At 40.2% G+C, this 57,671-nt stretch carries 43 protein-coding genes (2 of these 43 cut by a window edge); 7 read left to right on the top strand and 36 right to left on the bottom strand.

Annotated features, from left to right (window positions below; all coding sequences use genetic code 11):
- The 13 genes from IGK01_RS08685 to IGK01_RS08745 all read right to left on the bottom strand — a co-directional run.
- A protein-coding gene (locus tag IGK01_RS08685; RefSeq protein ID WP_010735065.1) for a family 20 glycosylhydrolase crosses the window boundary here: on the bottom strand, positions 1-162 show its 5' portion. 855 nt of this gene lie to the left of the window's left edge; the window shows 162 of its 1,017 coding nt (coding positions 1-162); the start codon lies at positions 160-162; its stop codon lies off the left edge, out of view.
- 130 nt (positions 163-292) lie between these two features.
- Complete coding sequence (locus IGK01_RS08690) at positions 293-1,690, bottom strand: M24 family metallopeptidase (protein ID WP_023519932.1); 1,398 nt, start codon at positions 1,688-1,690, stop codon at positions 293-295.
- Positions 1,687-2,454, bottom strand: a complete 768-nt coding sequence (locus tag IGK01_RS08695) for a DeoR/GlpR family DNA-binding transcription regulator (protein ID WP_010735063.1) — start codon at positions 2,452-2,454, stop codon at positions 1,687-1,689. Before IGK01_RS08695 ends, IGK01_RS08690 begins: the two co-directional genes overlap by 4 nt.
- Before the next feature lie 249 nt (positions 2,455-2,703).
- Positions 2,704-3,498: a phosphonoacetaldehyde hydrolase gene (gene phnX, locus IGK01_RS08700; RefSeq protein ID WP_438748285.1), complete on the bottom strand. Its 795-nt coding sequence runs from the start codon at positions 3,496-3,498 to the stop codon at positions 2,704-2,706.
- Positions 3,491-4,642, bottom strand: a complete 1,152-nt coding sequence (gene phnW, locus IGK01_RS08705; RefSeq protein ID WP_438748287.1) for a 2-aminoethylphosphonate--pyruvate transaminase — start codon at positions 4,640-4,642, stop codon at positions 3,491-3,493. The genes phnX and phnW overlap by 8 nt, the downstream gene beginning before the upstream one ends.
- 10 nt (positions 4,643-4,652) lie before the next feature.
- The gene (locus IGK01_RS08710; protein ID WP_153830204.1) at positions 4,653-5,651 is read right to left on the bottom strand and encodes an ABC transporter substrate-binding protein; all 999 of its coding nucleotides are present in this window, start codon (positions 5,649-5,651) and stop codon (positions 4,653-4,655) included.
- Positions 5,578-7,263, bottom strand: coding sequence for an ABC transporter permease (locus IGK01_RS08715; protein WP_438748290.1), 1,686 nt, complete (start codon positions 7,261-7,263; stop codon positions 5,578-5,580). Before IGK01_RS08715 ends, IGK01_RS08710 begins: the two co-directional genes overlap by 74 nt.
- Positions 7,260-8,042: an ABC transporter ATP-binding protein gene (locus IGK01_RS08720; RefSeq protein ID WP_023519938.1), complete on the bottom strand. Its 783-nt coding sequence runs from the start codon at positions 8,040-8,042 to the stop codon at positions 7,260-7,262. Before IGK01_RS08720 ends, IGK01_RS08715 begins: the two co-directional genes overlap by 4 nt.
- 310 nt (positions 8,043-8,352) lie before the next feature.
- Positions 8,353-10,116, bottom strand: coding sequence for a 1-deoxy-D-xylulose-5-phosphate synthase (locus IGK01_RS08725; protein ID WP_096081607.1), 1,764 nt, complete (start codon positions 10,114-10,116; stop codon positions 8,353-8,355).
- A gap of 195 nt (positions 10,117-10,311) precedes the next feature.
- Positions 10,312-10,659 carry a hypothetical protein gene (locus tag IGK01_RS08730; RefSeq protein ID WP_010735056.1) on the bottom strand — a complete coding sequence of 116 codons (348 nt, stop codon included), beginning with the start codon at positions 10,657-10,659 and terminating at the stop codon, positions 10,312-10,314.
- 21 nt (positions 10,660-10,680) lie between these two features.
- Positions 10,681-11,337 (bottom strand): hypothetical protein, encoded by a 657-nt coding sequence (locus tag IGK01_RS08735; RefSeq protein WP_023519941.1) that lies wholly within the window; start codon positions 11,335-11,337, stop codon positions 10,681-10,683.
- Between the two features lie 59 nt (positions 11,338-11,396).
- A complete protein-coding gene (locus tag IGK01_RS08740; RefSeq protein WP_010735054.1) occupies positions 11,397-11,936 on the bottom strand; it encodes a hypothetical protein in 540 nt (179 codons plus the stop codon).
- A gap of 20 nt (positions 11,937-11,956) precedes the next feature.
- Positions 11,957-17,977, bottom strand: a complete 6,021-nt coding sequence (locus IGK01_RS08745; protein WP_438840664.1) for an InlB B-repeat-containing protein — start codon at positions 17,975-17,977, stop codon at positions 11,957-11,959.
- Positions 17,978-18,751: 774 nt separating this feature from the next.
- Between IGK01_RS08745 and IGK01_RS08750 the strand changes: the two genes are divergently transcribed.
- A complete protein-coding gene (locus tag IGK01_RS08750) occupies positions 18,752-20,254 on the top strand; it encodes a helix-turn-helix domain-containing protein (protein WP_224434103.1) in 1,503 nt (500 codons plus the stop codon).
- 212 nt (positions 20,255-20,466) lie between these two features.
- Here the strand turns inward: IGK01_RS08750 and IGK01_RS08755 are convergent, their stop codons facing one another.
- Entirely contained in the window at positions 20,467-21,459 is a 993-nt protein-coding gene (locus IGK01_RS08755) for a zinc-dependent alcohol dehydrogenase family protein (protein WP_096081610.1), read from the bottom strand.
- 258 nt (positions 21,460-21,717) lie between these two features.
- Positions 21,718-23,427: a hypothetical protein gene (locus tag IGK01_RS08760; RefSeq protein WP_438840665.1), complete on the bottom strand. Its 1,710-nt coding sequence runs from the start codon at positions 23,425-23,427 to the stop codon at positions 21,718-21,720.
- An 880-nt stretch (positions 23,428-24,307) separates the two neighbouring features.
- Here IGK01_RS08760 and IGK01_RS08765 point away from each other — a divergent pair.
- Positions 24,308-24,484, top strand: coding sequence for a hypothetical protein (locus IGK01_RS08765; protein ID WP_409173474.1), 177 nt, complete (start codon positions 24,308-24,310; stop codon positions 24,482-24,484).
- Positions 24,485-24,502: 18 nt separating this feature from the next.
- Positions 24,503-25,189 carry a hypothetical protein gene (locus IGK01_RS08770; protein WP_375152382.1) on the top strand — a complete coding sequence of 229 codons (687 nt, stop codon included), beginning with the start codon at positions 24,503-24,505 and terminating at the stop codon, positions 25,187-25,189.
- Positions 25,190-25,752: 563 nt separating this feature from the next.
- Here the strand turns inward: IGK01_RS08770 and IGK01_RS08775 are convergent.
- The 14 genes from IGK01_RS08775 to chvE form a co-directional block, all read right to left on the bottom strand.
- Positions 25,753-26,760: a DUF916 and DUF3324 domain-containing protein gene (locus IGK01_RS08775; protein WP_438840666.1), complete on the bottom strand. Its 1,008-nt coding sequence runs from the start codon at positions 26,758-26,760 to the stop codon at positions 25,753-25,755.
- A gap of 127 nt (positions 26,761-26,887) precedes the next feature.
- The gene (locus tag IGK01_RS08780) at positions 26,888-27,463 is read right to left on the bottom strand and encodes a hypothetical protein (RefSeq protein WP_438840667.1); all 576 of its coding nucleotides are present in this window, start codon (positions 27,461-27,463) and stop codon (positions 26,888-26,890) included.
- 23 nt (positions 27,464-27,486) lie between these two features.
- Positions 27,487-28,047: a WxL domain-containing protein gene (locus tag IGK01_RS08785; RefSeq protein ID WP_010735042.1), complete on the bottom strand. Its 561-nt coding sequence runs from the start codon at positions 28,045-28,047 to the stop codon at positions 27,487-27,489.
- Entirely contained in the window at positions 28,044-28,349 is a 306-nt protein-coding gene (locus IGK01_RS08790) for an LPXTG cell wall anchor domain-containing protein (protein ID WP_010735041.1), read from the bottom strand. The genes IGK01_RS08785 and IGK01_RS08790 overlap by 4 nt, the downstream gene beginning before the upstream one ends.
- 12 nt (positions 28,350-28,361) lie before the next feature.
- The gene (locus IGK01_RS08795) at positions 28,362-31,241 is read right to left on the bottom strand and encodes a hypothetical protein (protein ID WP_438840668.1); all 2,880 of its coding nucleotides are present in this window, start codon (positions 31,239-31,241) and stop codon (positions 28,362-28,364) included.
- Between the two features lie 552 nt (positions 31,242-31,793).
- Positions 31,794-34,169 carry a phosphoketolase family protein gene (locus tag IGK01_RS08800; RefSeq protein WP_438840669.1) on the bottom strand — a complete coding sequence of 792 codons (2,376 nt, stop codon included), beginning with the start codon at positions 34,167-34,169 and terminating at the stop codon, positions 31,794-31,796.
- A 263-nt stretch (positions 34,170-34,432) separates the two neighbouring features.
- Positions 34,433-35,857 (bottom strand): L-arabinose isomerase, encoded by a 1,425-nt coding sequence (gene araA, locus IGK01_RS08805; protein WP_438840670.1) that lies wholly within the window; start codon positions 35,855-35,857, stop codon positions 34,433-34,435.
- A 20-nt stretch (positions 35,858-35,877) separates the two neighbouring features.
- On the bottom strand, positions 35,878-36,576 hold the full coding sequence (locus IGK01_RS08810; protein ID WP_438840671.1) for an L-ribulose-5-phosphate 4-epimerase: 699 nt from the start codon (positions 36,574-36,576) through the stop codon (positions 35,878-35,880).
- Positions 36,570-38,195, bottom strand: coding sequence for a xylulokinase (locus IGK01_RS08815; RefSeq protein ID WP_438840838.1), 1,626 nt, complete (start codon positions 38,193-38,195; stop codon positions 36,570-36,572). Before IGK01_RS08815 ends, IGK01_RS08810 begins: the two co-directional genes overlap by 7 nt.
- A 262-nt stretch (positions 38,196-38,457) precedes the next feature.
- Positions 38,458-39,546: a GntR family transcriptional regulator gene (locus tag IGK01_RS08820; protein ID WP_023519954.1), complete on the bottom strand. Its 1,089-nt coding sequence runs from the start codon at positions 39,544-39,546 to the stop codon at positions 38,458-38,460.
- Between the two features lie 176 nt (positions 39,547-39,722).
- Entirely contained in the window at positions 39,723-40,046 is a 324-nt protein-coding gene (locus IGK01_RS08825; protein ID WP_010735034.1) for a hypothetical protein, read from the bottom strand.
- 12 nt (positions 40,047-40,058) lie between these two features.
- On the bottom strand, positions 40,059-41,261 hold the full coding sequence (mmsB, locus tag IGK01_RS08830; RefSeq protein WP_375152388.1) for a multiple monosaccharide ABC transporter permease: 1,203 nt from the start codon (positions 41,259-41,261) through the stop codon (positions 40,059-40,061).
- On the bottom strand, positions 41,261-42,793 hold the full coding sequence (gene mmsA, locus IGK01_RS08835; protein WP_438840672.1) for a multiple monosaccharide ABC transporter ATP-binding protein: 1,533 nt from the start codon (positions 42,791-42,793) through the stop codon (positions 41,261-41,263). The genes mmsB and mmsA overlap by 1 nt, the downstream gene beginning before the upstream one ends.
- Positions 42,794-43,087: 294 nt before the next feature.
- The gene (gene chvE, locus IGK01_RS08840; protein ID WP_438840839.1) at positions 43,088-44,131 is read right to left on the bottom strand and encodes a multiple monosaccharide ABC transporter substrate-binding protein; all 1,044 of its coding nucleotides are present in this window, start codon (positions 44,129-44,131) and stop codon (positions 43,088-43,090) included.
- Between the two features lie 274 nt (positions 44,132-44,405).
- Here chvE and IGK01_RS08845 point away from each other — a divergent pair, with 274 nt between their 5' ends.
- The 4 genes from IGK01_RS08845 (at position 44,406) to IGK01_RS08860 (ending at position 49,176) form a co-directional block, all read left to right on the top strand.
- Entirely contained in the window at positions 44,406-45,371 is a 966-nt protein-coding gene (locus IGK01_RS08845; protein ID WP_023519957.1) for an ABC transporter substrate-binding protein, read from the top strand.
- 8 nt (positions 45,372-45,379) lie between these two features.
- Positions 45,380-46,828: a sensor histidine kinase gene (locus tag IGK01_RS08850; protein WP_023519958.1), complete on the top strand. Its 1,449-nt coding sequence runs from the start codon at positions 45,380-45,382 to the stop codon at positions 46,826-46,828.
- On the top strand, positions 46,821-48,407 hold the full coding sequence (locus IGK01_RS08855; RefSeq protein WP_023519959.1) for a response regulator: 1,587 nt from the start codon (positions 46,821-46,823) through the stop codon (positions 48,405-48,407). Before IGK01_RS08850 ends, IGK01_RS08855 begins: the two co-directional genes overlap by 8 nt.
- A 112-nt stretch (positions 48,408-48,519) precedes the next feature.
- On the top strand, positions 48,520-49,176 hold the full coding sequence (locus IGK01_RS08860; protein ID WP_010735027.1) for a YitT family protein: 657 nt from the start codon (positions 48,520-48,522) through the stop codon (positions 49,174-49,176).
- 337 nt (positions 49,177-49,513) lie between these two features.
- On the opposite strand, the gene IGK01_RS08865 is transcribed toward IGK01_RS08860, so the two are convergent.
- The 7 genes from IGK01_RS08865 to IGK01_RS08895 form a co-directional block, all read right to left on the bottom strand.
- Entirely contained in the window at positions 49,514-52,840 is a 3,327-nt protein-coding gene (locus IGK01_RS08865) for an LPXTG cell wall anchor domain-containing protein (protein ID WP_438840673.1), read from the bottom strand.
- Positions 52,806-54,257 carry an FAD-dependent oxidoreductase gene (locus tag IGK01_RS08870; protein ID WP_438840674.1) on the bottom strand — a complete coding sequence of 484 codons (1,452 nt, stop codon included), beginning with the start codon at positions 54,255-54,257 and terminating at the stop codon, positions 52,806-52,808. The genes IGK01_RS08865 and IGK01_RS08870 overlap by 35 nt, the downstream gene beginning before the upstream one ends.
- A gap of 455 nt (positions 54,258-54,712) precedes the next feature.
- On the bottom strand, positions 54,713-55,417 hold the full coding sequence (locus IGK01_RS08875) for a fructose-6-phosphate aldolase (RefSeq protein ID WP_153830221.1): 705 nt from the start codon (positions 55,415-55,417) through the stop codon (positions 54,713-54,715).
- Between the two features lie 37 nt (positions 55,418-55,454).
- Entirely contained in the window at positions 55,455-55,811 is a 357-nt protein-coding gene (locus IGK01_RS08880) for a PTS glucitol/sorbitol transporter subunit IIA (protein WP_010735021.1), read from the bottom strand.
- 16 nt (positions 55,812-55,827) lie between these two features.
- Positions 55,828-56,835 carry a PTS glucitol/sorbitol transporter subunit IIB gene (srlE, locus tag IGK01_RS08885; protein WP_010735020.1) on the bottom strand — a complete coding sequence of 336 codons (1,008 nt, stop codon included), beginning with the start codon at positions 56,833-56,835 and terminating at the stop codon, positions 55,828-55,830.
- 15 nt (positions 56,836-56,850) lie between these two features.
- The gene (gene srlA / locus IGK01_RS08890; RefSeq protein WP_019723990.1) at positions 56,851-57,405 is read right to left on the bottom strand and encodes a PTS glucitol/sorbitol transporter subunit IIC; all 555 of its coding nucleotides are present in this window, start codon (positions 57,403-57,405) and stop codon (positions 56,851-56,853) included.
- Positions 57,405-57,671, bottom strand: partial view of a transcriptional regulator GutM gene (locus IGK01_RS08895; RefSeq protein WP_010735018.1) — the 3' portion only. 216 nt of this gene lie beyond the right edge of the window; 267 of the gene's 483 nt are visible here — the last part of the coding sequence; the start codon falls outside the window, past its right edge; its stop codon occupies positions 57,405-57,407. The genes srlA and IGK01_RS08895 overlap by 1 nt, the downstream gene beginning before the upstream one ends.

The following is a 57,671-nucleotide window of genomic DNA, read 5'->3' on the forward strand; positions in this document are numbered from 1 at the left end:
GACAGTCAGCGTCATGTCATCCAGTAAAAAGCGTAATCCGTTATTTCCCAGCGCAAAAGAAATCGCCGTGTATCGACATTGACTTGCTTTTTTTATGATCTGGATCAATTGTTCTTTCGAAAAATATTTACGGCCATTATCAATCAATAAAACCTTTTTCATCTTTACCTCCACAAAAAGAAATCGTTTACATATTATACAATAAAGGAGGCCCAACGAAAATACTCTTTTGCACTTAAATAAAAAAATCCCCTCTCAACCAGATTACTCGATCGTTAAGAAGGGAGGTTGCTTATTCAACTGAATCTACACAGAATGCCTTTTCTTTGGCTAAAAAGAACGGACGGAGATAGCCGACAGTGTTTGATAAAGGCAGCAATTCTTCACTTAAATGAATCTTCAAGACATCCGCTAAATATTGCTTACGTCTAACGATCCGCTCCCACATGTCTGGATATTGCTCTTTCAGTTCATTTCTCAATCCTTCATCTGCTAGTGCCACACATTCTTCTGCACTTACTCCAGTATATCCTGATACAGAAGGAATAATATCTAACTGGAAGATCATACCACTCTTGATGATTTCTTGCGAACCAGAATAAATGGGCGAGGCTAACCATTCTTCATCCGCCGTCAAGTGTCCTGGATTCAAATGCCAGTGATAGGTCACTTGTGGCAAGACTGTTTCAATCAATTGATAGAGATCAGCCCCTTTCATTCCGATATGGATAGCTTCTAGCCAGCTGACGATAGCTGCATAATAAGGTTTTGCTACTCGATCCAGATAATCGGCTTGTTCTACTGGCAGTTGAGCTTCTTCTTCGATCACAAATCCTGTACGACTGGATAAGCCACCTTTGAAGCCTGTCGTCAATGACAGCGGATCACCGAATTGGATCGTTTTTGCTGTCGGATAAAGATTCGCAAATTCAAAACGGCGTCCAGTTGCAGCAATCGTGATCACTGTATTCGCTTGTCCTTGTCCGTGCAACAACTCTCCGATCTCGGATTCTTTCACACCAAGCTCAATGGCATCTAATGCACGTAGCATGCAAGACGAAGCAAGATTTGCCCCATATTCGTAGTGTGCGATTTCATTTGCATTGTTCGTGACACGCGCCCCTTCCTCACCAATCAATAGATGAGTGCCATTGACGATAGCAGTTTCCGCAGTGATTGCTTGTTTTAGCGCATCTACGATAAAGAATGGTACATCGAACAATTGGCTATTGTTTTGTGTCATAGACGTAAACAACTTCCAACCGACTAACCCGATTTTCTTTCTATCTGCCACCTTTAATGATGCAAAAATAGCTGACAGGTTTTGTTCATGGTCCATTGGTTGATTCGGTAAAGAAAATGCTGGATAATGGATCAAATCCGCAGTGATCCGCGCATGGGCATTCATTTTTAGATTCTCATTCCCAAGAATCATCGTGAATTTGCCCGATTGATCTAACACCAATAATCCTTCTTCAAATCGCGGAATAAAGCCTGTAAAATATTCAAAATTACCACCATGCTCTTTATCTGCATATATCACCAACAGATCTATCGCTTCGTCTTTCATGCGTTCGATCGTTTTGTTGATCCGTTCGGTGATCGTGTCCTCCGTCAAAAAGACAGGGGGAACATCTGGAAAAATCGCTGGTTTTGGTATAGTTGTTAACTGGATGTTTTCTTTTTTCATTCATTCTTCCTCGCTTCTATGAGTTCTACATGGTTCTGAGTCAGTGCTTTGGCTAATGCTTTTGGAGGCTTTTGATCCGTAATCAAATAATCAATCGCTGATAAGTCGCTGACTTTATAAAAACCAGTTTTATCTAGTTTGGTATGATCCGCTAGCGCGATCACCCTACGTCCTTGTTGGATCATCTGACGTTTCACTAAGCCTTCTTCCTCTGTATGGATGAACAGTCCTTCGCTTGTCAACGCAAATACTCCAAGTAGTGTGTAGTCTGCTTGATAATTTTTCAACTGTTCCACTGTTTCCGTTCCAAATAAAAACAACTGTTCTTTGTGTAATCTACCAGGTAATAAGGAAATAGCTGTTTTCGGATGATGGGCTAGTAATAAAGCGTGAGATAAAGAATTGGTGACCGCATGGATTTTTTTGTCCGGCAGTTCTCTAATCACTGCTTCCACTGTGGTCGAAGAATCAAAGATGATCGAGGAAGGATCTGCCATTATTTCAAGCGCCTGCTCAGCCATTTGTTTTTTCACATCATTTAGGATCGTTGACCGTTGCTCATAATCAAAGATCGTTGCTTCTTTTTGAATCGCTAAAGCACCGCCATGGGTCCGTTTGATTTGGCGCTGTTTTGCTAACTGGATCAAGTCCCGACGAATCGTATCTTTAGACACATCTAAGCGATCTGCTAAATCTTCGATCGAAGCACTTTTTTCTTGATCAATCATTGTTTTAATACGTTGGATGCGTTCTTCCTTCAACATGACCGCTCACTCCTTTCATCTAAGATACGCTATTTTGCATTATTTCGCAATGTTTTGCTGTTTTTTTCGTAAAATAAGTGGGCCACTAATTCTTTACCACCTAAAACCGAATAAATGGCAGGAACAGAAGTAACCTCTTCGAAAAAAATAAGGCGCCAGCCACAAAAATTGGAAGAACAATTTTCGCGGCTAGCGCCTTATTTTTCAAGGCTAAACATTTCGGTCTCGACCTCTTGATGGTTGATTGATTCAATTCATAACAGCTTGCTTCTCTTCAATTGTTTCAATGAGTCTTGGCAAATCAGAAAACCGATCGATCACATAATCTGCGCCAGCTTCTAAAAATTCTTGCCGCACCCGCTCAAAAAGTTTCTCTTTTTCAGTAGACGATAATTGCTGATACGTGTCAAAGGAATAACCAGCTTGTGAACTTCCTTCAATTACGCCCACAGAAAGAACTCCTGCATTCTTCCCTTCGAGTATATCAGAGATCGTATCTCCTAGTTTTAACACTTCTTGTCTATTTTCCTGTTTAAAATAATTCAAGTTCGTTAATAACATCTCTGGAGAGGGACGCCCTTTGCCGTCTACTTCATCTGGTGTGACGATGTGATCTGGCTGATACCCTTGTTCTTTCGCCTTCGCAACAACGATTGTCATCATTTCACTCGTATAACCAGTCGTACTGCCGATTTTGGTTCCTCGCTTACGTAAAGTTGCGACGGTGTCAAGTACACCCGGTTTCACTTCTGCATGATTTGCCAATTGCTGGAATAATACTTCTTCAAATGTTTCATAGATTGCCTCGATATCAGTAGTTTCAGGCTGACGTCCGTGAGTTTCTAACCAACTTTCAGCAATACGAGGCATTTCTAGCATCATTTGGATATGCTCGAATTTTTTCATTCCCATCGGCTCTCTGATTTCTCGTTCAGTCACAGTGATCCCTTGATGTTTGAATGCTTCGCGAAACGCCGACACCGGTGCCATACAACCAAAATCGACTGCTGTTCCTGCCCAATCTAAGATGACCACATTAATCATTTTTTCGCTCCTCCATATATTGCTGGATCAACCCAGCTACTTTTTCGATATCTTCCAGATAGATTTCACCAATATTCCCAATCCGGAAGCAATCAGTATCACTGATTTTCCCAGGATAGATCGCGTAGCCATGTGCTTTTAAATAGTCATAAAATGCTTGGAATTCGAATTGGATGTTCTCAGGATATTTGAATGACGTGATGAAAGGTCCCTGATTCTCACTAACATAGGCTTCAAACCCAATTTCTGCCATTCGTTCACGCAAACGCTCATTGTTCATCTGATATCTGTCATAGCGAGCATCGATACCACCTTCTTCCGCCAACTCTTCTAGCGCTTGCCAAAATGCGAGAACAGTATGGGTTGGTGAAGTGAAACGCCATTTCCCGTCTACATCCATCACACGAAATTGATCATACAGATCCATACTCAACGTGCGTGCTTGTCCGGCACTTTTTTTTAATAGCTCTTTTTGACAAATCACAAAACCAAATCCAGGTACTCCTTGGATACATTTATTTGCACTTGAAACTAGAAAATCGATTCCTAACGCGCCAACAGGGATCGGAATGCCGCCAAAGCTTGACATCGCATCGACGATAAAACATAATTTGTGTTTCTTTGTCACTGCTGAAATCTCTTCTAAAGGATTCAAAATACCAGAAGTCGTTTCACTGTGGATCATTGCAAGTGTAGTAATACCAGGATGCAACGCTAATAGTTCCTCGATTTTTTCAGCTTGTGGTGTTTCATTTTCAGCCACTTGATAAATCACATGATCAATGCCATGGTATTGAGCCATTTGCACCATCCGTTCGCCATAAGCACCATTTGTACAGATCAGTAAACGATCGGTCGCGCCAACAACTGAACTTAACACAGATTCAACTGCAAAGCTGCCACTTCCTTGCATCAAAACAGCTGTATAAGCCTCATTGGAGACACCAGCAAGATCAAGCAATCGTTGTCGAATCGCCTGAGTGATGACTTTAAAATCATCATCCCATGTACAATGATCGACAAGCATTGCTTCTTTCACTGTACGACTCGTGGTCAGAGGACCTGGTGTCAGTAATTTATAATTGATTTTACTGTGATTGATTTCTTTTTCATAATGTTCGATCACCTTTGTTTTTCCACTCATTTTCTTTCTCCTATTCAACTAGACTGGCATGTTTTTTTAGCAGATCTGGGGTTAATGCTTCCGGGAAAACTTTTTGATTTTTGGCGGTTTCAACCCCCGCTAGATCATCTGTTTCATAAAGTTTACTTGGGTAGAATTGTAATAAATCTGCCCGACCTTCTTTAAGGATCACATTCAACATTTCTTCGGCTAAAGGATTCGTCGCTTCTCCTTTATCGATCACCGCGAGTGATTCTGTTAAAGCATATGTTCCTTCACTTGGTTCCACAAAATCGATCGGCAATCCTTCTTTTTTATCTTTGAGTGCTTGATGACGTAACCCAAAACCCAACGCCAATTCACCGACGCGGACTTTTTTCAACGGACCCGAACCAGACGCTTCAATATGGTCGCCTGCATTGTCATAAATATCGGCTAAAATCGCTTGTGCTTTTGTCTCTCCATATTGATCAATCAATCCTTGGAACAATAACCAAGCTGTTGAGGAATGGTTGATATCAGAAATCGCTAGTTGCCCTTCATAGATCGGATCAGCTAAATCAGCTAAACTTGTCGGTACAGGCAAGTCTGCTTCTTCCATTGCTTGAGTATTGTAGAAAATGACCCCTTCTTGTGTCGTCATCGGTACTTGGTAATTTGGCAGATCATCGATTGGTTGGACTTCTAATGCCAATTCTTTGAATATCGGTTCATTTTCTTGGACACCATCCAAATAGAACGTGCTCATTGTCACTAGATCCGCTTCAATATCTGTGCCTTCTGCCCAGAGTTTACCGCTCAATTCCGAAGTACCGAAGGATTGTAGCAAGTATTGGTTTTCAAATCCATTCGAATCAAGAACATCTTTGATGATTTGAACCGGCTCTTCATCTGCATTCGTGTATATTATGACTTTTTCTTCGTTACCGTTGGCATTCTCACTTGCGTTTGACGTACTACACGCCCCTAAAATTCCTAAAGCGCTGGCGAAAGACAGATAAATGAACCCTTTTTTGACTAATTTTTTCATTTGCTTCAAATCTCCTCATGATAGATTGCGCAAGTATTCTTGCGGTTAGATTGATCAACAATAATAAGATGGATAGGATAAAGATCTCAGTGAATCTGCCGAAATGTTGTAATTCTTTGATTTTAGTCGTGATCACCATCGTTCGGGCACTTGTCAAAAACACCACTGCACTGATCGTAACCATCGAATTTGTAAAATAGTAACAAGCCATTTCCACGATCGTCCGCTTTGAATTTGGAAGAATGATCCGAACCACTGTATCAAGCCAACTATCCCCCATCATCTTCGCTGTGTTTTCCCAGTTGGGATTCATTTTTAATAAGGCACTTTTCGCTAACTGATAAGGGGTTGCAAAATAATGCACCATGTTGGCAATCACCAAAATACTGATCGTACTTTGAAGAGTTGTTCCGCTAAACACCAGCAAATAGGCAATCCCTAAAACCATTCCTGGAATCGAATTCGTGACAGAAGCAAGACTATCGATCATTTTCAGGATCACGTTTTGTTTTGCGGATCTAGCGGTAAAAATGGCTGCCAAATAAGCAATAACTGTTCCAAACACCGCTGTCCATAAGGCAACGAATATCCCTGTATTCAACGTTCTTCTTAAATCAGACGTTTGTAGGAACGCTTCGATATGACGTGTAGTAAAAGTCATATCAAAGGGCCACCCTTCTACAAAAGGAAGAAGAAACATCACGAGGAAGACTCCTAAAATAAATAAACCACCAACTGTCAGTCCTACGCCAAAGAATAAATCTCTGACAGGGTTGCTTTTTACTGACGTATTTGTCCCGGGGGTTGCATGATCATTTTTTTGGATCTTACGCAAAAACAGAATGCTAACGATCGAAGGAACTAACATGATCAATGCAATGACGGCTCCTCGATTAAAGTCTGGGATCGAACCCATAAAGTACTCATACAATAAAGTCGTGATAAACGGTTCTCGCCCCCCCACCGCTACAGGTATACCAAAATCCGTAAAACTCATGAAAAAGGCTTGGACGAAAGCAACTCCAAATGTTTTGCCCAAAGGTTGCAGGATTGTGATTTTCAATCCTCTAAAAAATCCGTCTCCCATCAATCTCGACACCGTCAAATAGCGTTTATCCAAATAATTCATGGCGTCATTCATCAATAAGAAAGTCACTGGGATCGTATAGATCAGTAATCCTAAGATCACACCTGATTTTCCATAGATCGAAAACAATTCTTGACCGACTAGACGTGTCCACAATCCTTGACGGCCAAAAGAATAGATCAACACAAACCCGTATGTGATGGTCGGTAATAACATTGGCAACATAAAGCATTTCTCAATCATCCACTTGAACCCCTTAGGTAGATTCGTAAAATGCATCCCGTAAGCAAACCAGAAGCCAAGAAAGGTGGCAAAAAGTGCTGTGAGCCCAGCAATGAGCAAACTATTACTTAACGCATTTAGCCAATCGAAGTTCCTTGCTAGTTCCCTGAACAACTCAAAGGAAAATCCGCCTTCAACAGTCAACGCTTCTTTCAAAACATTCGCTAAGGGATAAAACAATACGAGGACAAAACCAAACAAGATGAACGCTGGCAGTAGTGCTTCTATTTTCATCTTTCTCATGAGAAGCGAACCACTTTTTCATGAACTACGCCGGTTGCTTGAGTAAAGATCCGTTCAATATTACGTCGTTTGATTTTTAGCTGATCGACAATAAATGCCTGTACAAAGGGTTCCATCGTGTTCGTCACGATTTCTTTTGGTGTACTGTATTGTGCGATTCGACCATCTTTCAAAACCATGATTTTATCAGAAAGGGTCAATGCCTCTTCTGGATCATGCGTAACGATGATCGTCGTTAAGTTCAGTTTTTTAGCAATCAATTGGATACGTTCTTTGATCGATTCTTTGATGACACCGTCCAATGCACTTAAGGGCTCATCAAGTAACAATACTTGGGGTTTCATCACCAGAGTCCGACCTAATGCCACCCGTTGTTTTTGCCCGCCAGATAGTTGGTGGATGCGTTTATCCAAATGATCATTCAAATCCAATAGATCGATCAATTCTTGCAATTCTTCTTTGGAAGTGATATTTTTTTGTTTTCGCAACCCGTACACCAAGTTTTCATAGGCACTTAGGTTAGGGAATAAAGCATAGTCCTGAAAGACAATATTAAATGGTCGTTTTTCCATGACCTGTTTTGTGATATCTTCGCCATCATAAAGTAGTTGACCATTTGTTGGTTGCTCCAATCCAAGGATGATATTCAATAAAGTTGTTTTTCCTGAACCCGAAGCACCGAGTATCGAAACGATCTCACCTTTAGCGATCGATACATTGATTTCTTTTAAAACTTCATGATGATTAAACGTCTTACTAATACCATCTAGCTTTAACATGCGTTCACTCCTTTGTTCTTTCTATACTGCTAATTGTAGAAAATCACTTTTTACTTCTGATTAACTTTAAGTAAATTATTTGTAGGAATATATATTTTTTGTGTAAATTTTCTAATCATTTTCAGATAAGTATTTCTATAAAAAAACAGTGGCTTGCTTCAATGCGCTATCCTCAGCATTGAAAGCAGACCACTGTTTCAGTGATTACTTATTAGATCATTTTATTTATCTATTTGATGTAAATTTGGTTCAAGTGTAAGCTCGCTTCGTTCCAAATCGTTCTCCGGAAATAAGCACTTCTTCGACTTGATTATCGTTGCTCGGCAAGTGTTTCTTTAATATTTTTCACGATATTCTCTACTGTCAGCCCATTTTCCGCTAATAGTTCTGATGCTTCATAGCGATCATGAAAAGCTTTATCTAAGCCGTAAGTTTGTACACGAATCGTTGCATCTCCTAAATAGCCAGCGACCATTTGACCGTAGCCACCTTCCAAGAGACCATCTTCAAGTGTTACTACTATATCGTGCGTATCTTTAAGTTCATCCAGTAATTCAGTATCTAAACCAGAGATGAACGCTGGATTGATCACCGTAGCAGTTAGTTGGAGATGTTTCTTCAATTCAACAGCGACTTCTTCTGCCAAACCATAAAAATTACCTACACCAATGATTGCTACTTTTTCGCCTTTTTGGATGACTTTGTTCTTATATAACTGACTGTAATCTGTTCGATCTACTTTACCATAAGAAGTGATTGGGCCGACTGGTACGCGGATTGCCACTAATCGATCCGTTTGATCGATCGACCATTCAAGCATCGCTAAGTATTCTTCTTTAGTTGTCGGTGCTAAGTAGACTAGATTTGGGATATGACTCAAAAATGGAATATCAAAGATCCCTAAATGACTTTCATCATTCATTCCGTTTACAGAAGCAAGTGTCACGAGGATCGTACCTGATAAACGATTCAAGGCTAAGTCATGAGAAATTTGATCGTAACTTCTTTGTAAAAATGGTGAATGGACTGCCCATACAGGTTTTACCCCGCCTTTAGCTAAACCAGCAGTCATCGTCGCCGCATGTTCTTCGGCAATCCCTACATCAACAAATTGTGCGCCAACTTGTTGACGTTGTTCCGGTGTAAATAAAATCATCGGTGTGCCTGCATTTACTGCCACAACTGTTGGATCATCCGCCATTTTGCGCAATAAGAAGTCTGTTGTTAGACCGCTATAGGTTTCTGCTCCTTTCGATCGCAGATACTCACCTGTTTCGAGACTAAACGGTCCACCCGCATGGAACTTTTCGCGATTTTCTTCTGCAAAGGAGAAACCTTTTCCTTTGACGGTATGGATATGCAACACAACTGGCTCTTTTTGATCTTTTACTTCTTCGAATAACTCGATCAAAGCAGCTAAATCATTACCTGCGTCAAGATAGCGATAATCAAGTCCTAATGCTTTAAAGAAATTGTTCGTGGCCTGACCATTCGTTTCCCTTAGCTCTTTGAGATTTTTGTAAAGTCCTCCATGATTTTCTGCGATCGACTGGTCATTATCATTGACGATAATGATCGTATTGGTGCCTAGTTCAGAAATATTATTCAAACCTTCATAGGCTAAACCTCCCGATAAAGACCCATCGCCAATCACTACAACGACATTATTTTTTTCGTTTTTTAAATCTCTCGCCTTAGCTAAACCATTTGCTAAAGACAATGAAGTCGATGTATGTCCGATCGTAAAGAGATCATGTTCACTCTCTAATGGGTTCGTGTAACCTGAGACTTCCTGATAATGTGCTTGGTCCAAAAACGCTTGCGCTCTTCCTGTCAACATTTTATGCACATAGGTTTGGTGTGAGACATCAAAAACAAATTGATCTTTTGGTGAATCGAACACATAATGTAGCGCTACCGTCATTTCAACAACGCCTAGATTGGGGCCATTATGTCCACCATATTGGCTGATTTTTTGCAATAACGCGGCACGTGCTTCCTCTACCACTTGTTGAAGCTCTTCTTGCTTCAATTTCTTTAGATCTTGAGGACCTTTTATTTGTTTTAATAACATGAATTTCCCTCCTTTATTTCTGCTTAATCATACACCTTGAACCGAACTCTAAGTCAAGTGATTTTTTTAACAAATAATTCTGATTTGCGAAAATGTTGAACCTGCTGTTATAAAGCTATTTTTTATAAAAAAAAACCGTAGATCCTTCAATCTACGGTTTTTATTTATTTATTCGATGAATAGTTCACAATGATTTTACCCATTTTTTTTTGGATTTCGTCGCTTGTCACGAATAATTTGATAACTAACAAGAACGATCAAAATCAAAATCACACCTGTCAAAACGTACAATACTTGTATTTGTTCTCCCAATGGTGGTAAAACGTTCTTTTTAGGCGGTGCGCTTGGTGTCACTGATTCTTTCGGATCATCGGTGTTCGGCTTTGTGGGGCTTGTTTCTTGTGTCGCATTTGAATCAAACTCTAGTTCTCCAGTGACTTCAATGGTATTAGAACTAGCTTCTATGTGCGTTTGTGGCAATCCAACGATCAATAGACTTAAAGCCATGAACAAACAAAGAATTGTTTGTTTTTTTTGTTTCATCCAATCACCTCACGATTTGAACTATGGATAAGGATCTCCAGCTTCATCTAGCGCTTCAATATTCAATGTCAACGTACTTGCAATTGAGATTGATCCTTTATCCGTTGGAAAATCAAGAACATCAGTATCAACATCCCCTTCAAAAGTAAACGTCGCTGTGCTTGCTCCTGTTAAATCACCAGGACGTGCATTCGGTGAAGCTAAAGTCATAAAGTCTTGTGATAAGGTTGAATTCACCGAACCATTTTCAATCAAAAGATTGCTGTCTCCTAAACTACCAACCAATGTTAACCGATCGATTGCTGAGATATCACCAGATGAAACTGCGTAATTTCCTAGAGTGATTTTTACTGGACGACCTGAATGATTGGTGATCGTATGCTCTCCACCTAGAATTGTCTTATAGTCTTCTGGTTCAGTGAAGAAGACCGCTTTTAAAGGTAACGTCACATTCAACCATTTATCTGGATTTCCTGGTTCTGGCGCTTCCGGATCTGTGTTATCAAAACCTATAGTTCCATCGATCGCCACATCTGCAGTCTTATCGATCGATCCACCTAATGAATTATCGATCGTTTGATCATCTCCGTTGATGACAATATCAGCTTGAACACTTGCCCCTGCTGCTAAAATCGTGCCGAACATCAAACCTGTTGCTAGAATATTTTTTGCTTTCATTTTGTTTTCTCCTTTATTTATGTCTTTATATCCTAAAGCATGATTGCTTTATTCCCTCTTTATTGATTGACATTGATGGTCACGTCAACCGTCGTTTTACCCATAAGCTTTTTATTTTCTAAATCATAAAACTCTAGTTCCACTACTCCTGGATGCGTGCCTGTCGTTAACTCTTTTGCTAATGTCAATTCGGTTACTTCATATCCAGGCTCCAATAAGCCTGTTTCATATAATGTTTCTTTAGAATCCTTCATAGACAATATGGCTTGTTGCCCATAACGATTGGTCGGCAAGTTTTGGATCCAGATATTGCCCGTTTTCCCATCCGCATTGACACTGACTTCTGGATACACATTGATAGTTACATTACTATCGTCTACCGCTTGATTGGCATATTTTTTCAGTTGATCGCCTGTCATTTTTTCCGCATGTTTGATTTCCGGAAAATCGTCCGACAAAATCTGCGTTGGTTGGATATTGACATACCAATACCAACCAATCGCAACAAACGCAAGTAATAATAAAAGAAGCGCCAGTAATCTTTTTTTCTTTTGTTGTTCATTTTTTTCAGTTATTTTCTGTGTTTCCTGTGTGATCATGTTCACCTTCTTGTGTGTGTTCAATTTATCTTCGCAGCAAGGTGTAAATTTAACTTGCCTGTTACTTTATTATTTTGTGTGGTATCCCCAAAATATTTTCCTGTAAAACCAAGCGACATTCGGGAATCTGACGGCACTGATTCCGCCCATTGAGTACCAGCAAAAGTACTTGCTTGTCCAACTAACGGCTTTTCAGATGGTGCCGCACCGATTCGTTGTAAATATAAAAACATCGATTCGCTCGTCGTCTCTTGTTCTGATGAATCTAAAAAGACAATATTTGAAGTACTTGCTAATTCCACATCGTTTTTGGTATGGAAGGAAACTGTCAGTTCTGTCGTTGTCGAATGATTGACCACCTCGTAATCATCACTAGTCACTTGATCGTCTAGGACATCAAAAGCCATCCGAACCGGTAACGTTACATGGATCGCTGGATCACTTTCCACCACAAAAGGAACGGTATATTCCCATGTGGCTGTTTCACCATTAACCAATGACTCGCTGACAACGATCTTACCAATCGTCGCTCCTTCTTTTGACGTATCAGGATATTGAGTGAAACCTTCAATTTTCAAGGTTGGATATTGACTGATATCTAAATATCGCCCAACTTGACGATCCATATCTTCACGAGACATTCCTAACACTGTTTTTTGTTCCCTTGGATTTAAACGATCGATGTTTATTCGTTCAAACCCCTTCGCAGTGATTTGATAACGACTTCGATTATCCGATATCCTTGACTGCACCACATTATCTTGGAAGTTGTCCAGTCTGCCATTGGCTTCTGCATGGAAAATTTCCACGATATCGCCTTTCGTAACTGATAGTCTTCGATTTGTTCCAAAACCATTCAATGTGTCTAACCTTTGATTGCCATTTACAGAAAAATCGAAATCTGGCGTTTGTGCATTCATTGGACCACTAGAAACAGTTGCTTGGTTATAGTGCCTGATTTGATAATACATATCATCTCCAAAATAGGGATGAACCGAAGTTCCAGCTAATGCACTATTATAGGTCGCAACAATTTGTGTTTGATCACTGTTCAAGCTTAAAGTTGCTGCTCGTAGGTCTGTTCCTTGAAAACTAATGCCTCTTACATTTAGCGAATGACCAAACTGATAAGTGACAGGAACATCGATCGTAGCTAATACTGTGCCATTTTTTGAAACCTCTACACGTGCAGCTTGACCATTCAGTGAATCAGGGAAACTTACAAAACGTGCATCATAATCCTCTGTTTCAGTTTGATCTTTGAAGACTGTGACAAAGTCTTTTGCCTGATAATCCGTTTCTCCATATCCATAGTTCAAAACTTGGTTCTTTGGCTGGATATCTGTATAATTTCCGATACCAGTAAAACCAATGATGCCTTGTTCATTGATGACCCCGATTGAAAAGCGTTCGGCATTATTCCGATTGATCTGGAATGTACCTGATGTGATCTCTCCAGCCAAGTCCGCTTGATATGGATTGAATAAGCGAACAGGTTGTCCTGCAAGATCTAAAGTTACTGTTACTTGGTTGATTGAGACAGCTGTATCTACTTCTGGTTGGATCGAGTGGAAGAACTCGGCTGTTTGCGCTCCATTCGTCTGCCATCTCAAGTACGGATAAGTTCGATTGGCATTGCTCCCCAAAGCAAAACCTGTGAACCACTTCTCACCAAACCCAAGTTCAGTTATCGTTCTATCAATCAATCCTGTAGTACTACGTGCTTCACCCACACCATTCGTTGTTGTTTTTCTTGTCGTGCTTGAATCAAAATAAACATTGATTGCTGTAATTCCTGTGGTAGTATTCGAAATTGGTTCTCCAGCAGTAAATCCTGCGACGAATAAATTCGTAAGTTGTGCGGTAGCAGTTGCACTTATCGCTCCGATCACCCCTTGTGCATTTGATGAACCAACACTATAATTGTCGGTCATCACTAACTGAGCATTGCCTTCGATCTTTCCGACAAAACCACCAGATCCACTAGTAACATTCCCAAGGATATAGCCATTGTGATAACTCTCATTGATCGTTACATTTCCTGCTAAACGACCAACAAATCCGCCAGCATAACTATTTCCACTTCGTAAATCACTCGAATTGATACTTCGCTCAATCTGCACTTGACCATTTTCTGTCACATAGCCAATCAATCCTCCACGATAGCTAGCAGTTAAAGAATTAACTGTCGAGCGAGTTTCACTATGTGTATCGATGATCGTAACTGTACCAGATACTTCACCGACCAGCCCGCCTAGATTCAAGGTATAATTATTACCACCAGTAAAATTCACTTTTGAACTAGCGTGATTTATGGTAAGCACGCCCGTCGTGCGACCGACGAGACCACCTAATAGACCGTTCGAAGTATTCGAGTGAAGATTACTTGATGCTTGGCTACTCGTAATCGTTAGTTGTCCATTGTTTTCTCCAATAAAAGCTCCACTTCCATTTGACTGGTTTGAAACAATGCTACTGTTACTGTCCATCCTGATATTCTCAAGTTCAACAATATTTCCTGTACCGATTTGAGCAATCACCCCGGCTGTATAGTTGGTATATGACTGTTCTCTAGTATTCGTCACTCTCAAGTTTTCAAATGTCAGATTCTCAATTCGTAAAGAATCATTCCCGACTGAGCGAATAAAGGCTAAGTCTATTTCTCCACTAGTCAAAGTCAAATTCTTGATGACCGCATGATTACCGATCAATTTCCCTCCGTATCCTTGTCTGCCAGAAAAAGTACCTGCATTTGCCATATCGATTGCTATCCCATCTTCTGGTTCAATCGAATAGTTTTCATCGTCTGGATCAAAAGGTGCTTGACTATTCAAAAAGCGACTTAGATCTTCTGATGTACGAATGACCGTTTGCACATAATTTGCTGTCACTGTTGCATCTTCTGTCCCCATCGTGAAAGTAGCCGTTCGATTTTTTTGATCAACATTTGTCACTGTACTTCCTGTGCCTGTCACGCTAAATCCAACAAAACGATACCCTGTATTTGCTTCAGCTGCCTGAATCATTGTTGTTTCCCCTTCGATAAAATTCGTTTGGTCAGCGTTTGGATCAGCTGCACTCCCTGCCAAGGGATCACGGGCCAGTGTCAAACTCATTCGCCGTGCGGTAAAGCCCACGACTCCTTGCTGATTGATGACACCAATCGACACTCTTGCAATAGATCCACGATTGAAAGTGAAGGTTCCTGCTGTCGCTTCACCAGCTAAGCCAGAACTATATGGATTGAATAGTTTCAATGGCTCGTTTTGTAGATCTAACGTTACCGACACTTGATTACCCGTTACTTGACGATCGACCATTGGATCGATGCTGTCAAAAAACATAGATGGTTGCGTATTTTGGGTCTGCCAACTCAAGTATGGATAAGTTTTATTCGTGCGTTGAGCCACTGAAAAGTCGGTTCGCCAACGACTCCCGAAACCTAGCGCAATAGTTGTTGACTCAATCAACTCTAGCGTAGTTTTCGCTTCACCTACTCCAGTCGTAGTTGATTTGTTCGTTGTACTGGAATCATAATACACATTGGTCGTAGTGATACCCATCGTATCTGAGGTAATGGGTTGTCCCCCTGTAAACCCTGCAACAAATAGTTGGCTGAGTGTCACTCGATCCGTTAATTGATTGATCCCGATCACACCATTGCTATTGGAGGAGCCGATGCTATAACTATCCACGATACCAAGTGCGCCATTGCCTTCGGTCATACCAATGAACCCAGCAGTTCCTAGACTTGTACTTCCTTGAACATGTCCATTGTGATAGCTTTCCTCGATTTTAGCAGTTCCTGACATCCTTCCGATAAATCCGCCCACATAACTGCTACTTCCTCGCATATCACTGGCATTGATACTTCGTTGGATCGTGACATCTCCTGAGAAGGTCACTCGACCAATCATTCCACCTCGATATGTCCCGCTCAATGAATTGATTGCTGTTTGGCTTTCACTCACAGAATCAGTGATTGTTACCTCACTGCTGGTTTCGCCCACTAGTCCACCGATATTTAATGTATATGAACCACCACCAGTAAAAGTAACTCGAGAAAGACTACTCTCAATGGTCAATGAACCGTCATTTTTACCAACGAGTCCACCCATTAGTCCATTAGCTGTGTTGGAATGTAACGTTCCTGAAACCTCACTGTTTTTGATCAATGCTGAACCTTGGTTGTTCCCGATCAATCCTGCACTTCCATCGGGTTGACTAGCAGTAATTTGACTGTTTTCATCGAGCGTGATATTTTCAAGCTCAACTGACTTACTGCTTACTACTTGACCGATGATTCCAGCCACGTTAGACCGCGTCCTCGTATCATTGACGAGTACTCCTTCTAACTTCAAGTTCTCGATTCGTGAAAGGTTGCCACCGTTTAACGTTTGGATCAATCCAAGAGAGACGCCGGAATCTACTAATGAGAGATTTTTAATGATCGTGCCATTTCCGATCAGATGACCAGAAAATTGACTACGTCCTGAAAAATCACCTTCTCCTGACATGTCGATCGTTTGATTTGATTCTGGTTCGATCGTGTAAGTCTGGTCGTTTGCATCATAAGGAGACTCACTTCGTAAAAATTTTCCGAGATCATCGGCATTACGGATAATCGTTGAGGTGTATTCTGCTGTGACTGTCGCATTTTCAGTTCCCATGGTAAAGGTTGCTGTTCGATTTGCTAAATCAACATTTGTGATCGTACCATTACCTGTCACATTGAAACCAGCAAAACGATAGCCAGGAGAAGGTACGCCTGCTGTGACTGTCGTCGTTGCACCTACTACTAGAGTAGTCGTTGGTGCATCTGAATTACTTGCACTTCCGGCCTGTGGCGAATGTGCCAGAGTCAAGCTTCGATTACTCAACTCATAACATGCGGTAACGGTCGCATTTTGTGATCCCATAGTAAATGTGCCTGTGCGATTAACTATATTCACATTCGTGATCGAACTTCCTGTACCACTCACATCAAACCCTGCAAATTGATATCCCGTCGCTGGAGCCGCTGCAGTCACTGTTGTTGTTTGGCCCATTTGAAGAGTTGTCTCTCCCGCTGTTGGGTTTCCTGCACTTTCTGCTTCCGGAGAACGTCCTAAGGTCAATGTTTGAAGTGTAATTGGTAGTTCAGTAAAGCTCCCTCGAATTGCCTGACGAACTGTCGCTGTGTAGTTCGGATAATATGCATGTGCAGGAAGGGTTCTCATATAGAAGTACGTATTAAAAATCCAATCTAGATCTATCGTAAATGAATTGGTTCGTGCACTAGTAATTGACGCAGCTCTAATTCGTTCCACAACAATGCTAAACTCATGAAAGTCTGCCAATACACCCTCTCTAACATCTGTAGGTGGTGATACAACTGCCGACTTTATATTGTACGGCGAGCTTTCTCGAACTGTAATTAAAAAGTCCCCTTGGTTATGTTCAATAACTGCATTTCCAAATTGATAGTCATTTCGAATAGGCATCGAATAGAAAGAAACCCCCGCTTGTAACAACGAGCCTATACTATCATTTGCGCTATCCCTATACAAATACTGCCTCGGCAAATTAACCGTGCCTTCAATCTTATCCCCTATCCTATTCCCTAATTGATCGCTACCATTCCACGATACCCTTGCACGGCTATCATTGGCAAAGAAATTAGCATATGTCGTTGGGAATTGCGTACGGCCGGGTGCATTCGCATTGCCTTGTAAAAATCTAGTAATAAAATGATGATCTAGACTCGTGAGTAAATTAGGTACATTCCGCAGACCGGGATCTAATTTTATTACTCCCTTATCTTCCTGGGGCTTTTCTTCCGAAGCATAGGTCTTTTGGGCGTCCCCGCTCTCTACAGGTACTTCTCTTGAAAGTTCATCGTTCTCTGTTGGGGAATCATCATCTGTTGATTCACTTATTTGTCCAGCAGTGCTCTCTTTTGTTGTTTCTGCTATAACACTGATACTATTTCCTAATGACGAGAAAAGCAGCAAGATAATTACAATAATATGTAAACTTTGTTTCTTATAAAAATGAGTCATTTCCTCCTCCTACTCTACACGTATTATTTGACGTGACGTAATCTGCTGATTTTTGGCAAAAAGTTATACTCAATGTATGGAATCTACTAATTTATAGTGATTCATTTTCTACTTAGTGTCTTCTATTGCACGATTGATTTCCTAAACAACTGTTCTTTACATTAGAACATGCCTACTTTTTTAGATATCGCTAGTTATATGTTCGACTAATTAAATAGCTGCACCCCTTTCTTAACCCAGATGAAACTACGATATTAAATAACGACGTAACAAAGCTGTTATTTTTTCATCTTTTTATTATAATAACACTAATCCACCCTTTGTTTATTTTTATTTTTTTTCGAACAAAAAAAAATAAAGCACTGCCTTATTTCTATAAGTTCTGTAATTCTAGTAATAGTCATTGGTTGCAATACATATATCTATAGCCAAAACTATTTTTTTATTATTCAGAAAAAAATATCACACTATACACCTAAGAAATTTTTGTATACTTTTTATTGAAAAAACAAAATATCTTCACTTATAAAAAATAACAAAATTATTTAAAAAACAATTATTCGATAAAAAACACGGCAATTCCAACTATTTCCCCTTAATTTAAAACAGATTATTTTTAAATTATAATGATTTTTTATTTCAAACGTTTGTTTTTTTTGTATACTTATAATATGCACATCTTTCCCTGAGCCTATCTAACTATGTGTTTTAACTTTAAAGAGAGACTATATTTCTTACATATTTATAGAAAAATAAAGATTGGAAGCCAGAATAATGGAAAATTTACCCATCACCTTACAACTTGATAATCAGTTTAAACGACAATATCAAATTTTAAATTTAGTACATAAAAATAAAACCAACCAGTTAACGCTCAATGATCTTTCTCTTAACTTAGAGAAGTCAAAACCAACACTAAAAAAAGACATCGAGGAAATCAACCATGCGCTGAATGAGCAGTGCGTTTCACTAAAGATTGATCACAAAGGACTACTATCGTTTCACTACAAAAAGGTAATGACGATCGATTCAATGATCACCTTATTAGCTAAAAGGACCATCACCTACCAGATCATGGATCTATTGCTTCATAATGTAACTTACTCAACCGATGAATTAGCCGATGCCTTGATGGTCTCTAGAAGTACAATTTTTAAAACGATCCGTCATATGAATAATATCTTGAAGGAATTCAGTGTGACGATCACCACTGGACCATTGAGTTTATCAGGTAGAGAAGAAGATATTCGTTTTTGTTTTTTTGCCTTTTACTCAAGTTTTGGCGATAGTACGATCATTGATTCAGATAGTGAAATCGATGCACAGTATTTAGTCGACGAAGGCCATAAAAGAGATCATGCCTTTTTACATTTTAGCCATTTTCGTGCCGCTTTATGGCTGTCGATTGCAAAAGCACGTTGGAAGTGTAAAAAACTTTGCAACTTAAATCGAAGTATCAAAGTGTTGATCAAAAGCAGCAAAGGCTTCTCTTCACTTGAGCCATTATTACAGGATTACTATCTTTCACGCTCCAATGAAACACTCTCATTAAATGAAACGATGTGGTTATACTTGGTCTCACTTCATTGTATTTCCTACACACGTCAAAGCAATTTGGACGATGGTCGCTCCTATGCATTTTATCGAGAAGAAAGCCCGGGTGTCATCGAAGCGATCCAACGTTTTCTAGCGACTGTTTTCCCGGAACACATGATCAAAGACGGGACACTAGAAAAAATGGAAGCTTACTTGGTCAATGCGCGTTTACTTTCTAAAATGAGCCATACTTATGAATTACATTCACCCACGATGGTGACACAAATGAAGGCACGTTATTCTGAGCTCTACCAAGTATGGCTTGAAAAACTAACGATTCTAAAAAATAACCCATTATTTGGTTTTGTTCATATCGACTATCTTGCAGCTGCGTTGACAACGTTTCATGCTTCGCTGTTGATGAAGCAGTCGTATCGCCCTTTACGCATTTTGTTTACGATCCAAGGACCGCCATCTTTAGATGATTATATCCTGAATGAGATCGAGACACTTTTTATGCAACGGTCAACGGTCGAATTTCAAATTGAACATGCTGTCACAAAAGAATCGATCGAAACCTACCAAGCTGATCTCGTAGTTTGTAATTACGATCTTCATTTGATTGATGAACAGGTTTGTCGCATCCATCGAATCTCCAATGTACCGACGATAGCGGATTGGCGTCTTTTAATGGAGACGATCACTTATTTGTCTTTGCCTGCGTATTCAGAAACTAACTAAAGGAAAAACACTCCCTATCCTTTAGCCGTGATCTCAAAAAGACGTCGAAACAGACGTGTTTAACCTCGAGAAATAAGGCGCCACCCACGAAATTTGTTCTCCAAGTTTTCGTGGGTGGCGCCTTATTTTGCGAAGAGGTTTCTTCTATTCTTGCCGTTCATTCGGTTTTAAGTGGTACGAGAGGACGAATATCACACTCTCTTTTGATTGTCTCAGCCCTCTAATGGAACATTGAAATTTAAAAATATTTTCCTTTTTTTCTTTTCTGCTTCTACTAAAGCCTGGCGATACTCAGAAATTGGATATACGGGAGCGGTAGTTAGTAGATTCAATTGTCCCTCTTCAACCAAACGGAATAGTTGTTGAAATTGTTTTTGCCATTCTTCATTGGAAACCGAATCCGCCCAATGCCTTAGATGATAGACTTTAGCTTGGATCGGCAATGTTTGGATAAACGCCCAATCAACTTGTTGACCAGAGAGTAACCCGATCGCAACGAACTTCCCATACGGTTGAATCGCTCGCGCCATGGTTTCACCGCTTTTCCCACCTACTTGATCAATCGCCGCCCTTACGCCTTTCCCCTTTGTATATGCTAAAATTTGCGGCAACGTTGTTTCTTCATCCCAAAGAACGACCAAATCTGCTCCTAGTTCAGTTAACTCTTCTTTATATTTTTCGTGGCGAACGATTGCAATGACTTTAAATGATAAAATTTTACTCAATTGGATAAAAATTCTACTAATGGAAGAATTTCCTGCGTTGAGCAAAATATGATCTCCTTTATTCAGGTTCAATTCTTTTGTACAGATCAACCAGGCGGTTACAGGATTGATGTACATCTGGGCAGCTGTCAAAAGATCGACCGAAGAGGGAACAATAACTAATTCACTCTTGGGTACTGTGTGATAGGTTTGCCAAGTTCCTTCCCCTCGTAGAGGTAAAACGTATTGTCCTATCATTTGTTCATCCTGAGGATCAGTGACTTGGATCACTTTCCCGACACCTTCATACCCAGCAATTTGTGGCAAGTTGATGCGATGTGCATAGGCGCCGTGGATTGGAATCAAATCAGAAGGATTGATTGGAGCCACTAACATTTTGACCAAGACTTCTCCTTGTCTTAAAGAGAGTGGTTGCTCTGCTAGTTGCACAACCTCTTGTGGCAAGCCAAACGCTCGGTAAATCAGACAGTGATTTTTCATTTTTTTCTCCTTTGATGATCGTTGGATTCTTTTCACAAGTGTAACATTTACCTAAAATAAAAAGAAGACTATGCGCGCCTTAGAAACGAATAAACGGCGGAAACAGAAGTACGATCTTCAAAAAAAGACGACCACAAAAATTTTAAGAGGCAATTTTCATGGTTGTCGCCTGATTTCTTGAGCTTAAACACTTCTGTTCCCATCTCTTGTGATATCCGTGAGATAATGAACCGGTACAGATCAATTAGTAATGACGTATCAGTTGAATGCTACGACTGTTACTTTGACAGTTTTTGCCCCAAAACCATACTGATTCGCCATCAGTACCACTTCATATTCGCCAGGAATAGGCAAAACATTGTTCTCTTTGATGACTGCACCTTTCACGACTTTGCCATCACTATAAACAGTTCGTGCATTTGTCGCTTTGATGATGGAGGCGTCATCTATTTCTTCGGCCGTAATAACAGCATCTTCTGCTAAAAAAGTATAGCCTTCTGTAAGATTTTCAGAACGAACGATCACTTCAACTGTTTTTTCAATATCTCCTTTATCGATACCGATCGTTACTTCATAGTAACCGACTTCGTCTTTGACTGTCGATGCTTTGATCACTGGTCGTGCGTCGACTGGTTGACCAGATAAATCTGTCACAGTGGCCCCGACTGCCGCTAAGATTGATTGGTCATTCGTCTGTCCGACAGTCACAGCAGCATCTGCTGCATTTAAAATGTACTCTTGTTGTGGGACTTGCTCCCCAACTACTGTGATTTTCACTGTTTTTTCCACACGTTCATCTTGTTCAAGACCAATCGTCACTTCATATTCTCCCGGAGTATCTTTCACTGTGCTATGCTTGATGATTGGTACAACTTGTTTTCCTAATGTTTGATTGAACACATACGCATTGGTAGCTAACAAAAGGGAGTAATCATCTGTCTGTCCGACCATGACTTCTGCATCTTCTGCAATCACGAAATAATCAAAGTTAGGGATTTCAGTTTCTTCTCCTTCAACAGTCACATTCACTGTTTTTTCAATCGTAGAGTCTTGACTGATTCCTAATGTGACTTTGTAGACACCTGCTTTATTTTCAACGGTTGAGGATTTGATGATTGGTTTCGCTTCGTACGTCAAATACCCATCTTGATCCTTCACTTCAGCGCCACTAGCCCAGAGAATTGTCGCCTCATCGGTTTGCCCAACTTGTAAAGTGATATTCTTTTCCAAGACATTCAAATGATACTTAGGCTGGTCCTCTGGATTTTGTACAGTGATTTTCACCTTTTTCTCAATAGAAGCATCTTGGACAACACCAAATGTCACGTCATACTCTCCCGGAGTATTTTGGACTGTTGACTGTTTGACAACGACTTGTCCCACTTTTCCTGTCGTTGCATCGATTGCATATGCCCCACTTGCCGCTATCAATGATTGTTCATCTGTTTGTCCAATAAAAACTATCGTATCTTCAGCAAGTAATTGATAATTGGGCTGACCTACTGTGTCCTCGTTTGCCTGCATCACGGTGACAGTGATTGTTTTTTCAATAGTCATATCTTGATCGACAGCGATTGTCGCTAGATAAGTACCTGGAAAGTCTTGGACAGTGGATGACTTGATGACGGCTTTTGCGTCCACTGCTTCACCACGCTGATTCGTGATCTCGACATTAGCAGCTGAGATGATTGATGCCTCATCCGTTTGACCGACCATGACTGTCGCATCCTGGGCACTGAATACGTAGCTTTCTTTGTCTGAGACAGTGACTTTGATCGTTCGTTCCACACGAGGATCTTCCTTGATCCCTAAGGTCATTTCATACTCACCTAATTGATTTTCAACGTTTGAGCTTTTTACGATCACATCAAATAACTCGCCCTTTTCATTACGTGCATAGGCACCGGCAACTTTTAGAATGTAATCAGTAGCGGTTTGTCCTACTAGTACAGTCACGTCTTTTGCCAAAATCGTATATTTTGTTTCTTCTTATTTCTCATTTAAAACTGTTACTTTTACTACTTTTTCCACACTGACACCTTCTTTTAAGCCAACGGTCAGCTGATATTCCCCTGGCTTTGCTTCAACGGTTGTTGCTTTGATATAAGGCGTGAAATCACTTAGAGGTTCCCTTCTCCATCAACAACTTTCGCATCTGCAGCCACTAAGAGTGACTTAGGATCAATTTTTTCAGGCAAGACAGTTGCATCATAAGCGACTAACTCATACTTTTGTTCTAAACGATTGATTTGTTCTCGGTTAGAAGTGATCGATCCTAGTCAAGACTGATTGCGTTGACTCGTCTGTATCGAATCATTCCCCTTCCTCTTTTCTACTGATTGAATTGTTGCTGACACATGGGAAACTGTCACCATTGTTGTCGACACAGAGAGAGCGAGCAACATCAACGGACACATTGTTTTCTTTTTTTCATAATGTAAATCATCCTCCTAAGGAAATTTTACCCACCAATTATCTACGGATAGATTCTTCACCCATTCATAGTCCCTTTTTATTAGCGGTTTTTTGCAAATAAATAACAATCTACATCCTTTAACCAAGAATAATAACACCATTCATCAGCGTTATCGTGCTTATTATTTCCTATTATATAAATAAACACCAATAACTTAGAAATATTCGTCATTGATTATTTCTATTAAAAGAACATTCAATTATTAGAAATCTCCCAGTATCATAATTTTTTCAGAAATAAAAAAGAAAAATCGAAATATCCCAGCTAAGATTCGATGGCTGCTCCATCATGGAACAGCCATTTGATGATATACCTGATTTGTGAAACCCTTACCAAATACTCACAATAAGCAATTGAAGGAGTCATGCTTTTATGGATGCAGCTTATCGATTAACAATGAAAATAGATCAAAATGAACCGATTGAAGATCCCATGATCGATCTTGAGCAATCACAGATCGTCAAAAAATATGAACAACAAGAGAATCTATCCGCTTTAGGAAAAATTTTTGCTTTGGTTGGTTTAGCCGAAATCCCCTATGCAAGTTAATTACCAGTTACCCAGTCATTGATCCAGTATGTAGAAAAAACGATTGCGACGTCAGACGGTTTTTCTTATACCGGAAAAGCAGAAGATATCGTTCCTTGCTACAATGCAATGTTACTGGAAGCCTATGTTCGTCTCGGTTTAGGGCAAAAACTTTCTGCACAGCGAGCACTCATGTGGATCAAAAATTATCAGCTCTTTGAACGGAATCAAACAATCTCATGGACAGGACGTGGTATTTGTCAACATGGCGGTTGCTTAAGAAAAACCCCTTGTTACATCGGCATTGGAAAAACTGTTCGTGCGTTGATCACTTATCAAAAAATGGTGGATCAAACTGACCCACAAGTAAAAAAAATGATCACTGATGGTGTGATGTATATGGAAAAGCATCAATGGTTCAAACGCTTATCGAATGGACAGCCCATTTCTGCACACATTACAGAAAATATGTTTCCACAAGGCTACGTTTTATCCTTGACCGATCTTATCTACATCGCTTCTCATACTCCAGATCTTGATCAAGCGGCATTACGCCCACTGATCGAGTTATTGAAAATGAAGCAAACCAAAACAAAAGGTTGGAAAAATGAATATATCTATCGCTATAATGGTTACCAACCTTTCAGTATGCGTCGCCAAGACTGTCCTTGGATCACTGAAATGATCTTACATTTCATCCGTACAAACTTGTTAAAATCATTTTAAAAAAATGGTCGATATATAACAAAGGAACCTAATTTCACTTTTTTAAATGTTATTAAAAAACGAACGTTCCGCATGAACACCTTTTCACAAATATCTTTAAATCAAGCTTTCATATATAAAAATCACTTATTTTTATTTTAAAATAAAAAAAAATATTTTGTTATGATACTATTAATAGTTTTAAAAATAACACAAAAATGGTATTATTTGATTACGAAGATTATAGAGGAGTGAATGATGTTGGTTCAGTTAAGCAAGTTTTTATTTTGGTTTCCTTTAAGTATTGCCGTGCTAGCATTTTTTTATTTCTTTAAATTAACTAAGCGCACTTTCCTGGTGTTCCTAGCTGCATGTCCAGTGATTTATTTTATCACTAAAATCATGGCGTATTACTTTTACGATTCTCTGAGGGTGTTTGTATATTACGAAATCGGCCTTCTAATATCTGTGATTTTTTTCATCAGTGTGCTTTATTATTTCTATAAAAAACGCTAACTGACAGAAAGAGATTGTGATCCCTATGCTAAGACTCGTGTTAACATAAGGATCACAACCCCTTTTGGTTACTCTTCTTTTTTCTTCTTACGTATGAATAGAAAATAAATGATCAATAGAAGGATGATCCCAAGTAAGACACCCACAACTATATAGACCCATGTTGGGATTGACTGCTGATTCACTTTAGAGATTGCTACCTTATTCACTTCTTTCGCATCACTCTCACTGATTGAAAAATCGCGATCGAATACCCACTCGTTGTCTTTTGCATCTGAGATTGTCAAATGTAAGGAATAATCTCCCGCTTCCAGTCGTTCATTGTCCCAATCGATTGCAAATCGATACGTTGACAAGGGCGCCATTTGCATCTCTTTATCATAAGATACTTCTTTTATGACTTCCCCTGTGGCATCTTTCACCTCAGCTGCATATTTCAAATGACCGATCGCATCCATCGTTGGATTCTTCAAAGTTGCTACCACACTTGTTTTCCCAAATGAAATGGCTGGTTCGACGCCTTCTAATTCCACCTTTCTTTGCACTTCATTCGTATTATTCGTTAATTTCAATCCTAAGACATAGCCATAATTGTTAACGATTTGGCCCTCTTGTTCCGCTTGACCTATTTTCATGACATGGATGGCTGCCAAGATTTGTCCATCAAATTCTTTTTCCGGCATTGTGAGGTCAACGCTAACTTCTTGTGACTTCCCACCAGCTAAAGTGATGCTTTCTGGGACTTTCGCAATGTTGTTGATTTGAAATTCCTCCGGTATATCTGATTCATCAGTTGGTTGCGTGTAATCAATAAATCCTTGATCATTCGTATAGGCTTGGTTTACTGCAACCTGATAAGTTGACTCTTCATTCGATGTATTTTCTATCAGGAACTTGATCGTTTGTTTTTGACCAGGTTCTAGTTGTAAATCAAAATAAGTTAATTTTTTATCGGCTTGATTTTCTGGAATAATTGCTTTGATATGAAAGCCCACTTCACTCTCAGTCTCTGCCTCGGTGACTAAGGGGAAGCAAAAAGCAAACATGAAACAAATGATTAAAATTATTTTCCGCATCACTACACCTCATTTATCGATTCATTTGGTTTTTCCCAGAGATTTGATCATGAACAAAAACCTATAGAAAGAATTGAAGCAATCGCTGAATGCGATTGCTCCAATCTTCTCAATTTGAACACAGCCATTAAGAAGCATCTGCCGTATTGTACAATTGATAATTGATCGTACCGTTCAAGACATTATTTACTTGTAAGACATTGCTCGGATCGGTAAAACCAATTGCGATCGATGTTACCGGAGTGGTGATTTGACCGGTATTATTTCCGGCATCTGGTGTAGTCGCTGATCGAGCGACAATCCCAGTTGCGCCTGTACAAACTAATTGTGCGCCATTGATTTGGAATGAATTCACATCAAATGTGGCTGGTGCAGCTGCTCGTGTCAATTGATTATTCGCAACAGTTGCTCTCACAGACCATGCTTGAGCGATACTATCATTTGAAACAACGATATTTCCTGGTGTACCGATCGTTCCAGTACTAAGTGAATACGTGCCATTTTCGATTTCCGTCTCAAACGCATAAGTCGCTGGAACGGCATCGAGTCTTAAATCTCCTGAAGTAGCATCGGTGATCGTTACAGTCGTTGGTGTACTTCCAGTTTGTCCTGGTACCTCTGCTGCGAATGCTGCTACTCCACCTATATTTACTAAAATCAACCCTGCGAATACTGCACTTAATGTTTTTGTTTTGTGGTTCATTTTTATTCCTCCTTGATTTTCAATTAATCTACATCGGCAACCACATTTACGAGGTTGACCGTCTGTATCGCTTTATAGGTACCACTTGGACTATTAGCAGGAACACTCAACTTAATACTTTCTTTCGGGATGATCAATCGAAAGTTTTGTTTCGTTCCTTGACTGACTTTGACGAGTTCTTGCGTTTCACCATGACTGATATTTTCTATATCATTGACTTGATAGACACTGTTTTTTTCTGTCGTCAACTGTCCATCTTTCATAGAAAGTTTTGCTGTATATTCCTGCTGATTTTTAAAAGCAGATAATGAATAATCGAGTTTCCACCCGTTTGTTCCAGAACGATTGTCAACCACTTCGATCACTAGATCTTGCTTTGCTGGTACTTCAATGTCCGTCTCAGGGACTGGGTAGCGATCAAAAGTTGGGGGTATTACTTTCTTTAAATAAATAGCAGGTTCGATGATTTGGACATTCACTGCTGATTTTTTCTCTTCACCAACAGAAGACGCTCGAATCTTTGAAGGAGAAACAAACATCAGGGGCAAGATAAATAGTAGCAACCATTTGATTTTAGGCTTCATCGCTTCTGCCTCCTTGATCGATACATCAGTCCGACAAATCCAATCAGCAATGTACCGAGAAATGCAGACGTTCCATACAACAAACTACCTGTTTGCGGAAGCATCCCTTCCGCTTGCGGTTTGGTCGTTCCACTTTCACCCTTATCTATGGGACTCACTTCGTCTTTTTCATATAATTCAAACTGGATTTCTTGCTGATCGGAAGCAATCACCTCGTCGGCAAACGTAGGAGCGACTCGCACAAAGCCAGTGAACAAAACAACACTAAGCAGGAACAAAAGATTCATAGTTATTCTCTTCATCTCATCGCCTCCTTATTCGATCGTAGCCGTGTTATATAGCTTCCAATTGGCTGTTGCTCGTCCACTATAATCACCTACAGGCAACAGTTTTGAGCTATTTAACAATACACCCGCATTTTCACTCATATTCAGCGTATAAACATAACCAGTCGGGGTCACACTCGCAGAATCAAACACTTTGATTGGTGAATTACCCAGATTTTGAACCGCACTCGTAGGACTTGTTTTCCAGACGAAAGAAAAAGGTGCGTTCGTTCCACTCGTGATCGAAAGTCCAACTGACCAATTTCTTGTTGTTCGTGGATCTCTCGAATCCCATACCTTTAATTCTAAGCTATTGCCCGCATCACGATCCAAGATCCCTTTACTTTGACGAACCTTTCGATTCGTCCATTTGAATGTACTTGGTGCCTGCTCAAGTCTTAATTCTCCAGTGTAGTTTACCGTCAGATTCAATGACGCTGCCGGTTCTTCAGGTTTCGTCATTTTTCCGGAGGAGTAGACTTCAATGACAAATTTATTCTCACCATAATCAAAATATTTTGTTGGGATCATTAACTGTGTATTTGCGTTAAAATTTGTCGCCCCTGTTGTCGTGACATCAGAGAATGGAACATCAGTGAGATAATTCGTTCCTTTTCTCACTTTGAAACTCAATCGATCGCCGATATCTAAATCTTTCCAATAAAATGTTCTTTTGTACCCAGGATCGCGATTCGCAGAGATATCCAACGTCTCACTAAAATTGGTCACCGTATTGACATTTTCCCATGACAAAGCAGTAAATTGATCCGTTTTTCGAACCCAATAATACACGGTATCGCCATAGTAGATGATGTTTGTTGTATCATTTGGTGTCGTTCCCACTGGATTTGCCAAGACTGAACTTCCGTAACTAGTTAGTGCATCCGCTGACAATGTTCTTGTTGGTGCTGAATAACTCAGTGTCGCTGAATCTCCTGGATTGAGATTGATCGCGTTATTGGCTATTGTCGTGACCACTGTGATCACGCCAGTCGTTGTATTATTTGTCACGACTGTTGCTAAATTTGCTGGGGCAATCGTTGACGTCACCCCTGCAGCAGTCGTTTTCGTGATCGTCGGTGTGACTGTCGCATTTGTTGCCAAATTGACTGCTTTCGCATCAAGTACCGTCGTCCACCTCGTAGTATTCAAGGCTGCTTCACCTGTATTTACCTTGATCGTTGATTGGATCTTAGCTGGCTGCTCACTCATCAAATATTTACTTTTACTTGTATCTGTACTTGGAACAGTCACAGATGTATTGGCGTTGTCCAATACATTACTCGTCACTGTCGCGCCTATCGGTATCGGCGGCTGAGTAAAAGCAAAACGAACTTGTCCTGATACGCTACCGTTGGCCGCTGTAAATCCCCAGTAGGCTCGATTGTTGTTGGTCGCTAATTGTAATTCCGAGTTCAAATCCCCCCAAGGTATCGTTGTGTCAGCAGTTTTTGCTCCATTGACAGGATTTCTAAATGAATACGTAAAGTTCCGTGTGTTGCTATTAAAGCTATAATTGAACTCGTACCATGTTCCATCTTGGACATTGGTACTGACAGCTCCATTAAGTGGGATCAAGCTGTTGTGTTTGATCCGTCCGGGATTGGCGAGGGTCAAAGTGAACCACTCATTTGCTCCTAAATCACCATTCACTGCATTGATTGGTTGATACGTTCGGCTTAGGTTACCCGGAAAGGTATACGCCATATGTGGCGTACTTCCAGCAGGAATCTGTGCGTCATAGCGTGCTCTACCAGTTACTGCTTCATTGGCAAATAAATCAAATTCAACCGCAAATGAATTACGAATAGCTGTCGTTTCTGGCGTTCTCTGAGCCAATAACTCATAGTAGCCGCCAGTCGCTCCGTAGACACCCAAGTTTTGACCGTCGACACCTACCGCTCGTGAGTTCGTAATGGCCGTTGTTTTTCTTGCATCGTTATGCATGACAAACGCCACGCCATCTGCTTGTTGTGTGCCAAAATTGACGTAGACACGTTGCGAAAAGGATTTTGTGAAATCCAAGCGATACGCGTCATTTGACCAAATCGACGTCCAGTTATTACTCCCCGAAAGAGAGATTTGTGAAAATGGTTTTCCGCCATTGTCATTTGTATTCGTGACATTTGAAACGACAGCCCCACCATTTGGTGCGGCAAAAGCGCCACTGATAGGGATAGCTCCCGGCGGTACGTATTGAGAACCTGTACCTGTTGCAAAAGCTTGGATTGCTCGTGCCTGGGGTGGTTGATAGTCAGAAGACGTCGAGCTTTGCTCTTCCGCTACTTTCGCTTCACTGGTTGCTTGCTGTGTCTCAGTTGTTTCCTGATTTTCTCCAGTTTCGCTATTTTCTTCAATGGTACCGCTCGTTACTTCGGTTGGTTGACTCCCTGAAGTACCTGATTGATCATTATTTTCTGGTTCAACAAGTGGAAGAATTTCTCCTTCAGGTGGTGTCAGATCCGTCAGTGTTCCATTTGCGGACTTGTACTTGACAAATAATCGAACAGGTTCAGTTGGTTTGGTAAAATGTAGGGTAGAAAATTGTTCTTCTGTCAACACCTGATTCTCAGTAATGGATTGATCATCTATCATACGTGGGATTTTTTCACCCTTAGAATCAATCAAATTTACGGAAAATTGTAACGCTTCAGATGAATTTTTTTCTAGTTTAAAACGCACCCCTTTATTCGTGTCTTCGAGTGATAACGCCACTTCTCCATTATCGACCAACACATTTGTTGACTGCCTTTGATTGACATCAGCAAAAACAGAAGAGCAAACGCCTCCAATAAAGAACACCACAATAATAATGAACGTTATAAAAAACGGTCGCGTATTGGTTTGAATTCCATTCCTTATCCCCACAAACTTTACCTCCTTTGTCCAAACTATCGCAATTTGAATATAGAAGACTTTTAAAAAGTCGTTACTTTTATCATTTTTTCAAATAGCCTTTGAGATCAGGTCCATTTCTACTAGATTTCACTAGAAAATGAAAATTTATCAAAGACTATTATGTAAAAACAACGGAGGAACTAAGCGAGTTACCCAAAATAAAAAAATAAAACTATGTATAATCTAACTATTCTCTTACGATATCTCTCATCAAAAAAATAATAACATGCTTTATTTTTTAAGTGAATTTTTATGCTTATAACATTATGTATTTAGAGAACAACAACTATAATAAAACACTTCAATACCAATAGTTGGAAACGCAATCGCAAAATATTAATATTTATGAACAAACAATGAATACGATGCTCATTGTATGCATGACTCGCTTTTTTAATCAACTAATAGGTTGCTTTAATTTTCCCCACACTAAAATTCTGCAAAGCAACTAAATTTACGATTGCTAAAAAAACACTAGTAAAGGCAGATAGATCCGCGTTTTACTAGTGTCATTCTTAGTTATTATTCCTTCACCCGAGCTAACTCCGTCCATTTCCAGTTTTCCACTACTGGCAGATCATGACCTTCTTTCCGAATATACTCTCGATGTGCTTTCAATTGTTGCGTCATTTCCTCAGAAAAAGCTGTTGCTTCTTCACCGTACACAGTTACCGCTGCATGTTGCGCTAAGTGGAAACGATCCAACTCACTAAAGACACGCATATCAAACGGTGTAGTGATATCGCCATTTTCTCGATAACAATGAACCATCAATTGGTGATTGTGCCGTAAGAAGAAAATATCCCGGATCATGCCTTCATAGCCATGGAAAGCAAACAGAATTGGTTTGTCTTTCGTAAAGAACGTGTCAAACGCTTCATCACTTAGTCCTCTCCGATCAACGGATGGGTGTCTTAACTTCAAGATATCCACCACGTTGATAAAGCGGATTTTTAGTTGTGGAAATGCTTGATTCAATAGCGAGACTGCCGCAAGTGCTTCAAGGTTTGGTTCTGTGCCTGCTGCTGCGACCACTAGATCTGGCTCTTCATTCGCAGAAACCGTACTAGCCCACTCGATGATTTTCAACCCCTCATTGGCTAGTTCTTCTGCTTCTGTTGCAGAATAAAATTGCGGACGTGGATGTTTACTGGAAATAATCAAGTTGATGACTTGCTCTTCTTGCAACGCACGATCCATCACAGCCATCAAACTATTCGCATCTGCAGGCAAGTATTCGCGAATAAACTCTGCTTTCTTCTCTGCTAGATGGGTCAACACACCAGGATCTTGGTGGGTATACCCATTGTGATCTTGTTGAAAAACAGTCGATGTGGCAATCAAGTTCAATGAAGGATAGTTTTTCCGCCAAGGCTGATCACTAGCTTTACGCATCCACTTGAAGTGTTGCGTCAACATCGAGTCAACCACACGTAAAAAAGATTCGTAACTAGCAGAGAACCCGTGTCGCCCTGTCAAAACATACCCTTCTAAAAATCCTTCTGCTTGATGTTCCGACAGTTGTCCATCAATGACCCTTCCTACAGAAGACTGCCACTCATCTGAAGCATCTTTAGGTTCCAACCATTGTCGATCTGTCACTTCAAAGACTTTATTCAAGCGATTGGATTTTGTTTCATCCGGGCCAAAGATCCGAAAATTGGTTGGGTTCTTCGTGATTACATCTCTGGCTTGTTCTCCAAAGACCATCATATCTTGCGCAACAACAGCTCCTGGTGTTGCAGTATCCACGGCATAGTTTTTCCAATCAGGCATAACTAACGGTTTGGGATCGATTCCGCCATTTGTGATTGGATTTGTCGACATCCGACGATTGCCTTTCGGTGAAAGATCTTTGATTTCTTGTTTGATTCTTCCTTGTTCATCAAACAGCTCTTCCGGACGATAAGATTGTAACCAATCAATCAAATGATCGACGTGTTCCATATGCTCAGAATCGACTGGAATCGGTACTTGATGCGCACGAAACGTTCCTTCCACTTGTTCATTTTCCCACGTCTTTGGTCCTGTCCAGCCTTTTGGCGTCCGAAAAATAATGACGGGCCACCTTGGCATCGTGGCTGATTCCGCAGGTGCTTGTCTTGCTTCGTTTTGGATTTCTTTGATTTCTTCGATCACTGTATCTAGCGTTAAAGCCAGGATGTGATGAACAACCTCTGGATCTGTTCCCTCAACAAAATATGGTTTCCAACCCATTCCTTCGAAATACTTTCGAAGATCATCATCACTCTTGCGGGCAAGGATGGTTGGATTAGAAATTTTTCCGCCATTCAAATTCAAAATTGGTAACACCGCACCGTCATTGACCGGATTGATAAAGACATTTGAAAACCAACCGCCAGCTAATGGACCTGTTTCTGCTTCGCCATCGCCTACAACTGTCGCCGCGATCACATCCGGATGATCAAGGATCGCACCTGTCGCATGGGCAAGTGAATAGCCAAGTTCTCCACCTTCATGGATCGATCCTGGTGTTTCCGGCGCAGCATGGGATGCAATCCCGCCAGGATAAGAAAACACCCGACATAAATGTGCCAATCCGGCTTCATCTTCTGTAAATTCAGGATAGATCTCACTGTAACTGCCATCAATATAAGAATTGGATACCATCACTTGTCCACCATGACCAGGGCCCTCTATGTAAAACATATCCAAATCGTATTTATTGATGACACGATTTAAATGTGCATACACAAAATTTTGTCCAGCAATCGTTCCCCAATGCCCAATAGGATGTGTCTTTACATCGTCTTTAGTTAATGGACGGCGTAATAATGGATTATCTTTTAAATACATTTGAGCAACAGAAATATAATTTGCAGCCCGCCACCAAGCATCTAATTGTTCGAATTCTATTTGTTTGTCTACGTTTGTCATATCGAACACCCCTTTAATCATTGCTAGTCCTACGAAAGAACAAAAAATGAGTCTGGCCTTTACCAGAGTGTCCAGACTCATCTTCGTCGCTTCTTTCGACTGCTCGTATGTGCTATCCCTTAATCAGCTGATAACATTACGGTATTTATTTAACTTTAACTTGAATCTCTAAGAAATGACATCATAACGCTCTACTTCTTTGAAAAAGAGTGTTTGACGTAAGTTTTTCTAAAGTCCCAAAGTCCTTCAATTGATCATTTCACTTATTTGATGACGACATCTTCTAAATCAACCAAGCGCGCCCATGTTTGGATCTGATCAGTAGTAAGGTGCAATGACACAACGGTATGGTGTCCGCCACCTGTGCGGATCCAAGCACCTACTCCCTCATGGAAATTCGGTTTGACTTTCCAAAGTACGCGTGCCACTGGTAAATGTGGGGCTTCTTCTGTTGGTTCGAAGGCTTCCACTTCATTGATCAGCAATTTGTAATGCGTGCCAAAATCTGCCATGGAAACCACGACACCATCGCCTGCTTTACCGTCAAACACCAAACGAGCCGGATCTTCTCGATCACCCATCGATAATGGCGAAACAACGATTTTTGGTCGATTGACTGCCAATGTCGGATCTACTTCCATCATGTGAGATTGTAAAATTGCTTCTTTTCCTGGCGTCAATTCATACGTGTAATCTTCCATAAAACCTGTGTCTTTGTTTTGTGCCATGATTTTTAACATCCGATCCAAAGCAGCTGTTTTCCAATCCCCCTCACCGGCAAATCCGTAGCCTTCTGCCATTAACCGTTGGACTGCCAAGCCAGGTAATTGTTGCATACCGTAAAGATCTTCAAAGTTTGTTGTGAAAGCATTATAATTGCCCGCTTCCAAGAAACGTCTGATCCCGATTTCTTGTTTTGCTTGTACTTTGACATGTGCTTCCCAAGTGTCATGGTCATAATCTGCATAATCAAAATCATAAAGTTGTTTATATTCTTCAAATAATGACGCTACCTCTTCATCAGTGACTTCATCGATCACTTTGACTAAATCGCCGATCCCATAATAGTCGACCACCCAGCCAAACTGGATCTGTGCTTCTACTTTGTCTCCTTCGGTCACAGCCACATTACGCATATTGTCTCCAAACCGAGCAACCTTGATCGAGAAGCTTTCATTATAAGCCACAGCCACGTGCATCCAGTCTGAGATCTGACGTTGCACATCTTCGGATTGCCAATGACCTACCACGATTTCATTTTTCTTATTGAGTCGTGCATTGATAAAACCATATTCCCGATCCCCGTGGGCTGCTTGGTTCAAGTTCATAAAGTCCATGTCGATCGTTTCCCAAGGAATACTCTCATTAAATTGCGTAGCTAAATGCAACAAAGGCTTTTGTAATAACTGCGTGCCACGAATCCACATTTTTGCTGGGGAGAAAGTATGCATCCAAGTGATAACACCTGCTACTTGCTCCTGGTAATTCGCTTCTTTCATGATCGAGGTGATCGTATCAGCAGTTACTGCTAGTTCTTTTAGTACGATCGGATAAGGCAACGTTTGTTGATCATTTAGTACCGTAACGATCGTCTCTGCATTCTTTTTGACCTGCGCTAACGCTTCTTCCCCGTATAGATGTTGTGAACCTACGACGAACCAAAATTCTTTTTTACTGATTGCTAACATGATTGTAACTCCTCTATTTTTTATTTTTTTTGGCCATAATACGCATCTTTACCATGCTTGCGTAAATAATGTTTATCTAATATTCGTTGGGGCAATGGTTCAGAAAAACTATTCAATTGGCGAGTAAATAAGTTCATTTTCGCCACTTCATCCAGTACAACGGCATTCATCACCGCTTGGGAAGCATCTTTCCCCCAAGTAAATGGTCCATGGCCATGTAACAACACTCCTGGAATTGCTATGATATCAATATTTCTATTTTGGAATGTCTCAATGATCACATTGCCGGTTTCATGTTCATAACCAGCATCGATTTCTTCTTGTGATAAAAATCTTGCACAAGGAACGCTCCCATAAAAAGTATCTGCATGAGTCGTACCCATGGCGGGTAGATCCATACCCGCTTGTGCCCAGATCGTTGCCCATGTCGAATGCGTATGACAAATCCCACCAATTTCCGGGAAATGTTTGTAGAGAACCGCATGTGTCGGTGTATCGGAAGATGGATTTAGTTCACCTTCGATGACTTGATTATTCAAATCAACAACGACCATATCTGCTGCTTTCATTTCCTCATAACTCACGCCGCTAGGCTTGATGACAAAATAACCCGTTTCCCGATCAAATGCACTCACATTCCCCCATGTGTATTTGATCAGTCCTTGTTTTGGTAAAGCTAAATTCGCTTGATAAACAGATTCTTTCAGATTTTCTAACATTCTTTCACTCCTTCTTCCATTGATACGATCGCGGATGCTTCGATAGGCAATCCTTTTTCATACAGCTCAATAAATTTTTCGTAACCTTTTAAATCTGCCTCTTTAGGCTCGATCGTCAGACCTTCAATAGTTGAAAATACCTCTTTTGCTAAAAATTCTTCCAAAGTCATGCCGTCTGCCGATCGGAGATAAGCAGCTAATAAGGCAATCCCCCAAGCGCCTCCTTCTCCGGCTGTTTCCATGACTGTGACAGGTGCTTCCATTGCTGAAGCTAAAATCGTTTGAGCAACTTTCGGCGTTTTAAAGATCCCGCCATGTGCGACTAAACGATCGATCGTGACTTGTTCGGATTTAAGAATCTCCATCCCTAGACGCATCGCCCCAAAAGCACTTGAAAGGTGCATCCGCATAAAATTCGCTAAATCAAACTTACTATCCGACTGTCGCACGAATAATGGTCTTCCTTGTTCCATTTTTGTGATGTTTTCTCCTGAGTGGTACCCGTAGCTGAGTAATCCTCCACAGTCACTCTCTCCTTGTAGCGCTTTCAAAAATAAGGTTTCATAAATCTGCTGTGTATCGATCGTCACGCCAAGACTCTCACTGAACTCTTTGAAAATCTTGACCCATGCGTTGATTTCTGATGAGCAATTGTTTGTATGCACCATTGCAACAGGGCTTCCGTCAGGTGTTGTTACTTGGTCGATTTCTGGATGGATATTTACTAACTCTTTATCCAATACGATCATTGCAAAAGCCGATGTCCCAGCTGAAACATTCCCTGTGCGTAGCCCCACACTGTTCGTTGCGACCATGCCGGTGCCGGCATCCCCTTCTGGTGGGCAAACAGGAATCCCTGCAGATAAGTTACCGGATAGATCTAAGAGCTTGGCTCCCTTTTCAGTCAGCGTCCCTGCAACCTCACCAGCTAAACGAATTTCTGGAAGAAGCGTTTCTAAAGGTTGCATAAAACCTTCTGCTTGTGCCAATTGATCAAAAATAGCAATCTTTTGTGCATCATATCCCTTCGTTTGACGATCAATCGGAAACATTCCTGAAGCATCTCCAACTCCTAATACTTTTTGTCCGGTCAACTGCCAATGGATATACCCAGCTAATGTTGTAAAGTAACTAAGATCTTTTAGATGTGTTTCTTTATTTAAAATTGCTTGATATAGATGGGCAATGCTCCAACGCTGTGGAATCGTATAATGAAAGGCTTTGCTCAATTTTTCTTCTGCCTCTGCGGTAATGGCATTGCGCCACGTGCGAAAAGGAACAAGCAATTCATCGTGCTGATCAAATGCTAAATAACCGTGCATCATTGCGCTAAAGCCGATCGCTCCTATCGTAGTCAGTGTCGTATCATACTCTTCAGAAACCACATCGACTAATTGCTGATAACTCGATTGTAACCCCTTCCAAATCTCGTCAAGTGAATAGGTCCAAATACCGTTTTCTAACTGGTTTTCCCAATCGTAACTTCCAGCTGCAATCGGCTCATAGTGTTGATCGATCAGCACTGCTTTGATTCTCGTCGAACCTAGCTCAATACCTAGTGCTGTTTGTCCTGTGCGAATCGCTTCTATTCGTTTCAGCCTAGTTTCTTTCGCTTCGATGTCAAACGCCCCCTTAGTTTCTCTTTATGATAGTTACAGTATAAAACTTTTTGTACGTACATGTCAATACAAACATAGTTATTTGTTCGTACATAAATCCTTTTTCTTTTTCCTGATAAATTCACATTTATCATATAAAAAAGGCAAAGAGAGTAAATTCCTCCTCTTTACCTTTTTAAGAGCAAATAATCTTGCTAGACATTGACTAATGTTCATTAAATAAATTTTTATCGTATTTGGTACACTTATCGTTTTCCCTCAGCTACTCGCCATTCTTTGTTGCACTTACTGAATCTCTGATCACCAAACTAGGTTCATAGACGATATTTTCTCCTTGATTGCCCGTTTGGATCGTGTGAATGATCCATTCTGCTGCATCTTTCCCCATCCGCTCTTTTGGATGAGTTAAAGTGGTCAGTTTCACTGCGCCCATCTGACTCAACGAGGAATCATCATTTCCGATGATCGACAATTGCTGCGGTACTTGATAACCCTTTGCGATCACCTCATCAAGCAACTGGCTAGCAACTTGATCGTTGTAACAGATGATGCCGGTGCTTGCCGATTCCTTTAGCTGTAAGAGGACTTTTTCACCTAGTTTCCCACGTGAATCAGTCGTGTAGGTAATGATATCTTCCGGCGAAAATTGGATACCGTAGGCTTCGCACGCTTGAATAAATCCTTTCATCCGATATTTCCCTTGTAAATCATCGATTTTCGTGATGAACAGTAATCGCTGATGTCCTTGCTGGATCAAATACTCCGTCCCTTTAAAGCCAACTTTTACATCGTCGACACAAATCGAGGCGACCGCTAATTCTTCATAGACAGCATTGATCATGACCATCGGGATCCCTTGTTCTCTCAATCTGACATAGAGCGCAAGGTTCGGATTGTATTCATTACTTTTTGTCGGCTCTACGATTAAGCCATCTACACCAAACTGCAACATTTTTTCCAAGCAGTTTTTTTCTTGTTGATGATCATTATTCGTACTGGCTAGTAAGAGGGAATAGCCTTGTTCACTCAACGCTTTTTCAATTCCTCGGATGATCGAGGGGAATATATAATCCGATAAATACGTCGTGATGACTCCAATCGTTTTTTGGTTTTTTCTACTTTGTGATGTTTTCTTATACGTGTCATCGACATATGTTCCAGAGCCTTTCTCTTTACGCAGATATCCTTCATTGACTAACAGTCCAATCGCTTGTCTTACCGTATGACGGCTGACTTGATAGTCTTTTTGTAATTGGAGTTCAGGTGGTATCGGTTCATTTAGTTTGAAAATTTGGTCAATGATCTTATCCTTTATCTCATCTGCGATCATTTGATATTTTGTTTTATCCATGGTTACTTTGCCAATCCTTTCACTCCGACGTAAGTTGTCCGAACAATTATTTGATATCATTGTAGCACAACTTGTTTTGGAAAGGCTTGTTAACACGAAAAAATATTTACGAGTTTCTTTTTATTAGCGCTTTGTAAGGAACAACTGCTTTTTTTCAGCTTTTAGTTCAAGTGATTTCAAAAGAATTGTAAGATATCTGCTAAGACAGATTCTCCATCAAATGATTCGTAATCCTCTTTACGAATCAATTTGTAAGGAACAGCTTTCACCGTCAGAAAATCTTTTAATCGTTCCACTTCATATTCTGATTGTGGACCGATCATCAGTCCGTCAATCTGCTGGTTTTGGATCGCCTGCTCTGCCACGATTGCTGGTGCAGAGTATACATGTAGAGGTACACCTTTTTCATTTGCTGCATTTTGGATATTTTTTACTAGCAGACCTGAAGTGATCCCAGCGGTGCAAATCAATAATATCCGTTTTTCCTCTGTCGTTTCCATCCGTTCACCACCTTAAGAAATTTTGCGTTTTTTATTATAAATATCCAATACGACAGCAAGCAACAAAATCAAGCCTTTGATCGCTTGTTGCCAGTCTACTCCAACACCCATGATCGACATCCCATTGTTCAGCACGCCCATGACTAAGCCACCGACGATTGCTCCAGTGATCGTTCCAATCCCTCCAGAAGTGGAAGCTCCTCCGAAGTAGACAGAAGCCATCGCATCCAATTCAAGCGAAGTCCCTGCCTGTGGGGTAGCAGCATTTAAACGTGCGGCTAAGATCAGTCCTGCTAAAGCAGCCATGACGCCCATATTCACAAATACCCAAAAAGTGATTTTCTTCGTCTTGATCCCAGATAATTGAGCAGCTTTCAAATTACCACCTGTGGCATAAATTTGTCGTCCCGCAACTGTCCGATTGGTCAAAAATCCATATATCCCAACAATCACACCTAAAATGATCAATATTACTGGAAATCCTTGGTAGGAAGCAAAGATATAACTTAATCCTAAGACAAGAACGATCGTCAATGCCGCTTTGATCAAGAATGCGTTCATTGATGGTACTTCAAATAAATTTTCTTTTCTTCGCGCTCTCGCACGCCATTGAGCAAATACTAAACTAACAGCTAACACGATACCTAAAATCAACGTCAATAAGTGCATTCCAGGAACACCAAAGATATCTGGTAAATACCCCGTCGAGATTTTTTGGAAACCTCCAGGGAAAGGCGCTAAAGATTGCCCTCCTAAGACAACCTGTGTCAAACCACGAAACATCAATAGACCGGCAAGTGTCACGATGAACGCCGGAATCCCTACATAAGCGACCCAAAAGCCTTGCCATGCGCCGATCACTCCACCGACTAATAAACATAAAGGAACGGCGAGCCATGGACTGATGTTGTTGTTGACCATCAACATACCGGCCATCGCTCCAACAAATGCCATGACTGAACCTACCGATAGATCCACGTAGCCTAAAAGCACGACCAACAACATTCCCGCAGCCAAAATCAAAATATGGCTGTTTTGCAACACGATATTCGTTATATTTAGCGGCCTTAAAAAGATCCCGCCGGTCATTAGTTGAAAAGCAATCAATAAAGCAACCAAAATAATGACCATACTATATTTACTAAAGATATCTAATATCTTTTCTTTTACATTCCAAGCTTTTTTTTCCTGACTTTTTTTTGTGACATTTTCCATCAGCCCACTGCCTCCTCTTCCTTTGTCATCAGGTTCATCAATAACTCCTGATTTGCCTCTTCTCTAAGCACTTCTCCCGTCATTTTCCCTTCATTCATGGTATAGATCCGATCACACATACCGATGATCTCAGGTAGTTCAGAAGAAATGATACAGACACATTTTCCTAAGGCAGCCATTTCTTCGATAATCGTGTAGATTTCATACTTTGCCCCGACATCGATACCACGAGTCGGTTCGTCCAGAAATAAAATTTCCGGTTCTGTCATCAACCACTTAGCTAAAACGACTTTTTGTTGATTCCCACCACTTAAACTACCAACGTTTTGGAACACATTAGTGGCTTTGGTCCTCATTTTTTTCCGGAAGTTTTCTGCTTCGATCACTTCTTTTTCTTGATCTAAAATACCACTTCGACTAATTTTTTTGAGACTAGCAATCGTCGTATTTTCTCTGATGTCCATCAAAAGATTCAAGCCAACAGACTTACGATCTTCGGACACATACGCCAACCCATGATCAATTGCTTGAGAAACATCTTTGATCACTAATTCTTTTCCATCTTTAAAAATCTTACCGCTGAGATTGCTTCCATATGATCGACCAAAAATACTCATGGCAAATTCAGTTCGTCCTGCCCCCATCAATCCGGCGATACCAACAATTTCTCCTCGTCGAATCGAAAAATCGATATGATCATTGATGATTCGGTCGGTGGTCAATGGATGATGGACCGTCCAATCCTTGACTTCAAAATAAACCTCGCCGATATCAGGATGACGATCAGGATAACGATTCGTTAAATCACGACCAACCATCCCCTTAATGATCCGTTCTTCACTGATTGCTGTATTTTCTAACGTTTCAATTGTTTGGCCATCTCGTAAGATCGTGATTCTGTCCGCCACCGCAACGATTTCATTCAATTTATGCGAAATGATGATCGAAGTGATCCCTTGATTGCGAAACTCCTTGATCAAGGCTAAAAGATTGGCACTTTCTTCTTCATTCAGTGCTGCTGTCGGTTCATCTAATATGAGTAATCGAACATTTTTAGAAAAAGCCTTCGCAATTTCCACCAACTGTTGATGCCCGACACCGATTTGTGAAACTAAGGTATTTGGATCGATTTTCAAGCCCACTGTTTTTAGTAGATTTTCTGTTTTTCGTTCCGTCAAGTTCCAGTCGATCACGCCATGTTTTGTTTGTTCGTTCCCTAAAAAAATGTTTTCTTTGATGGATAGATAAGGACTCAAGGCTAATTCTTGGTGGATGATCACGATCCCTTTCGCTTCACTATCTCTAAGATTTTTGAATTGGCATACCTCACCGTCATACATGATTTCGCCTGAATAACTGCCATAAGGATACAAACCGCTCAACACATTCATCAACGTGGATTTTCCTGCACCATTCTCGCCACAAAGGGCGTGGATCTCTCCACGTTTGATGCGGAGATTGACATTGTTCAACGCACGAAAACCAGAGAATTCTTTGATGATTTCTTTCATTTCTAAAATATAATCTGCCATTTTTTCACTTCCTAATCGAGGGTGTGATAGTAGCGCTCAACTTCGAAAAATAAGCGCGAAAACTGAAAATTGTTCTTCAAATTTTGAGATCTCACGCTTGTTTTTGAAGGAGCTACTACTGAAACACTGTTTATTGAGGTTGTGCCAGAAGCGTTTTGAACTTAGCAATAAGAGAGAAAATTGAAAAATAGTTGGTTATATTTCCCGTTTTTTTGCTTAATATTGAAGGTCAGCTTCTAAACACCGTTTATTCGGTTCTAAGGAGTACAAGAGGACAAATGTTCCAAAGCCCTCTTATTGGCCTAAATCACTTTCGCTGTAATACTCAGTATCGATCAGCTCTTGTTTATAATTTTCTTTATCTACAGAAACTGGGTTAGCTAGATAAGTCGGAATGACTTTCACACCGTTATCGTAGGTTTCCTCATCATTGACCGGCACTTCTTTATCATTGTTGATTGCTTCGATCATCTCTACCGTATTATCAGCTAGCACCCGTGTATCTTTAAAGATCGTTTGTGTTTGCTCTCCTGCAATGATGGATTTCACTCCAGCAATCGTTGCATCCTGTCCTGTGATAACTGGAAGTGGTTTGTCGGCTGAGCCATACCCTACTCCTTTTAAGGAAGAAATGATCCCTAAACTAATTGGATCGTAAGGAGAAAGAACTGCATCTAGTTGGTCATCTGTATAGTTAGCACTTAATAAGTTATCCATACGTGCTTGTGCAGTTGAGCCATCCCAACGAAGCGTCGCGATTTGATTGAATTTCGTTTGACCTGATGAGACGTTCAATTGTTTGCTGTCGATATAAGGTTGAAGAATCGACATCACACCATTGTAATTGATCAATGCGTTGTTATCGTCAGGCGAACCGCCAAATAATTCGATCGTAAATGGGCCAGCACCATCTTTTAAGTCTAATTTATCTTCGATATAAGAAGCTTGTAAAACACCTACACCAAAATTATCAAATGTTGCATAATAATCGACATATTCAGAGTTCATCAATAAACGGTCATACGCAATGACTTTGATATCCGCCTGATGTGCTTTTTCTAAGACATCTGTCAATGCTGAACCGTCAATCGAAGCAATGACCAACGTATCCACTCCCTTTGTGATCATATTTTCGATTTGCGCCACTTGGTTTTCTACTTTGTCTTCTCCATATTGCAAATCCGTTTTGTAGCCTTTTTCTTCTAGTTGCTTGACCATATTGTCGCCATCTGCGATCCAACGCTCTGCAGATTTTGTTGGCATCGAAATACCTACGAACCCTTTTTCTTCTCCGGCTGCACTGCCATTGCTACAACCAGCAAATACTGTCACTGACATTAATAAAAAAACAATTGCTACCAACCAATTTTTCCCAACTCGTTTCATGTGTGTCCCTCCAAATACTTATTTGATGAATTTATCATAGTTGAAATATAAAACGCTTTCATTGATTATTTTTCTGTGTTTCTATAAATTCCCTCGCAAATTTATGTAAACTTTTGATTTTTCTTCATTTTCTTTTGACGATTCTTGATTTTCTTACGAAATTGACAAACATGCTAATATGAAATTTGAAAACGCTATATGATATAGATAAAAGGGGAGATTCATTATGAAGAACAAAAGTTTTTTTATTCTGGCAGCTTTTTGCCTGTTGTTGACTGGGTGTGCTTTCAACTCTACTGAGCCTACAAAAAATGAGTTGACTATTGGTTTTTCTCAAGCTGGGACTGAAAGTAATTGGCGCAAAGTTCAAAATCAGTCCATCAAAGAAGCACTGGAAAAACAAAATTTCCAAGTCCTTCACCGAAATAGTTACTCTGATCCAAAACAACAGATACAAGATGTGATGACATTTATTGCCTATCAAGTCGATATGATCGTGTTATCTCCTATCGAAGAAACTGGCTGGGATTCTGTTTTGGAAGAAGCCAAAGAAGCGAATATCCCAGTCATCATCGTTGATCGTAACATCACAACGGAAAAACAAGATCTCTATTTGACCCATATTGGTTCAAGTTTCAAAGCACAAGGTAGTCGAGCTGGCCTCTACGTCACCAATCATTACCAGCAAAAAACACAAGAATCGATCCAAGTATTTGAGATACGTGGTTCAGAAAACACATCTCCCACTCGCTTACGATCAGACGGCTTTTTAGAAACTATCGGTCGCGACCCAAGAATCCATGTCAGGCAAGTGATCACCGGAGACTATATTCGCTTAAAAGCCAAAGAACAATTTTCAAAAGCCATTGATGAGGGAAAACTTCAGGGAATCGATGTCATTTATTCTCACAATGATGAAATGACACTAGGTGCCTTAGATGCGATCAAGGAAAAAAAGCTCGAAAAGAATTTTGTGATTGTCAGCATTGATGCACAAAAAGAGATGATTGATCAATTAAAAAAAGGAAAGGTCAACTGTGTGGTAGAATGCAATCCTTTTATGGGTGAACTAGTAGCCAATACAGTCAAACGCTACTTCGAAAAGAAAGCGATCCCACAAGACATCTACGTTTCTGATACGGTGTTCTCAGATCAAAATGATTTTTCAACGATCCCACCGCGGGGATATTAGGAGGAAAAATGAAAAAGAACGAAAGCATTAAAGTACTACTTCGACATACAAGTTGGCTCATGTTATCTTTAGCAATCACGCCTTTGATCATTAGCATTGCACTTTATACACATTATCTTTTTTCCTATGAAAAAAGTATCCATAATATCTCGATTGCTAATCAAATCGCCAGTAATGTAGAAGAAACGATCATCGAAGAAGCTCTTGGATTAACTTATGGACAGATCACACCTGAAGAATTCCAAAAGAGCAACCAGATCAATCGCATCAAAGAAGAAATCAGTGCAATCAAGGTCAGCACTCAAAACTCACAAGAATTAGCAACACTCAATATCGTTTTGCGCTCCCTTGATAATGTTTCTGACTATTTAGACAAAATCATTGCAAATATCCATCAAAAAGAAACATTCGCAGAGAATCAAGCATTGATGTTACATGTTGAATCTGCGGTCAAACTTGCCCATGACATCTTACAAGATTTTGTCAAAATCGAAATCGATACAGCTTCCGTAAAAAGTGAAGAAGTTCGCAGTTCCTTGGTGATTCTCTCCACCATCGAGGCTGTTATCATCGCGCTGATTTTCCTAATGACAAGAAAGTTCAACACGAAAATGATGTACCAAATTCAACAGCCTATGGATGAAATGATCAAAATGGCTGATGCTTTAGCAGAAGGACATTTAAATCATCGGATCAAAACTCCACAAAATAATGAGTTAAAAAAATTAAGTAATAGCATGAATGATATGGCTGATAACTTAGTGATTTTGTTAGAGGAAAATGCGTTGAAACAATATAATCTTGCGCAAAGTGAAGTCAGGACACTACAAGCTCAGATCATTCCCCATTTTATTTATAATAGTTTAGATGCCATTTTGGTCTTGGCAGAAATGGGTCAAATTGAAAAAGTCAAAGAAATGACATATTCCTTATCTGACTTTTTCCGCATTTCATTAAGCCAAGGAAAAGACTGGATACCAGTCGAACAGGAAATTCGACATTGCGACAATTACCTGAAGATTTTGCAAATCCGCTATGGAGACCAATTATCTTATCAATTAACCATTGATCCAAAAGTCAATAATCATCCAATATTGAAAATGATTCTTCAACCATTGATTGAAAATGCGGTCTATCATGGAACCAAATTGGTACGTCGGCCAGGAAAAATCATCGTAAAAGCGTATATAGACCAAGAAGAATTTATCCATTTTTGGATCATTGATAACGGAAAAGGGATTACTGAAACCAAGTTAGAGGAGATCAACCAAGAACTCGCAGATGGTCTAGATACTAATTTCCATAAAGGATATGGACTCTTTAATGTCAACAAACGCTTGCTTTTATACTATGGAACCGATGCAAGTATCAAGATTACTAGTCGGATCGATCATGGAACGGTCATCCATGTCGTTGTCCCTACAAAAAATATAGATAGGAATGAAGCAAATGTATAAAATTTTTATTGCAGAAGATGAACATTTGATTCGCGAATCATTGAAGAGGATGATCACTGAATTTTCAACCTTTTTACCTTTGGGCTCTATTGAAGATGCCAGCGATGGCGAACTTGCTTTATCAATGATTGCCGAGCAGAAACCAGATATCTTATTGACAGATATTCGTATGCCTTTTATGAATGGGATTGAATTAGCCAATGAAGTAAAAAAACTTTTGCCTGATATCCAAATCATTTTTATTAGTGGATATGATGAATTTACGTATGCAAAAGCTGCGATTCAACTTCAAGTAGCCGAGTATCTGTTAAAACCGATCAAACCTAATGAACTACAAAAAAGCCTAGAACAAATCATTCAAAAACTAGAAGCTGACTCCTTATTGAAACAGTCTAAAGAAACAAATGGCTATTCCTTAGAAGTACAAAAAAACTTCTACTTGAATGCCCTGTTCAATAATCAGTTACTACTTTCAGAAGCAATTGAAGAAGGTCGAAAACTTGAACGTGAAATCGCCGGAAATAAATATATGGTTCTTTTGATCGCAAATCATACAAATAAATTTTTTTCAGATTATGATATTTTTCATGAAAAGATGGCTGAGCTATTCGATCACGATAAACAAATACTTTTTTCTTCCCTTTCTTCACGATTTATCAAACTATTGATTTTTGATCCAAATGAAGATCTATTACAAAAAAAAGCAAATCAGGTTGCATTGCTTTCTCACAAAACATTAGGGCATACAACAGATGATTTAGTTATTGCAATCGGATATCCTGTGAAACGAATCAGCGAAATTCCACATAGTTATCAGACTGCTGTTCATTTGCTCAGTTACTTGAAGATCGATCCTAAAATAAAAATTCTTTCTTATTTAGATTATGAAAAAAAGCTTGGCAATTACGGACAATCTTTTGATCTAAAAGAATCCATTCGTTTACTAAGAAAAAGCGAAATTTCTTCGTTTGTTGAGAAGTTGGTCAAACAGACCAATCAACATGCCGATCCACTTCTCGTTAGGCATCTGATCATCAATGAGTTGAATGAATTAGTAACGATACGTCAAAACCAAACCAATCAAGTCGTTTCTTTTACCACTACAGAGGAAATTCCGAACATTCTGTCAGAGAGGCCTCTCTTCATCCAATACCTTGAACAAATGATTTACTTTTTAAAAGAAATGGTACTTGAGAATCACATGAATCAATATAAAGAAGTACTCGAACAATCCATCACGTATATTGAAAACCACTATTTTGAACCAGAGCTTTCTCTTAAAGAAGTGGCTAATCATGTCCATTTGAGCAGCTCACATTTCAGTACGATTTTTTCTCAAGGAATAGGACAAACATTTATTGACTATCTTACTGAACAACGATTGAGCATGGCTAGGCGACTTTTGCGGGAAACCAATTCAAAACTATCTGTCATAGCCTCAGAAGTGGGATACAATGATCCAAATTATTTTAGTTCTATTTTTAAGCGAAAAGAAAAAATCTCACCAAAAGAGTATCGAAAAATGAAAAAAAATCGTACACATTCTTTACAAGAAAATAATTATCTAGTCAACAAATAAGCAACAAAGTCGCGGAGTATTTTTTTCAGTTTAGTCTGAAAAAGTTGTTACTTTCTTAACTGGACTACTTGCTATAATTATAGAAATAGTGAAAAAAGAAAGGAATACGCGTGTGAAAGCAGAAATAAAGAAATTACCTGTGATTATTGTTGGAATCATTAGTATTACTGTGGGACTAAATATGTTTTTGCTTCCACATCAAATTGCTTCAGCAGGCGTAGGATCAATTGGTTTTCTTCTAGAAATGGTCTTGCTGATCGACCGGACATTGATTGTTTGGGCAATCAATCTAGCGATGCTGTGTTTAGCTTTTATCTTTCTGGAAAGAGCAGTTTTTTTTAAAACTCTGATAGGTAGTTTGATATTTCCGATTATTTTAGCATACACACCGGCTTTGGTAATCACCCAACATTTCCCAATCGCCTTAGTCGCTGGCAGTTTTCTATTTAGTCTTGGAATATTCATTCTTTATCAAATCGGCGCGTCAAACGGCGGGGTTACGGTTCCCCCATTGATTTTCAAAAAATATTTTGGAATCGAACATGCTCTAGGCGTTTTACTTACAAATACCGTGATCATCGCTCTAAACCTTGTGATTCTTGGGATAAGACAAGCGGTTATCTCTGCCATCTCCATTTATCTCATTTCATTTTTCATGAAAAAACTATTACAATTTCAAACTCAATTTTTAGCTATTAAGCCGATTGATTTAGTGAATGAGAGTTCGCCTATTCTAGATGAACAACCTAATAAAAATCTAGCAGAATAAGCATTGTAACTAATAGCTATTAGAAAACAACCCATGAAATCCAAAAATAGGAAACTATTTTCGGGGTTTCATGGATTGTTTTCTATCGTTTAATTTTATCCATTCTTTAGTTGGAATGAGTTGAATCAAAATGACCACTTCCAAATAAAGTGTCTGGACATTAGTCCTATCACACACCTAAAACCGAATAAACAGCAGAAACAAAAGTAACATCATTGGAAATAAGGCACCATCCACTAAAACAAATTTCGTGGATGGTGCCTTTTTTTCGAGGCTAAGCACTTATGCTTCGATTTCTTGCTTATCGAGGTAAAAGTACTCTATTGTATCTTATCTTCTACTTTTTATCCTTATTTTCCTCTTTATTTTCTTGTTCTTCATCTTCCTCTTTGATCACACGTTCGACACGATCTTCATCCTTTTGTAATTCACGACGTTTACGTTTGAATAGTCCAAAGAATCCCGCAAAAGCAACAAGTATTCCACCAACAAATTTTCCAAAAATCCCTGAAGTTGAACCAGTCTTAGGTAATTGCTTACCTGAAACATCTTCAGAGTCACTTGTTCCTTGTGTGTTAGTCGTTTGGTTATTACTAGATAATCCATCGTTAGAGCTGTTATCACTTAGTACTTGGGTTCTTACAATTTGATTATCTGTATTGGTAGTCTCAGTTGTTGTGGTACTACTTAAATCAGTTCCTCCACCACCGGTTCTTGGATTTACCTCTGGTGTTGTCGTGCCTAGGTCGGTTTCGCCGTCTCCTGTTCCTGGATCGACTTCTGGTGTGCCTGTTCCTGGGTCAGTTTCTCCGCCTGTGCTTGGGTCTACCTCTGGCGTGCCTATTCCTGGATCGGTTTCCCCGCCTGTACTTGGGTCTACTTCTGGTGTGCCTGTTCCTGGATCGGTTTCCCCGCCTGTACTTGGGTCTACCTCTGGCGTGCCTGTTCCTGGATCGGTTTCCCCGCCTGTTCCTGGGTCAACTTCTGGCGTTGTTGTCCCTGGGTCAGTTTCCCCTCCTGTACCTGGATCTACTTCTGGTGTGCCTGTTCCTGGATCAATTTCGCCACCTGTGCCGGGGTCTACTTCCGGCGTTGTTGTCCCTGGATCAGTCTCGCCTACGCCTGTGCCGGGGTCTACTTCCGGTGTTGTCGTTCCGGGACCAGTCTCGCCTCCGCCCGTTCCTGGATCTACTTCCGGCGTTCCGGTGCCTGGATCAGTTTCGCCGCCTGTGCCGGGGTCTACCTCTGGCGTAGTTGTTCCTGGATCAGTCTCGTCTCCGCCCGTTCCTGGATCTATTTCCGGCTTTCCAGTGTCTGGATCAGTTTCGCCACCTGTGCCGGGGTCTACTTCTGGTGTGCCTGTGCCTGGATCAGTTTCGCCGCCTGTGCCGGGGTCTACTTCCGGCGTTGTCGTTCCGGGATCAGTTTTGCCGCCACCTGTTCCGGGATCGACTTCTGGTGTGCCTGTGCCTGGATCAGTTTCGCCGCCTGTGCCGGGGTCTACTTCCGGCGTTGTTGTACCTGGGTCATTTTCGCCGCCCGTTCCGGGATCTACCTCTGGCGTAGTTGTTCCTGGATCAGTCTCGCCTCCACCTGTTCCGGGGTCTACCTCTGGCGTAGTTGTTCCTGGATCAGTCTCGCCTCCACCTGTTCCGGGATCGACTTCCGGCGTTGTTGTACCTGGGTCAGTTTCGCCGCCCGTTCCGGGATTGACTTCCGGTGTTGTCGTTCCGGGATCGGTTTCGTCGCCTGTGCCTGGGTCTACTTCCGGTGTTGTCGTTCCGGGATCGGTTTCTCCACCTGTGCCTGGATCGACTTCTGGCGTGCCTGTGCCTGGATCAGTAGTTTCTCCGCCACCGGCGCCGGGATCTACCTCTGGCGTAGTTGTTCCTGGATCAGTAGTTTCTCCGCCACCTGTGCCTGGATCGACTTCTGGTGTAGTTGTTCCTGGGGTCACTTGTGGGTTGGTTGCATCCGGTGTTGTTGCATCTGGTGAAGCCATATCCGTCATTGAGGAAGAAATATAAGCAAATTCTCCCCCGATTTGGTAGATATTAAAGTTCGTATCTTTCACAACGATCGTAAAATCACTGCCGCTTCCGTTTGCACCAGTTAAATAACCAGCATACTGAACCCCATTGACCATGATTGGTTGAGCAACAAACTGATTATAAGACACACCGTCTACTGTTATATTGACCGTACTTATAACTGAAGAAAAGTTTGTCTGAGAAACCTGTCCTGTTTTCACAGTTACTGCCGAATTCGCTGTAATCGTGTGTCCGCCATATCCACCACCAGAAAACGTCGCTGTCTGATTCCATCCTGCTAATCCAGCTGCGTCTTCTGCGAGATTACCATCAACTGCTCCCCCAGGACTAATACCTGATTGAGAACCACTATACGTTGGCATCGACATCTCATCTGCGTATGCTGTAGTTGAATCAGTGGCTTTTTGCTCGTCTAAACTAACGGTCACATATTCATATTTCAATGACTCGATCACTTGATCTTTTGCTTGGATTTCATAGTAAGTTGTATTTTCATCCGCTAATTGATCAACGAAATTTACTTTTACATTGATATTGGATTCATCTGTATTTAACCAAGAATCTGTGTTCTCAAAACTCCGTACACCGTGCAAGGATAAAGACGTTTTCAAGCTGTCGACTGTACTACCGAACTGAACAGGTGAGACCAAGTAATGACCATTGATCTCTAAAGGCAATCCATGTGTCGACGAAGAAAATGTGAAATAACCATCTGCTTGATTTTTACCATGGTCGGTAGAAATAGACTCATCATGATAAACTGCATAATAGGTACTACCTTCATAAGTGATGGAAAAATTCTTCTCCATTGCATCTTCAAAATCGCTTTTGATTTCATCTGTTAATTTTGCTTGACCATTTTCTGCTTTCACGTTCAGAGAAAAGCCTGTATCGATTTTCATATTTCCTAATACTGCACCATCATCCGCGGTAAAGTTGGTGCTTTCAGGTTTCGTTTTAGATGAGAAACTTAAGGATTTTTCTCTCGTACTTGCAACTACTTTTGAATCTTTCCAGTTTGCAGAATCTTCATAAGCCTTTTCTTTGGATTCATATAAATGAGGAGAGACCGTTTTATAATTATCTTGTGAAGTTACCTTCACATTCGGATTTGCTTGGATCAATTGCCGATAGCTTGACATTTTCATTACTTGCGCATCACTTGTAGATAAAGTGGAAGTTTGGTAATAAACGTCCGCATCTTTGATTCCTAGAATTTGTTGGATATCATATGCCGTATGACTATCGCTGACTTTGATCCCTTCTCCTTCATACATAGAAGAAAGTTTTTCTTTACTTGGTAGTTGATCCATTAACTTAGCTACAAAGCCAGTATTTGTCTTCACACTGCTACTTTGACCTTTTTGTAAGGATTGATTCAATTCATCCACAGAAGTATGTTCAATATCTTGGATGGTCTCATCTTCAACAAGTCGCTTTTCGGACAAAGAGGAACTGTCTGCAGAGGCAGAAAGATTTGGAATCGTGACGCCACCGATAAATGCACCAGCACCTACTGTCAATAGTGCGCCAGCTTCAATCATTCGCTTTTGTTTTTTTGACATCTCTTTATCTGGTTTATTTAATTTCATTTGATCTTTCTTCTTTGCCATCACGACCACTCTCTCTTTCTTTTTCCCTAACTAAAGAGGCTAATATTTTTGTAAAACCTAGAGGATTCTTGTAGCCATGTTCATAAAAGAAATCCGTAAATTCAATTTCTGGCACGGTCACATTTTTTTGGATTGCTAAACTGATGATATTGACATATTGAGAAATATCAACTGTTCCTAGAACCTGCAATCCTAAGATTTTTTTTGTTTTCTTCTCATAAACTAGAGAAATACTTGAATAATGATTCTTTCTGCCTTTTTCAATTGGTGAGTATTTGACAATCGATTCATGCACAAGCTGTCCGCCACGCTCTAGATAACGATTCTGGTAGTGTACTTCTTCTGCATCATATCCGAATTTTCTTGCTTGATTCAATGTAATCCCAGTATTCGCAATGGTAAATCCATCCATATTGAATTTATAAGTCCCTGTGGTCATTGCTACTTCTTGCTTTTTCTCGTGGATATTGACAGCAGCGATCAGTCCTTGACGAAAAGCATCGGAAGCATGAGGATTATAAATATTTTCTTTGGTCAAGTCCATATAAGTCGTAGAACAATCCCCTATCGCTAAAATCGAATCATCTGTTGTATACATGTACTTATCAACGACGATTGCTCCACGGTCACCGGTTTCGACTTGTCCAGCTAATAAGAACGAATTTGGTCGGAAGCCAACAGAAACAAAGACGCCATCTGCACGGATAGTCAAATCAGAAGAAGTTTCAACTTCGATTTTAGGTCGACTCCAGATTTTTTTATCAATTGTATGGTAGCTTGTCACTCTAGTACCTAGTAATAGTTGGATACCTTCTTCTTCTAGTTGCTTCTCTACTTCGATTGCGGCATTCTCATCCAAATATTTGTCAAGGATTCTTGCATTTGATTGGATCAAAGTGACTTTCATTTTTCGTTGAGCTAAGATACGAGCAATCTCTACACCGACCAGTCCAGCGCCAATCACTACCGCATGATGGGCTTCTGATATAAATTTTTCAATTGCTTCAGCATCCTTACGCTCTTTCAAAAGAAAAAGTGTCTCATTCAGTTTTCCGCCAGTTGGAGGAAGGTTGGGATACGAGTCCGCAGCCATGATCAATCGGTCATAAGTTATTTCGTGCTCATGTTGACTTAACACATTTCTAAAATTCAACGTCTTCTTTTTCGCATCGATGTTGGTTACTTCTTTTTGAATGCGTAAATCCACTCCTTGAGCAATAATTTCATGCGGTGTTGCATAATTTGCTTGGGAGTGGATATCTTGATGTCCCATCAAAAATAATGGGATTGTTTGGGAGACAAATGTTATTTCATCTTTTTTTTCAAATACGATTACTTCATCGTCTGGATATTCCTCACGAATACGAAGTGCTGCGGCAATCCCCGCGTGGTTTCCTCCAACAATTATGATCCTCATCAACTGCCTCCTTCATTAATAAAAGCATGCTATAAAATATACATAAGGTTATTTTTAATCTACTATTTATATAAATTATATCACTTAGAAAGACTAGTTGTCAGTTATAAAGGTCTAACCACTAAGACGCAATGAAGCAACTATTTCCTCTTCCATTTATTCAAATCGGTATATTAAAGAATATAATCTTTCTTGCTTCAACGGATGAAATATACCGTTCATTTTTTTAGTAAACATCCAGTCATAAAGTAGATATGCTTATTTGTTGAATGTCATAAAAAAATAATTTTTTACGATATCAACTATATGTAGACGGACATATGAAGTTCCCATTCCATTGTTGGTTTAACTACACGGTGACTATTTGATTATGGATGAATATAATAAATATAACGTTATTTAAAAAAGAGCCATAGAACGGATCGATCAACCATTCCATGACTCTTTATTCTTTTTTATTTAGTAGGACTTATCGCCCCTGTTGCTGCTAATGCTTTCACATCTTTGACACCGAATGTCTCTTCCCAATCTTTCCTAAAATCTGTCACTGCCTTATGAATGGAAGGCATACCGAATACTTGTGCAAAAATATCTGGTGACGCAGTAATACTGTGCGCCCCTTGGCGACAAGCATGATTGACTTGTGCAACATTTTTAAAACTAGCAGCTAAGATCTTGCTCTGAGATTGCGTTCGTTCGATTTCCATTGCTAATGCTTTGATAATAGCAACAGCATCGATATTCAGATTTTCCATACGGTTATAATAAGGTGCCACATAATCGGCACCTGCGGCAATTGCTAAGTATCCTTGCATTTCAGAGTAGATAGCGGTTGCAGTGACATATGCTCCTTTGGCTTTCAGTTGTTTGATGGCAGCCAGTCCTGGTTCGTTTACTGGTACTTTAATGAAGATATCCTTACCAAGGTGATCCATGATTACTTGGGCATCAGTTAAGATTTCCTCCGTTGTTTCTCCAACTACTTGTACATGTAAACTTGCTTTTCCAATGAGCTTCTTGATTTCTTTCAAGTGAGCAAACAAATCAATCTTTCCTTCTTTTTTGATGATTGAAGCATTCGACGTTACTCCAGATAGCGGAAGGATCGATTGGTAATAACTAATTTTCTCAATATTGATCGTATCTAACATAAATTCCATTTTATTCATCCTTTCAACAGATATGTTGCTCTGTATTTTACTTAATACTGATTTTAGTCTTGATACCAATCTCAACGATTTCTTTTCCTTCGACGTATAAAGTACCTGGAAGTTCAGGTGTTACCGCTCCATCAAATTTAATTGTGATATGTCCAAGCTCTTTTAGATTATCATTGACCAAACTTCCGACAGACGTGATGCGATAGCTTGTCTCATCGACGAAGAGCTGTTGTCCTACTTTGATCTCTCCGTGGATTGGCTGAAGTTCAATATGGTAACAATAGGCTGATAGCATATCGGGTGCATCTTTTCCAAATAGTATCACGAGCTTCTCTTCTTTAAAGAGCGTAGCTTCTGCGCCAATCGAAGTGACTTTTGTTGAATAAACTGACATTTTTTTCCTCCTAGATTCAACTATACATTCCAAAGCTTGCTATCCATGCGACTAACACCCTAGGTACACCGTTTAAAAAGCGTGAATATAAAACGGAAGGTACGCCAACCTCTACTGTTTCAGCCTCTGCTTCTTCTAAGCCTAATCCGACAGGGATGAAATCACAAGCATTTTGAGTATTGATGGCAAATAACGCAGGTAAAGCAAGCTGTGGTGGAATATTGCCTTTTCCGATCTCCACCCCGATCAGTGTCCCGATGACTTGGCTGATTACTGCCCCAGGTCCTAATAATGGAGAAAGAAACGGTAAGGAACAGATAAAACCGATGATCATCAACCCCCAAATATTCCCTGCTAAAGGTGCCATAATATTGGCAAAGAAATTACCGATACCAGATCCTTGTATGATCCCGATCAACAAAGAAACAAATGCCATGAATGGAATGACCGTATTGATCATCGTCTGTACACCTTCGCGCGCGGACTGATTAAAAGTTGCCACTACTTTTCCTGCACCCATGCCGATTTTTGCAATAAAATTCTGCTGTTCAGCTTTTTGTTCAGTAATTTTTTTGCTTGTATCGTATTTATATTCACGTGCTGCTACACGCTTATTTTCTATGTTATCAGATTGACCGACTGTGCCTTCTTCAGTAGTCAGTGTGATTTGATTGATCCCTACTGCCGAGACGTAAATGTCTTCTGTAATGTATTGTGCTAATGGTCCGCTTTTTCCTGTTGGTACGACATTGATCGTAGGTATTCCTTTTTTTGGATAGATCCCACAACGCAACGTTCCTCCGCAATCAACGATTGCTAAAGCGATTTCATTATCTGGGATAGAAGTTTTAAAGCCATTGACTGCTTCCATGCCTGTCAATTCAGCAATTTTATCGACGATTGCTGGCTTTTCTCCCCCACCAGTAATATAAATGAATTTGTGTTTTTCTTCTGTTGGTGTGATCACTAATGGCCCTCCGAACCCACCAGTTCCTCTTACAATTCGAATACTATGATAGCTCATTTTCTCACTTCCTCCTTATTCTGTCGCTGTTTCTACTGTTTTACTCAGGGTAACCCCTTGTTGTTTACAAACATATGCGGTGGTAAAATCTGTCACCCAACCACCAATAAAATTCATAAGAATTCCGACAAACATATAACGTACAGCTAATTCCATTGAATTTAATCCTAAGGTTGTGATTCCTTGGGCGATTCCTAACCAAACAAATAATTCACCCGGATTGATGTGGGGAAAGACGCCATTGCTCGTATGACAAAATTGTGCTTGAGAAGCATAATAGCTTGGCTTGTAATATTCAGGCAAAAAGCGAGCCATTGTAAAAGACATCGGATTCCCCAACATAAAGGCAGATAAAAAAGGTAAGATCAAATATCTTGTGACGGGATTCTTCGTTGATAGTTTGGCAACTTTAGTTACTCGTTCTTCACCTAAGAAAGCAATCAGTGTATTCATTGCGACCATTAGGATCAACACTACAGGGACGATACCAGTCATCCAAGATATAAAAGTTTCCGCACCCGTTTCAAATAAACCGATGAAGCCTTCCGCAAATTTTGTGATATATTCCATTATTCAACACTCCTTTTTTTTGATAGGTATTGTTTTTTCCATAAACTGAATTGAATGCCAAGCATCGTAAGTGGGGAAGGTAGCGATTCTTCTTGATAATTGCCTAGTTCTACCCGCAAATAGATTTCTCTGGCATTTGCCATTGCTTGTTGCACCAATTTATTTTCTGTTCGTACCAAAGGATGATAGTTGTCGATGTAGTGGATATCTGTTCCGATATATTGTGGCAATAGACGAAATTTTGCTAGAACAGTCACGCCCTGCAT

The sequence above is a fragment of the Enterococcus sp. AZ080 genome, assembly GCF_051714945.1.
GTDB lineage: Bacteria > Bacillota > Bacilli > Lactobacillales > Enterococcaceae > Enterococcus_B > Enterococcus_B pernyi.

What these genes read in the sequence shown, in the direction of transcription:
- IGK01_RS08690 (WP_023519932.1), bottom strand. Translation starts at nt 1,690, where the DNA reads ATGAAAAAAGAAAACATCCAGTTAACAACTATACCAAAACCAGCGATT.
- IGK01_RS08695 (WP_010735063.1), bottom strand. Translation starts at nt 2,454, where the DNA reads ATGTTGAAGGAAGAACGCATCCAACGTATTAAAACAATGATTGATCAA.
- phnX (WP_438748285.1), bottom strand. Translation starts at nt 3,498, where the DNA reads ATGATTAATGTGGTCATCTTAGATTGGGCAGGAACAGCAGTCGATTTT.
- phnW (WP_438748287.1), bottom strand. Translation starts at nt 4,642, where the DNA reads ATGAGTGGAAAAACAAAGGTGATCGAACATTATGAAAAAGAAATCAAT.
- IGK01_RS08710 (WP_153830204.1), bottom strand. Translation starts at nt 5,651, where the DNA reads ATGAAAAAATTAGTCAAAAAAGGGTTCATTTATCTGTCTTTCGCCAGC.
- IGK01_RS08715 (WP_438748290.1), bottom strand. Translation starts at nt 7,263, where the DNA reads ATGAGAAAGATGAAAATAGAAGCACTACTGCCAGCGTTCATCTTGTTT.
- IGK01_RS08720 (WP_023519938.1), bottom strand. Translation starts at nt 8,042, where the DNA reads ATGTTAAAGCTAGATGGTATTAGTAAGACGTTTAATCATCATGAAGTT.
- IGK01_RS08725 (WP_096081607.1), bottom strand. Translation starts at nt 10,116, where the DNA reads ATGTTATTAAAACAAATAAAAGGTCCTCAAGATCTAAAGAAATTGAAG.
- IGK01_RS08730 (WP_010735056.1), bottom strand. Translation starts at nt 10,659, where the DNA reads ATGAAACAAAAAAAACAAACAATTCTTTGTTTGTTCATGGCTTTAAGT.
- IGK01_RS08735 (WP_023519941.1), bottom strand. Translation starts at nt 11,337, where the DNA reads ATGAAAGCAAAAAATATTCTAGCAACAGGTTTGATGTTCGGCACGATT.
- IGK01_RS08740 (WP_010735054.1), bottom strand. Translation starts at nt 11,936, where the DNA reads ATGATCACACAGGAAACACAGAAAATAACTGAAAAAAATGAACAACAA.
- IGK01_RS08745 (WP_438840664.1), bottom strand. Translation starts at nt 17,977, where the DNA reads ATGACTCATTTTTATAAGAAACAAAGTTTACATATTATTGTAATTATC.
- IGK01_RS08750 (WP_224434103.1), top strand. Translation starts at nt 18,752, where the DNA reads ATGGAAAATTTACCCATCACCTTACAACTTGATAATCAGTTTAAACGA.
- IGK01_RS08755 (WP_096081610.1), bottom strand. Translation starts at nt 21,459, where the DNA reads ATGAAAAATCACTGTCTGATTTACCGAGCGTTTGGCTTGCCACAAGAG.
- IGK01_RS08765 (WP_409173474.1), top strand. Translation starts at nt 24,308, where the DNA reads ATGGATGCAGCTTATCGATTAACAATGAAAATAGATCAAAATGAACCG.
- IGK01_RS08775 (WP_438840666.1), bottom strand. Translation starts at nt 26,760, where the DNA reads ATGCGGAAAATAATTTTAATCATTTGTTTCATGTTTGCTTTTTGCTTC.
- IGK01_RS08780 (WP_438840667.1), bottom strand. Translation starts at nt 27,463, where the DNA reads ATGAACCACAAAACAAAAACATTAAGTGCAGTATTCGCAGGGTTGATT.
- IGK01_RS08785 (WP_010735042.1), bottom strand. Translation starts at nt 28,047, where the DNA reads ATGAAGCCTAAAATCAAATGGTTGCTACTATTTATCTTGCCCCTGATG.
- IGK01_RS08790 (WP_010735041.1), bottom strand. Translation starts at nt 28,349, where the DNA reads ATGAAGAGAATAACTATGAATCTTTTGTTCCTGCTTAGTGTTGTTTTG.
- IGK01_RS08800 (WP_438840669.1), bottom strand. Translation starts at nt 34,169, where the DNA reads ATGACAAACGTAGACAAACAAATAGAATTCGAACAATTAGATGCTTGG.
- araA (WP_438840670.1), bottom strand. Translation starts at nt 35,857, where the DNA reads ATGTTAGCAATCAGTAAAAAAGAATTTTGGTTCGTCGTAGGTTCACAA.
- IGK01_RS08810 (WP_438840671.1), bottom strand. Translation starts at nt 36,576, where the DNA reads ATGTTAGAAAATCTGAAAGAATCTGTTTATCAAGCGAATTTAGCTTTA.
- IGK01_RS08820 (WP_023519954.1), bottom strand. Translation starts at nt 39,546, where the DNA reads ATGGATAAAACAAAATATCAAATGATCGCAGATGAGATAAAGGATAAG.
- IGK01_RS08825 (WP_010735034.1), bottom strand. Translation starts at nt 40,046, where the DNA reads ATGGAAACGACAGAGGAAAAACGGATATTATTGATTTGCACCGCTGGG.
- mmsB (WP_375152388.1), bottom strand. Translation starts at nt 41,261, where the DNA reads ATGGAAAATGTCACAAAAAAAAGTCAGGAAAAAAAAGCTTGGAATGTA.
- mmsA (WP_438840672.1), bottom strand. Translation starts at nt 42,793, where the DNA reads ATGGCAGATTATATTTTAGAAATGAAAGAAATCATCAAAGAATTCTCT.
- chvE (WP_438840839.1), bottom strand. Translation starts at nt 44,131, where the DNA reads ATGTCAGTGACAGTATTTGCTGGTTGTAGCAATGGCAGTGCAGCCGGA.
- IGK01_RS08845 (WP_023519957.1), top strand. Translation starts at nt 44,406, where the DNA reads ATGAAGAACAAAAGTTTTTTTATTCTGGCAGCTTTTTGCCTGTTGTTG.
- IGK01_RS08850 (WP_023519958.1), top strand. Translation starts at nt 45,380, where the DNA reads ATGAAAAAGAACGAAAGCATTAAAGTACTACTTCGACATACAAGTTGG.
- IGK01_RS08855 (WP_023519959.1), top strand. Translation starts at nt 46,821, where the DNA reads ATGTATAAAATTTTTATTGCAGAAGATGAACATTTGATTCGCGAATCA.
- IGK01_RS08865 (WP_438840673.1), bottom strand. Translation starts at nt 52,840, where the DNA reads ATGGCAAAGAAGAAAGATCAAATGAAATTAAATAAACCAGATAAAGAG.
- IGK01_RS08870 (WP_438840674.1), bottom strand. Translation starts at nt 54,257, where the DNA reads ATGAGGATCATAATTGTTGGAGGAAACCACGCGGGGATTGCCGCAGCA.
- IGK01_RS08875 (WP_153830221.1), bottom strand. Translation starts at nt 55,417, where the DNA reads ATGGAATTTATGTTAGATACGATCAATATTGAGAAAATTAGTTATTAC.
- IGK01_RS08880 (WP_010735021.1), bottom strand. Translation starts at nt 55,811, where the DNA reads ATGTCAGTTTATTCAACAAAAGTCACTTCGATTGGCGCAGAAGCTACG.
- srlE (WP_010735020.1), bottom strand. Translation starts at nt 56,835, where the DNA reads ATGAGCTATCATAGTATTCGAATTGTAAGAGGAACTGGTGGGTTCGGA.
- srlA (WP_019723990.1), bottom strand. Translation starts at nt 57,405, where the DNA reads ATGGAATATATCACAAAATTTGCGGAAGGCTTCATCGGTTTATTTGAA.